Source organism: Pseudoalteromonas sp. Angola-30 (assembly GCF_028599215.1).
Classification (GTDB): Bacteria; Pseudomonadota; Gammaproteobacteria; order Enterobacterales; family Alteromonadaceae; genus Pseudoalteromonas; species Pseudoalteromonas atlantica.
In genome coordinates this window covers 230,687-288,357 of sequence record NZ_JAQREI010000002.1, presented here as the reverse complement: position 1 = coordinate 288,357, position 57,671 = coordinate 230,687, and the positions used below count along the sequence as shown (strand labels likewise).

General features: G+C 41.8%; 52 protein-coding genes and 3 tRNA genes (2 of these 55 running past the window's edge). 22 read left to right on the top strand and 33 right to left on the bottom strand.

Annotated elements, in window-relative coordinates:
* Positions 1-1,752, top strand: partial view of a bifunctional acetate--CoA ligase family protein/GNAT family N-acetyltransferase gene (locus PSH54_RS04195; protein ID WP_273605569.1) — the 3' portion only. Its footprint begins 921 nt before the window's first position; 1,752 of the gene's 2,673 nt are visible here — the last part of the coding sequence; the start codon falls outside the window, past its left edge; it ends in the stop codon at positions 1,750-1,752.
* Positions 1,749-2,696, top strand: a complete 948-nt coding sequence (locus PSH54_RS04190) for an ion transporter (RefSeq protein ID WP_004586829.1) — start codon at positions 1,749-1,751, stop codon at positions 2,694-2,696. The genes PSH54_RS04195 and PSH54_RS04190 overlap by 4 nt, the downstream gene beginning before the upstream one ends.
* A gap of 8 nt (positions 2,697-2,704) precedes the next feature.
* Here PSH54_RS04190 and PSH54_RS04185 read toward each other — a convergent pair whose 3' ends face one another.
* The 3 genes from PSH54_RS04185 to PSH54_RS04175 are packed head-to-tail and all read right to left on the bottom strand — an operon-like array spanning position 2,705 to position 7,839.
* On the bottom strand, positions 2,705-7,210 hold the full coding sequence (locus tag PSH54_RS04185) for an EAL domain-containing protein (RefSeq protein WP_273605568.1): 4,506 nt from the start codon (positions 7,208-7,210) through the stop codon (positions 2,705-2,707).
* A 20-nt stretch (positions 7,211-7,230) separates the two neighbouring features.
* Positions 7,231-7,632 carry a GNAT family N-acetyltransferase gene (locus tag PSH54_RS04180; RefSeq protein WP_004586827.1) on the bottom strand — a complete coding sequence of 134 codons (402 nt, stop codon included), beginning with the start codon at positions 7,630-7,632 and terminating at the stop codon, positions 7,231-7,233.
* A gap of 3 nt (positions 7,633-7,635) precedes the next feature.
* Positions 7,636-7,839, bottom strand: coding sequence for a DUF3283 family protein (locus tag PSH54_RS04175; RefSeq protein ID WP_004586826.1), 204 nt, complete (start codon positions 7,837-7,839; stop codon positions 7,636-7,638).
* Between the two features lie 156 nt (positions 7,840-7,995).
* Here PSH54_RS04175 and PSH54_RS04170 point away from each other — a divergent pair, with 156 nt between their 5' ends.
* Complete coding sequence (locus tag PSH54_RS04170) at positions 7,996-8,694, top strand: substrate-binding periplasmic protein (protein ID WP_024031530.1); 699 nt, start codon at positions 7,996-7,998, stop codon at positions 8,692-8,694.
* Positions 8,695-8,709: 15 nt separating this feature from the next.
* Here the strand turns inward: PSH54_RS04170 and PSH54_RS04165 are convergent, their stop codons facing one another.
* Positions 8,710-8,955, bottom strand: coding sequence for a DUF1289 domain-containing protein (locus PSH54_RS04165; RefSeq protein WP_004586824.1), 246 nt, complete (start codon positions 8,953-8,955; stop codon positions 8,710-8,712).
* A gap of 108 nt (positions 8,956-9,063) precedes the next feature.
* Positions 9,064-10,203, bottom strand: coding sequence for a 1-acyl-sn-glycerol-3-phosphate acyltransferase (locus PSH54_RS04160; protein ID WP_029774392.1), 1,140 nt, complete (start codon positions 10,201-10,203; stop codon positions 9,064-9,066).
* A 430-nt stretch (positions 10,204-10,633) separates the two neighbouring features.
* Between PSH54_RS04160 and PSH54_RS04155 the strand changes: the two genes are divergently transcribed.
* Positions 10,634-11,578 (top strand): D-2-hydroxyacid dehydrogenase, encoded by a 945-nt coding sequence (locus PSH54_RS04155; RefSeq protein ID WP_024031528.1) that lies wholly within the window; start codon positions 10,634-10,636, stop codon positions 11,576-11,578.
* A gap of 295 nt (positions 11,579-11,873) precedes the next feature.
* Entirely contained in the window at positions 11,874-12,254 is a 381-nt protein-coding gene (locus PSH54_RS04150; protein WP_004585870.1) for a DUF3192 domain-containing protein, read from the top strand.
* Positions 12,255-12,346: 92 nt separating this feature from the next.
* Here PSH54_RS04150 and PSH54_RS04145 read toward each other — a convergent pair whose 3' ends face one another.
* From PSH54_RS04145 to PSH54_RS04135, 3 genes are all read right to left on the bottom strand, one after another.
* Positions 12,347-13,252 (bottom strand): diguanylate cyclase, encoded by a 906-nt coding sequence (locus tag PSH54_RS04145; protein ID WP_273605567.1) that lies wholly within the window; start codon positions 13,250-13,252, stop codon positions 12,347-12,349.
* Entirely contained in the window at positions 13,236-17,027 is a 3,792-nt protein-coding gene (locus PSH54_RS04140; RefSeq protein ID WP_273605566.1) for a PAS domain-containing hybrid sensor histidine kinase/response regulator, read from the bottom strand. The genes PSH54_RS04145 and PSH54_RS04140 overlap by 17 nt, the downstream gene beginning before the upstream one ends.
* A gap of 66 nt (positions 17,028-17,093) precedes the next feature.
* On the bottom strand, positions 17,094-18,491 hold the full coding sequence (locus tag PSH54_RS04135; protein ID WP_273605565.1) for a PhoH family protein: 1,398 nt from the start codon (positions 18,489-18,491) through the stop codon (positions 17,094-17,096).
* Positions 18,492-18,797: 306 nt separating this feature from the next.
* Here PSH54_RS04135 and rapA point away from each other — a divergent pair, with 306 nt between their 5' ends.
* On the top strand, positions 18,798-21,692 hold the full coding sequence (rapA, locus tag PSH54_RS04130; RefSeq protein ID WP_273605564.1) for an RNA polymerase-associated protein RapA: 2,895 nt from the start codon (positions 18,798-18,800) through the stop codon (positions 21,690-21,692).
* 114 nt (positions 21,693-21,806) lie between these two features.
* On the opposite strand, the gene PSH54_RS04125 is transcribed toward rapA, so the two are convergent.
* Positions 21,807-22,088, bottom strand: a complete 282-nt coding sequence (locus PSH54_RS04125) for a type II toxin-antitoxin system RelE/ParE family toxin (protein WP_273605563.1) — start codon at positions 22,086-22,088, stop codon at positions 21,807-21,809.
* Positions 22,088-22,219: a hypothetical protein gene (locus PSH54_RS04120; RefSeq protein ID WP_269083496.1), complete on the bottom strand. Its 132-nt coding sequence runs from the start codon at positions 22,217-22,219 to the stop codon at positions 22,088-22,090. Before PSH54_RS04120 ends, PSH54_RS04125 begins: the two co-directional genes overlap by 1 nt.
* Positions 22,220-22,451: 232 nt before the next feature.
* Here PSH54_RS04120 and rluA point away from each other — a divergent pair, with 232 nt between their 5' ends.
* Complete coding sequence (gene rluA / locus PSH54_RS04115) at positions 22,452-23,105, top strand: bifunctional tRNA pseudouridine(32) synthase/23S rRNA pseudouridine(746) synthase RluA (RefSeq protein ID WP_273605562.1); 654 nt, start codon at positions 22,452-22,454, stop codon at positions 23,103-23,105.
* A gap of 81 nt (positions 23,106-23,186) precedes the next feature.
* On the top strand, positions 23,187-24,149 hold the full coding sequence (locus tag PSH54_RS04110) for a DUF3530 family protein (RefSeq protein WP_273605561.1): 963 nt from the start codon (positions 23,187-23,189) through the stop codon (positions 24,147-24,149).
* Here the strand turns inward: PSH54_RS04110 and djlA are convergent.
* From djlA to PSH54_RS04095, 3 genes are read right to left on the bottom strand one after another with little or no spacing between them, the layout of a single operon-like run.
* Entirely contained in the window at positions 24,132-24,992 is an 861-nt protein-coding gene (gene djlA, locus PSH54_RS04105; protein WP_029773301.1) for a co-chaperone DjlA, read from the bottom strand. The genes PSH54_RS04110 and djlA overlap by 18 nt on opposite strands.
* Positions 24,993-25,009: 17 nt before the next feature.
* Positions 25,010-25,672 (bottom strand): N-acetylmuramate alpha-1-phosphate uridylyltransferase MurU, encoded by a 663-nt coding sequence (murU, locus tag PSH54_RS04100; RefSeq protein ID WP_064385729.1) that lies wholly within the window; start codon positions 25,670-25,672, stop codon positions 25,010-25,012.
* A complete protein-coding gene (locus PSH54_RS04095; RefSeq protein ID WP_273605560.1) occupies positions 25,669-26,670 on the bottom strand; it encodes an aminoglycoside phosphotransferase family protein in 1,002 nt (333 codons plus the stop codon). Before PSH54_RS04095 ends, murU begins: the two co-directional genes overlap by 4 nt.
* A gap of 101 nt (positions 26,671-26,771) precedes the next feature.
* On the opposite strand from PSH54_RS04095, the gene lptD reads away from it, so the two are divergent.
* The 7 genes from lptD to PSH54_RS04060 all read left to right on the top strand — a co-directional run bounded on the left by lptD (position 26,772) and on the right by PSH54_RS04060 (position 35,541).
* Positions 26,772-29,024: an LPS assembly protein LptD gene (lptD, locus tag PSH54_RS04090; protein ID WP_273605559.1), complete on the top strand. Its 2,253-nt coding sequence runs from the start codon at positions 26,772-26,774 to the stop codon at positions 29,022-29,024.
* Between the two features lie 92 nt (positions 29,025-29,116).
* Entirely contained in the window at positions 29,117-30,412 is a 1,296-nt protein-coding gene (gene surA, locus PSH54_RS04085; RefSeq protein ID WP_064385734.1) for a peptidylprolyl isomerase SurA, read from the top strand.
* A gap of 2 nt (positions 30,413-30,414) precedes the next feature.
* The gene (gene pdxA / locus PSH54_RS04080; RefSeq protein WP_024031517.1) at positions 30,415-31,407 is read left to right on the top strand and encodes a 4-hydroxythreonine-4-phosphate dehydrogenase PdxA; all 993 of its coding nucleotides are present in this window, start codon (positions 30,415-30,417) and stop codon (positions 31,405-31,407) included.
* The gene (gene rsmA / locus PSH54_RS04075) at positions 31,404-32,210 is read left to right on the top strand and encodes a 16S rRNA (adenine(1518)-N(6)/adenine(1519)-N(6))-dimethyltransferase RsmA (RefSeq protein ID WP_004585856.1); all 807 of its coding nucleotides are present in this window, start codon (positions 31,404-31,406) and stop codon (positions 32,208-32,210) included. Before pdxA ends, rsmA begins: the two co-directional genes overlap by 4 nt.
* A complete protein-coding gene (apaG, locus tag PSH54_RS04070) occupies positions 32,194-32,583 on the top strand; it encodes a Co2+/Mg2+ efflux protein ApaG (RefSeq protein WP_004585855.1) in 390 nt (129 codons plus the stop codon). Before rsmA ends, apaG begins: the two co-directional genes overlap by 17 nt.
* A gap of 11 nt (positions 32,584-32,594) precedes the next feature.
* A complete protein-coding gene (locus tag PSH54_RS04065) occupies positions 32,595-33,413 on the top strand; it encodes a symmetrical bis(5'-nucleosyl)-tetraphosphatase (RefSeq protein WP_273605558.1) in 819 nt (272 codons plus the stop codon).
* 112 nt (positions 33,414-33,525) lie between these two features.
* Complete coding sequence (locus tag PSH54_RS04060) at positions 33,526-35,541, top strand: methyl-accepting chemotaxis protein (RefSeq protein WP_004585853.1); 2,016 nt, start codon at positions 33,526-33,528, stop codon at positions 35,539-35,541.
* A gap of 86 nt (positions 35,542-35,627) precedes the next feature.
* Here the strand turns inward: PSH54_RS04060 and PSH54_RS04055 are convergent, their stop codons facing one another.
* Positions 35,628-37,808: a YgiQ family radical SAM protein gene (locus tag PSH54_RS04055; RefSeq protein ID WP_273605557.1), complete on the bottom strand. Its 2,181-nt coding sequence runs from the start codon at positions 37,806-37,808 to the stop codon at positions 35,628-35,630.
* A 105-nt stretch (positions 37,809-37,913) separates the two neighbouring features.
* Positions 37,914-40,115: a bifunctional diguanylate cyclase/phosphodiesterase gene (locus PSH54_RS04050; RefSeq protein ID WP_154945326.1), complete on the bottom strand. Its 2,202-nt coding sequence runs from the start codon at positions 40,113-40,115 to the stop codon at positions 37,914-37,916.
* A gap of 141 nt (positions 40,116-40,256) precedes the next feature.
* On the opposite strand from PSH54_RS04050, the gene PSH54_RS04045 reads away from it, so the two are divergent.
* Together PSH54_RS04045 and PSH54_RS04040 are read left to right on the top strand one after the other, a co-directional pair.
* Entirely contained in the window at positions 40,257-40,838 is a 582-nt protein-coding gene (locus PSH54_RS04045) for an SRPBCC family protein (protein ID WP_273605556.1), read from the top strand.
* Entirely contained in the window at positions 40,807-41,694 is an 888-nt protein-coding gene (locus tag PSH54_RS04040) for a TIGR03899 family protein (RefSeq protein ID WP_273605555.1), read from the top strand. The genes PSH54_RS04045 and PSH54_RS04040 overlap by 32 nt, the downstream gene beginning before the upstream one ends.
* 24 nt (positions 41,695-41,718) lie before the next feature.
* On the opposite strand, the gene PSH54_RS04035 is transcribed toward PSH54_RS04040, so the two are convergent.
* From PSH54_RS04035 to PSH54_RS04000, 8 genes are all read right to left on the bottom strand, one after another.
* Positions 41,719-42,489 (bottom strand): TIGR04219 family outer membrane beta-barrel protein, encoded by a 771-nt coding sequence (locus PSH54_RS04035; protein WP_004585848.1) that lies wholly within the window; start codon positions 42,487-42,489, stop codon positions 41,719-41,721.
* Positions 42,490-42,492: 3 nt separating this feature from the next.
* A complete protein-coding gene (locus PSH54_RS04030) occupies positions 42,493-43,479 on the bottom strand; it encodes a DUF2333 family protein (RefSeq protein ID WP_004585847.1) in 987 nt (328 codons plus the stop codon).
* Between the two features lie 8 nt (positions 43,480-43,487).
* Positions 43,488-44,000: a copper chaperone PCu(A)C gene (locus PSH54_RS04025; protein ID WP_029773289.1), complete on the bottom strand. Its 513-nt coding sequence runs from the start codon at positions 43,998-44,000 to the stop codon at positions 43,488-43,490.
* Between the two features lie 79 nt (positions 44,001-44,079).
* The gene (locus PSH54_RS04020; RefSeq protein ID WP_024031509.1) at positions 44,080-44,406 is read right to left on the bottom strand and encodes a hypothetical protein; all 327 of its coding nucleotides are present in this window, start codon (positions 44,404-44,406) and stop codon (positions 44,080-44,082) included.
* A 9-nt stretch (positions 44,407-44,415) separates the two neighbouring features.
* On the bottom strand, positions 44,416-44,622 hold the full coding sequence (locus PSH54_RS04015; protein ID WP_054983547.1) for a PspC domain-containing protein: 207 nt from the start codon (positions 44,620-44,622) through the stop codon (positions 44,416-44,418).
* Between the two features lie 10 nt (positions 44,623-44,632).
* On the bottom strand, positions 44,633-45,325 hold the full coding sequence (locus PSH54_RS04010) for a PspA/IM30 family protein (RefSeq protein ID WP_138577954.1): 693 nt from the start codon (positions 45,323-45,325) through the stop codon (positions 44,633-44,635).
* Between the two features lie 244 nt (positions 45,326-45,569).
* Complete coding sequence (gene dusA, locus PSH54_RS04005) at positions 45,570-46,559, bottom strand: tRNA dihydrouridine(20/20a) synthase DusA (RefSeq protein ID WP_095206773.1); 990 nt, start codon at positions 46,557-46,559, stop codon at positions 45,570-45,572.
* Between the two features lie 81 nt (positions 46,560-46,640).
* Positions 46,641-47,261: a MarC family protein gene (locus PSH54_RS04000; RefSeq protein WP_004589061.1), complete on the bottom strand. Its 621-nt coding sequence runs from the start codon at positions 47,259-47,261 to the stop codon at positions 46,641-46,643.
* A 94-nt stretch (positions 47,262-47,355) separates the two neighbouring features.
* Between PSH54_RS04000 and PSH54_RS03995 the strand changes: the two genes are divergently transcribed.
* From PSH54_RS03995 to PSH54_RS03985, 3 genes are all read left to right on the top strand, one after another.
* Complete coding sequence (locus PSH54_RS03995) at positions 47,356-47,790, top strand: transcriptional repressor (protein WP_273605646.1); 435 nt, start codon at positions 47,356-47,358, stop codon at positions 47,788-47,790.
* Positions 47,791-47,862: 72 nt separating this feature from the next.
* Positions 47,863-48,330, top strand: a complete 468-nt coding sequence (locus tag PSH54_RS03990) for a chemotaxis protein CheX (protein WP_029773279.1) — start codon at positions 47,863-47,865, stop codon at positions 48,328-48,330.
* The gene (locus PSH54_RS03985) at positions 48,327-48,755 is read left to right on the top strand and encodes a secondary thiamine-phosphate synthase enzyme YjbQ (RefSeq protein ID WP_248463121.1); all 429 of its coding nucleotides are present in this window, start codon (positions 48,327-48,329) and stop codon (positions 48,753-48,755) included. The genes PSH54_RS03990 and PSH54_RS03985 overlap by 4 nt, the downstream gene beginning before the upstream one ends.
* 185 nt (positions 48,756-48,940) lie before the next feature.
* Here the strand turns inward: PSH54_RS03985 and PSH54_RS03980 are convergent.
* From PSH54_RS03980 to orn, 4 genes are all read right to left on the bottom strand, one after another.
* Positions 48,941-49,016: transfer RNA gene (locus PSH54_RS03980), tRNA-Gly, on the bottom strand.
* A gap of 42 nt (positions 49,017-49,058) precedes the next feature.
* A tRNA-Gly gene (locus tag PSH54_RS03975) sits at positions 49,059-49,134 on the bottom strand.
* A 349-nt stretch (positions 49,135-49,483) separates the two neighbouring features.
* A tRNA-Gly gene (locus tag PSH54_RS03970) sits at positions 49,484-49,559 on the bottom strand.
* A 259-nt stretch (positions 49,560-49,818) separates the two neighbouring features.
* Positions 49,819-50,364: an oligoribonuclease gene (gene orn, locus PSH54_RS03965; RefSeq protein ID WP_004589057.1), complete on the bottom strand. Its 546-nt coding sequence runs from the start codon at positions 50,362-50,364 to the stop codon at positions 49,819-49,821.
* A 125-nt stretch (positions 50,365-50,489) separates the two neighbouring features.
* Here orn and rsgA point away from each other — a divergent pair, with 125 nt between their 5' ends.
* Positions 50,490-51,548, top strand: a complete 1,059-nt coding sequence (gene rsgA / locus PSH54_RS03960) for a small ribosomal subunit biogenesis GTPase RsgA (protein ID WP_004589056.1) — start codon at positions 50,490-50,492, stop codon at positions 51,546-51,548.
* Positions 51,549-51,563: 15 nt separating this feature from the next.
* Positions 51,564-52,442, top strand: a complete 879-nt coding sequence (gene asd / locus PSH54_RS03955; RefSeq protein WP_273605554.1) for an archaetidylserine decarboxylase — start codon at positions 51,564-51,566, stop codon at positions 52,440-52,442.
* 277 nt (positions 52,443-52,719) lie between these two features.
* Here the strand turns inward: asd and PSH54_RS03950 are convergent, their stop codons facing one another.
* The 6 genes in view from PSH54_RS03950 to thiC are tightly spaced (at most 55 nt apart) and all read right to left on the bottom strand, a layout consistent with a single transcriptional unit that may run on beyond the window.
* Positions 52,720-53,469 (bottom strand): HesA/MoeB/ThiF family protein, encoded by a 750-nt coding sequence (locus tag PSH54_RS03950; RefSeq protein WP_273605553.1) that lies wholly within the window; start codon positions 53,467-53,469, stop codon positions 52,720-52,722.
* The gene (thiE, locus tag PSH54_RS03945) at positions 53,462-54,988 is read right to left on the bottom strand and encodes a thiamine phosphate synthase (protein ID WP_273588885.1); all 1,527 of its coding nucleotides are present in this window, start codon (positions 54,986-54,988) and stop codon (positions 53,462-53,464) included. Before thiE ends, PSH54_RS03950 begins: the two co-directional genes overlap by 8 nt.
* 13 nt (positions 54,989-55,001) lie before the next feature.
* Positions 55,002-55,793 (bottom strand): thiazole synthase, encoded by a 792-nt coding sequence (locus PSH54_RS03940; RefSeq protein WP_273605552.1) that lies wholly within the window; start codon positions 55,791-55,793, stop codon positions 55,002-55,004.
* 4 nt (positions 55,794-55,797) lie between these two features.
* Positions 55,798-55,992 carry a sulfur carrier protein ThiS gene (gene thiS, locus PSH54_RS03935; protein WP_096739084.1) on the bottom strand — a complete coding sequence of 65 codons (195 nt, stop codon included), beginning with the start codon at positions 55,990-55,992 and terminating at the stop codon, positions 55,798-55,800.
* Between the two features lie 7 nt (positions 55,993-55,999).
* Entirely contained in the window at positions 56,000-57,001 is a 1,002-nt protein-coding gene (locus PSH54_RS03930; protein ID WP_273605551.1) for an FAD-dependent oxidoreductase, read from the bottom strand.
* A 55-nt stretch (positions 57,002-57,056) separates the two neighbouring features.
* Positions 57,057-57,671 carry the 3' end of a phosphomethylpyrimidine synthase ThiC gene (thiC, locus tag PSH54_RS03925; protein ID WP_054982298.1) on the bottom strand. Its footprint extends 1,338 nt past the window's final position, so the window shows 615 of its 1,953 coding nt (coding positions 1,339-1,953); its start codon lies beyond the right edge, outside the window — the gene reads right to left on this strand; the stop codon is at positions 57,057-57,059.

Sequence of the window (57,671 nt, the reverse complement as noted above, 5' to 3'; positions counted from 1 at the left end):
GGGGTTATGGCGGTCGATGAGCTTATTTTAAATTCGGGCAAACTTACCCAGCTTAGTGAGCAAACACGATCCGCACTCAATAAAGTTATTCCGCAGTCGGATACTACATCTAACCCTGTCGATATTTTTGGCGACTCTGCTCCGGCGCGTTACAAGCAAGCATTAGAAATTTTACTTCGCGCCGAAGAAGTTAAAAACTTACTTATTATTCATACCCCTTCGGCACTTGCACCAAGTGAAGACTACGCCGATATGATAGTGCAAACCTTACAAAAAATACCAAAGATGGCGCGCCCTTATGTAATGACCAACTTTATGGGTGAAGATGCGGCTTATGCCGCGAGGCGTGTTTGCTCTAACCACACTATTCCAACCTATCGTACGCCTGAGGGTGCGGTTGGCGCATTTATGCATTTAGTTAGCTATCGTCGTAACCAAAAACATTTAACGCAAACACCCGAATCAAATACCGATGATGCAAAAATAAATAAATCAGCGGCCACTACGCTCATTAACGAATTTTTAGAAGAAGAGCAAAGCTACTTACCCACTCATCAAGCAAGCCAAATTCTTAGTCATTATGGTGTTGAGTGTATTCAAACAGAAGTAGCCTACACGCCCACAGAGGCGCGTGAGCAAGCAATTGAACTAGGTTTTCCGGTAGCGTTAAAGCTGATTAGCCCAAGTATTGCCTCAAAATCAGAAGTAGGGGGTGTGGTTCTTAACTTAAACGATGCAAACGAGGTTGAGCAAACCGCCTTTGCCATGCTGATACGAATTAAAAACACCTACCCAGATGCTGTTATTGAAGGGTTTTCATTGCAAAAAATGGCGCCGCGCGCCGGCGCTAATGAGCTGCGAATCGCCATTAAAACTGAGCCTAATTTTGGCCCTGTTATATTACTTGGTGAAGCGGGTAATGGGTTAGAGTATGCCCAAGCAGCCGTTGCTTTGCCGCCGCTTAATATGAACTTAGCTAAATACCTCATTGCAGCAGCAAACGATAAAGGCGTATTAAAAGATCGCATTTTGCCAGAAAAAGTTGATAAATATCGGTTGTGCGCCCTGCTCACACGTATATCTCAACTTGTTGTCGATCAGCCCGATATAAGTGCCATGGAACTTAATCCTATTTTAGCCAGCAATGGGCAATTTTTAGTGCTTGATGCCACTATTAGTGTTAATCGCTATCAGGCACGCAGCGATCGTAAACGTTTATGTATTCGCCCTTACCCTATTGATCTTGTAGAAGAAGTAACCCTTAAAAATAATACACGAGCTACATTAAGGCCTATTCGTCCAGAGGATGAAAAAGCCCACCAAGAGTTTGATCAATCACTCAATAAAGAAGATCGTTACAAACGCTTTTTTGGTGAGCTGCCCCAGTTTAACCACGATCAGCTCGCAAAAATGACGCAAATAGATTACGACCGAGAAATGGCCTTTATTGTATGCCAGCGCTTTGAAGGTAAAAGCCGCACCCTAGGTGTAGCACGCGTTATTATGGACCCTGATAATTTACATGCTGAGTTTGCAACCGTGGTTCGCTCTGACTACCAAGGCTTAGGTCTTGGCAGGCTGCTTATGAGCGCTGCAATAAATCATTGTAAGCGCCAAGGCGTAGAAGTAATTGAAGGCATAACACTGCCTGAGAACACCGGCATGATTGAGCTTGCCCGTAAGTTAGGTTTTACAATTAGCCGTGATTTTGAAGAAGGCAGTATTAATATGCTGTTAAAGCTAAACACATGAGCAGCACAGCAAGACAAACGTTAGCACAGGTATTTGAAGGGACTGGCGATTACCGCAAAGCGGGGCATATACTCGACACCGCGCTGATTGCTTTAATTATGCTTAACGTTATTGCCATTGTGTTGGAATCAGTACCGAGTATAAACAAAGTATATTACCCGCAGTTTTTACTATTAGAGGTTATTTCGGTGGCTATTTTTAGCCTTGAATACCTTGCAAGGCTTTGGGCCTGTGTCGATAAAAGCAAATACGCAGCTATAAAAGGTTCAAACGCAAAACGCCGGCTGCATTATTTTTTATCACCTTTGGCTCTTATCGATTTAATAGCCATTTTACCCAGCTTGTTAATGTTTGTGTTTCCTCTGGATTTGCGTTTTTTACGTGTATTAAGGCTGTTAAGAGTATTTAAACTTACTCGTTATTCACGTGCAATGCAGTTGTTATTACAAGCATTTAAAGACGAAGCGAGCTCGTTACTGGCCGCGTTTTTTATTATGTCGGTACTGCTAATACTTGCCTCCTGCGGTATTTATTTATTGGAACACGATATTCAGCCAGATAAATTTGGCTCTATTCCTGCGGCTATGTGGTGGGCTATGGCGACCCTCACTACGGTTGGGTATGGTGATGTTGTACCGCTAACGCCACTTGGTAAACTATTTGGTGGCGTAGTCACTTTGGTGAGCATGGGAATGGTGGCAATTCCTACAGGCTTGCTTGCCTCAAGTTTTTCGGAGCAAATACGTAAACGCCGGCAATTTTTTGAAGATGCCGTACATGAGCAAATTCACCAAGGCAGTTTAGATGACTCACAGCGTTTGCACTTAGAGGAGCTGCGCTACAAACTAGGTTTAAGTAAGCTTGAGGCCAATAAAGCAATTAAAACGCAGCTTAATCAACGCAACAGCCATTTATTTTGCCGCCACTGTGGTAAACGCCAATAAGCTTATTTTTACTGGTTAAATATGTTGCCCCAATCTTGTTTTATCAGTGCGGGAACAGCTTCTTTAGGTACTGGCTTACTAAATAAATAGCCCTGAAAATGCTTACACCCTAACTGCTTTAAAAACTGCAGCTGTTGTTTGTTTTCAATGCCCTCAGCCACACACTCTTTACCTAAGCTATGAGCTAAGGTCAGCGTTGATTGAATAATGGCTTCATCATCCGAGTCCACGCCAATATCTTGCACAAAACTTCTATCTATTTTTAGTACATCGATAGGAAAACGCTTTAAATACGTTAATGAGGCATAGCCTGTTCCAAAGTCATCCATGTAGAGCTTACAGCCAAGCTTTTTCAGCATTTCCATACTGTGCAGCGCATGTTTAGAGTCGCGCATTAAAATAGACTCGGTAATTTCAAACACTATGGCTTCTGAGGGCACATTAGCGTGGCTCAGCGCTTTATGAATGTCGGTTACAAGCTCTTCGTATTCAAAATCAAGTGCTGAGAGGTTTATCGACAAGTACAGCTGAGGTGAAATCTCACGCCATTGTTTGAGGGCTTGCAACGCACGGGCAAAGGTTTGCAGCATAATTTTTGTTATTAACCCTATGCTCTCAGCCGCTAAAGAAAACTCTTGCGTGGGCACTAAAGTGTTTTCTGGCCAGCGTAACAACACTTCAAAACCTTCGGTTTTTTGAGTGTGCGCATTCACTATAGGCTGGTAGTAATTGCAAAACTCTTGCTCTTGATACGCTTTAGTTAGCAAAGACTCTAAATGCAGGGCTTTTTGTACATGCTGATTCATCTCCTGCTTGTAAAACTTATAACTGCTTTCGAGCGACTCTTTTGCATGGTACAAAGCTATACTGGCAGCTTTTAACAGCGCAGCATGATCTGCGGCGTCATCAGGCGCTATTGCTACACCAATACTTAAATTAACGTTTACCACCTGGCCATTAAATTCCATATTTTGGCTTACAGAATCTATTAATTTAGAGCAAATAAGCAATACTTCTTCAATTTGCTGCACATCTTCCACCAGCACCACAAATTCATCGCCACCAAAGCGCGCAACACTTGCAGAAGGACGCAAGGAGCGCTTAATACGCTTAGCCACTTGCTTTATTAGCTCATCAGCCGCTTCACGTCCAAATGAGTCGTTAAAGTATTTAAACCGCTTAATGTTTATGTGCAGCATAGCTACTTTACATTGATGATTTTGCGCTTGCTCAATCGCATGCTCAACCCTGTCGTTAAACAGCATACGGTTAGGCAAACCGGTTAATGAGTCATAGTTGGCTAAAATATGAAGCTCATTTTCAGCCAATTTTTGCGCATGAATGTCGGTTAAAATAATAACGTAGCTGCTTAAACGGTGTTCAGTGTCGGCCACTGCACTTATTTTTACTAACACATGGCGCTGCTCACCACTGGCTAGGGTGACTAAGTCTTCACAGGAAAAATGCTCACCCACATTCAGCTTTTGCATTATCCGTAAGTAGTCAAAACGATTACTTCGCGATATGCCTAAATTAAGGGCACGGCTAGAGCGTGGCTCACTAGGAAAGTTAAAGGCCGTTTGCAACGACTTGTTAGAGGCGCGAACCGTAAAGTTTTTATCAAGAATAAATACCCAATCGCGGGTTTGCTCAAACGCAGCGGTAAATAAACGGGCATGCTCTTCAAACACCATTTCGCGGGTCATATTGGTGTAAGTACCCGCTACTTTTTTAGGAAGTTGCCCGCTCCATTCCACCACTTTGCCAAAGTCTTTATACCAACGCCAATAGCCTTTAGCGTGGCGTAACCGATAAGTGCAATTAAAGTAGCCTTTATCGGTTGATAAAAATTCTAACCATTCTAATCTGAAAAGCGCTTTATCTTGCGGGTGAATTTTAGCTAGGTAGTCATCTAGGCTCACGCTTTCTTGACCATACCCAAGTTCATTACATAAGCGCGGCTGGTAAATACTACTCGATGTAGACTGCCAATCCCACATGCCCGACTCGCTGCCCTCTAAGGCTAGTTTTAATCGCGCTTCACTTTCTTTACTTTCCTTATTAGCGGCCAGTAATATGCGCTGAATTTTGTTGCGGCGCATTACCCAAAAAGCAATAAATGCGATAAACAAAACGCCATAAAGCACCATAAAATATGGCGCTCGCCACAGGGGATACTTAACACGAATTTTTAGCACTGCAGGCGGCGTGTACTCGCCGGTTAATGGATCTTTAGCCCATACTTTGAGCTGGTAATTACCTGGATTTAATTTAGGAAATAACACCCGATTATTATTACGGGTGTAGGTTTTTTGGCCGTTATCGAGCTGGTACTCATAAATTATGCGCTCTTGATAGCTAAACGCCATCGCCGAAAACGCCACCTCTAAACCGATATCATCATGGTTGAGGACTATTTCATTTAATGGCTGTTTTAAATCGATAGATAAGTCGCGCGACATTAAATCAACTCGCGTTATATTTACATGATCAATTAAAGAGTGGTAATTTTGATTTTCCATCGGATGAAAATATGTAATGCCCTTTAAGCTGCCATAGGCAATGCGCCCATCGCTTAAATGCGCCATGGCACTGCTGTTAAATTCAGCAGAAAGCAGCCCCTCAGATGTAGTAAACTGCTGAAAATGAAGTGTTTCTGGGTTTAGTCGCCATATGCCTTTATGGCTACTCATCCAAATCATGCCATTATCATCAAGCACCATGTCATAAAGTAAGGTACCTAACTTATTTTTTTCTAAGTCAATCGTGTGTACCAATTTGTAACTGGCTGCATCAAGCCCAATCAGGCCAAAATTAGATAGCGAAATCCATAAAATATTGTTGTTATCGACCACGTAAGAAAGCACATTAATAGCCACGTTATCGTGCTGTTTTGGAACTTTATAAATGGTGTTTAATGCTAATGTGGTTGGGTTTACCTGATATAAAATACCCGCATTAAAAAACAGGGGCATATCAGGCTTGGTTGCCAGCGCTGGCGAAAAACCATGCGCCAAAAACGGCTCTATTTTGCTAAAAGCCCCTTCTAACCGGGTGATCTGCTGAGTATCAATATTATATACAAACATACCGTGATCTGAGTGCACATAGTACAAATCACCGTTAGGCATTAAGGTTACGCCGTGTACCCAGCCTTCTATGTAGGCTCTATTGTTGGGGTTTGTTATTGCTGGCTCGTTAATTTGATGCGTTATGGGGTCAAACTCAAACAGCCCACGGTTTGTATGTAGCCAAAGCTTTTGTTTATAAGGAATAATTTCATACACGCTAAATTCAGTAGTCAGTAAGTCTACTTTGTGGTTTTTTAAGTAAACTTGGCTGGTGTCAGTGGCTAAATCAATTTCGGTTAAGCCATTATGCGTTGCCAGCCATAGGCTATTGCCATACTCCGTAATGCCCCAAACCGAAGGATGAGAAAGGCCATCGCCACCCAGTTTACTACCATCTATATTGCTAAAGTGATAGGTATTATTAGACAGATAAAATGCACCATCGGTTTTAGTAGCGAGCCAATATCCCCCCGATTTATCTTTTACCATGTCTATCATACTGGTATCAGATAGGCTGTATTTACTTTGTGTAATACGTGTGTTTTTTACCAACTCTTTGCTATTTAAATCAAATTTAAAGAGCCCTTTATTAGTCGCCAGATCTAGCTTTTCGCCTTCGTTGATGATGCGCCATACATTTAAATCGGCAATAACGGCTTGGTTTTTAAATGCTATGTCGGGGCGTTCAAACATGCCTGGCAAGTCGCTAATATCAACTTGATACAAGCCTTTAACGGTGCCTACTAACAACTGATTATTTTCAATAACCGAAAACGATTTAACGTTGTTTTGATAAATATGCTCAGCTTTGCTTTTTAAATGCTGCAGCGGCCTAATTTGCTCAGAGGCGATATCAAATACAAACGCCCCATGGCTTGTGCCTATAAAAATATACCCATTGTAATGAAAAAGCTCTCTGACTAAGGTGTTTTCGTATTCTTTAGGCAGCTCAAATAAGCTGGTTATTTTACCTGTTTCAATATCTAATTTAGCAAAGTCGCGACCACGCCCAATCCATAAGGTTTTGTCATCAACCGCAGCCATACTAAATACCGACTGGCTTAAAATTTGTTTTTCGCTGGTAGGTTGAGAAATAAATTGCTGGTAGGTGTCGGTACTTGGGTCGTATTTAAATAAGCCGGCAAGTAACGAGGCTATCCAAATATTGCCTGCGGGGTCTTGGTAAATACAATCAATTATGGCTTCTTCAAGCTCGCCATTAGGGCCATTAATTGAAACAACTTGGTAACCATCATAACGGTTTAACCCCCCTTCGGTAGAGAGCCATAGGTAACCGTTATCATCAAGCAGCATAGTGTTCACATAGCTTTGCGACAGGCCTTCACTGGGGGATAAACGTTTAACCTGTGCGCCAACATGGCAACTAAATATAGCGATTAAAGCTATACAGCAACTAATGATCCAATGAACGCCTTTACTCATGGCTTGATCCGTTGTTTTTGTTATAGGTATTCGAGTGCGACTATATTTCGATGCGTATAAATATCAAAAAGTGCTTTTAAACCAGGAGTATATGTTAATACTTGGTTAAAACCAAGACTCGTATATAAAGCTGTAATATTTTTATAAGCAAAGGTGTAAAGCGGCATGCTTTGCTGTTTTATAGCGGCGCATACAAGTTGCTTTGCCAGCCCTTTTGCACGGTGCTGCGGGGCAACAAATACGGTCGATAAAAATAAAAAATCGTGTTTATTTTGTATTCGACACGCCGCAACTATCTGCATTTCACTGTAAACAACCCAAACCTGATCTTGCTTATTAGCACGTCCTCTTACGCTATACAGTGCATAAAACTTATTAACTAATGGAATCTTAAGTGTGTCTAACTTTTGTACTGTGTACATATATTAGCTTAGCATTAACGCCAAATACTGCTCAAACTGTTGCTTTAAAAACGTTTGCTCTGCCACTGGGCGGCTATGAATCGTGTTATAAACTTGCTCACGTGTTTTTTTATTACGTTTAATTTGATAAGCCCAAAATGAGGCTTCGTAATCTAATTGAATCTGGTATTTTTGCTCTCGGGGTAAAGCACATAAATTAAAACTCACAACCACTCCTAAGTACGGTTAGTTATCCGCATTTATTATACGTATATTTGAACCCATTTACTGTTTAAAAAGCAACAAACATGGGCAAAAACCAAACTATTTTGGTATTATTCGCTGCGATCATTTGCCCTGTCCTCATTTTAAACGGAAGTAACCTTGCAGATACAGCTCAATGCTTTGTTTTTATTAGTCGTTTTATTTTTTAGTAAAATTACACTCGCCAATCACAATAGCGTTATATTTAACCGCCCGGCCGACTCAGCTCAAGCAAGCTATGCGCTCGCTTTACTCACATTAGCCTATAAAGAACTTAATTATGAAGTACACATAATTGATTTTAATCGCCAAAATGCCTTATTAGCAGCCAATAATGGGGTGTTAGATGGCCAACTTGGCCGCGATATAAGTATAGAGGCGGACAATAAAAACCTGATCAGAATTAACTACCCACTGTTTGACTATAAGCTTTTACTGTTTAAAAACTGCCAACCCAATACACTCGATAAGCTCGATAGTATTGCGGTTTTGTCAGGCTATCCAGTTCAGCACCATTACTTAAATGAGCATAAGTTTAACGGCAATATTATTGAAGTAAAAAATATTACGACCCAACTTAACCTACTAGCCCAGCATAAAGTTGATGGGGCAATTATGCTCGACTTTGTGCTTAAAGCCGATAACTTTTCCCTACCAGAGACCTGTATGCAAACCCAGCTGCTAAGTACATTTTCGCTCTATCACTATGTACATAAAAAGCACGCGGCTTTGGTAAGTAAATTATTGAATGCTTTAAATAAACTACACGATAACGGCACTAGTCGCGCATTGCGCGCAAAATACAATTTAAAACTCTAGCATGTACAGCAAGGTTTAAAATTCAAAGCCTTGTTGTTTATCTAAAGTGGCTTGTGATTGCGCAGCTTGGCGTTTTTGTAAATACCGTTTGTAACGTTGTTGGCACAAGCTAAGTACTTTCTTTTTTTGCGCATTGCTTAACGCGTTCCAATTAAAGCGCTCATCCCGGCTTCGGTAGCAGCCTTTGCAATAACCTCGGTTGTTTACTTGGCAAATACTTTTACAGGGGCTTGGAATATCAAATATTTCAATTTGTTGCATTGCGCCCCCTAAGTAGATTAATTGCTTTGTATGAGTATAGCGTTATTTATGCACAAAAAAAAAGCAGCGTTTACGCTGCTTTATTACGCTATTTGCCAACGCAGATGCCTAATGGCTTTGCTCACATACTTTGTTTGTGATTTCAGTTTTGCGTTGAAATGGCTTTGCATACATAGCTAAAACAAGTGGCTTTAGCTCTTCTGGCACTAAGGCTAAACGCTGCTCAAAAGTGGCGGTATCGGGCTCATCAATAACTGCTTGCTTGCACCCACCGGCAATGTAATTTCCTGGGTGTAAGTAAAAAGACTCAACAATGTGCTTATCAATTGTTTGCGCCAGCTCATCAGCATCATCGCAACCGCTTTCAACCGGTTGTCCAAATGCTAAATGCACATGCCCTTTAGCAGAGCTAAATCCTTCAACAATACTTGCTATGTCTTCGCCTGCTGATTTTACGTATTCACCGTGCTGCTGTTTATGATAAAGCTCTTTTGCTTTAGAAATTGCACAAGGCTCATACTGATAAGAAATAGACACCGGAACAATTTTTAACTCTTTAATGTACTCGCCAAATTCTTTCTTTTGTTTACGACCATTAAGTTGCAGCATTTTTAAAAGCGCCGGATCTGTTTGATCAAAGCCGTCTTTTGCACGCCCTTCTTTTTGCGCAATCCAAATAGAATTTCCTGCTGTTAACGAGTCATAAATATACGATGACAACTGCGTAAGCGCCTTAAGCATCTCTTTAGGTGCTTTGGCTGAGCGCTTAACGATAAAGCTTTTATTTAAACGCATCAGCTCGGTTATATACGGTATTTGCAATAAGTTATCACCAATTGCTATACGCACCGTCTTCATTTTATGTTGATACAAACCCCAATTAACAAGTGCTGGGTCCAGCACTATGTCGCGGTGGTTTGATATAAATAAATACGCCTGCTGCGGGTCTAGTTTATCTAAACCCGAAAAGGTAACTTTTGAGGTAGTGCGTTTTATAAGTTTATCTAAATACTTTGCAACTTCGTTTTGCACATCTTCAACGCTCGTAAATTTGCCCCATTTTTTTCGTAACTGGCTTCTCACCAGTGTGCGAGCAATAAAAGGCATAGCGGATATAAAGCGCGGTAAGTTGTACTTTGCTATTACATCTATAAACGCATTATCGTTAATTAAACGCGCTAGCGAGGCCGCAACTTCATCATCGTTGTAAGGTCTTATGTCTGCGTACTTATCTTCTAATTCACTCATTACTGCATCTACAATGTTAAAAAAACGGCACGCAAAACGTACCGTTTATATATAATTTTGATTATAACTCAGCCACTCTTAAATAAGAAATAGCCATTTGGTTATGCTTATTTGCGAGCCATTTCAGTCTATGACCACACAAAAAGGGGTTGGTGCATTGTTTTTTAGTTTTATCAACGTTAATAAGGCTTGTTGACCTTTCAAAGGAAAGTGAGTTCAACCTCAAAAAATAAACAGGCCCCAGCGATATAGCCCGCTAAAATATCATGTTATTTATATTTGAGTGGGCAGACCAGCCAATTTAAACTTTTATAAGCAACCTGACTTTTTGTACTAAGCATTTGGTAGTAATAGCATTAACAAAGGTGTGTATTCGTAGTACCTTAAACGCTCTTGCCATTTTACGGTACGCATTTAGATAGGACACACAATGAAAATCACCATTCTCGATAACGCTACTTTAGCTAAAACCTCGTTAACTTGCATTGAAGAACTAGGTGAGCTAACTACTTACGAACTTACGTCACCTGAGCAAGTTGTTGCTCACAGCCAAGGCGCGGACGTCCTTATTACCAACAAGGTTGTGCTAAATCGCGATACGATAAGCCAACTTAAAACGCTTAAGCTTATTTGCGTAAGTGCAACAGGCACTAATAATGTTGATTTAAACGCCGCTGAAGAATTTGGTATTGCCGTTACCAACGTAGCAGGCTACTCAACCCCTTCGGTTGTACAGCACACGTTTTCGTTAGTGACTAATTTATTAGGTAATACACACCGCTACCAGCGCGACTGCCAGCAAGGCGCTTGGCAAAAAAGCGAGATGTTTTGCAGATTAGATTACAGCTTTAATGATTTACAAGGTAAAACATTTGCCATTATAGGCGGCGGAACGCTAGGTAAAGGTGTGGCGACAGTAGCGCAAGCTTTTGGAGCCAATGTAGTGGTTGCAGAGCGTAAAGGCGCCTCTTGTAGAGAAGGCCGTACACCTTTTGAAGAAGTATTAGAAACCGCTGATATAATTAGCGTGCACTGCCCGCTTACTGATGAAACACGCGATTTAATTTCGTTAGATGAGCTAAAAATGATGAAACCCAGCAGTATTATTATCAATACCGCCCGTGGTGGCATTATAAATGAAGCCGACTTAGCCACAGCCCTAGAGCAAAATTTAATTGCCGGTGCGGGTGTTGATGTACTTACTAAAGAGCCGGCAGAGCCTTCTAACCCGCTGGCTAATTACACAGGCGAAAACTTGCTTCTTACACCTCACATTGCATGGGCCAGCACAGAGTCAATCGTACGCTTAATTAATGAGGTAAGCCTAAATATTGCAGCCTTTACTAACGGCGAGTCTCGTAACCGCTTGGTATAATAACAATTTGCAATAATAATGAGCCGCATTGAGGCTAGGTTTTACCTGCCTCAAAGTCCCTCATTCTATTTAGTAAATAGCTGTAACGTGTTTTCGCTATGCTAAATAAACGCAGGCTAACTTAATCGTTAAAAAACCTAAAAAGTGGCTGTTTTTGCTAATGATTTTTATAATTAATCACTTAAAAACAGCCATCACAATCTAACCCTATGAATTTTATAACTTTGTTATATTGGCCTATTACTTGCTCCTGATAAGTAAATAATTAAATTAAAACTCATCAAGGACTATAACAATGAAAAAATCACTTTTAGCTGCTGCACTTATTGCTCCGTTTTTAACAGGCTGTGTTATTGCCGTATCAGATGGCGAAGCAGAAACGCACTGGGCAGGTAACGACTCATCAAGCTGGCAACATCAGCATAAAAAAAACCGCGAAGCGATTGCAGATTTAACAATGGATAGCAGCTACCAATCTGTTTTAGCGCAATTAAAAACGCCAAACTTTACCGAGCTATTGAAAAAAGACGATGATGTGTATCAGGTACTGTTTTACGTGACTAACAGCATTCACTCTGATGGCAAAACAACAAAAGATGAATGCACGCCATTGGTATTTAAAAATGATAAATTGGTAGGTATTGGTGAAAGCGCGCTGGGCATGATCACAAAATAACAACGCGTTAGTAGCGTAAAGTCGCCCCGCTAGGTAATAACATTAACGTGTGGGGCCGATTTAAATAACGCTTTAATATAAACACAGCCACATTATAAGTTAAGCGCAACCACCTGATCGCGCCCTGCATCTTTTGCGGCATATAGCCCTAGGTCTGCTTGTTCGAGTAAGGCTTGTTCGGCACTTGCATTGCCGTTTTCCATACTGGCAATGCCAATACTGATTGTTATGTGATCTGCATTTAATGAAGCTTTGTGCTCTATATTGAGGCTGTTTACTGCTTTTCTTAACTTTTGGGCAAATGCTAATGCCTGTTGTTTATTAACTTCGGGTAATACCGCTGCAAATTCTTCCCCCCCGTAGCGGGCAATAAAGTCAGTACTACGCTCACATTGCGCTGCTAACGCCTGGGCAACCTGCTTTAAACACTCATCCCCCGCTCGGTGGCCATAGCAATCGTTGTAACGCTTAAAGTGATCTATATCCATTAATAAAACAGACAAACACGAGCCATTACGTTTACTTCTGCGCCATTCACGAGAGAGGTTTTCATCTAAATAACGCCTGTTGGGTATTTCCGTTAAACCATCAATTGAGGCAAGCATTTCTAACAAATCATTTTTTTGCTTGATCAGTAATTGGTTGCGTACCCGCACTTTGACTATAGACGCATTAAAGGGTTTAGTGATGTAATCCATTGCACCTAATTCAAGTCCTTTTGCTTCATCGGTGTGGCTATTATTAGCCGATATAAACACAATAGGAATAGACTGAGTAATAGGGTTTTCTTTAAGCTGTACAAGCACTTCATAACCATCAATGCCTGGCATCACCACATCTAAAATAATTAAATCGACCTGATTAGATTTAATAAAGGTGAGCGCTTTTTCGCCGCTTTCGACTAAAAATACGTCATGCTCCGTGCCCAGTGTTTTTTCAAGCACCAGCCGGTTAAGGGGATCATCATCCACAATCAGTATTTTAGCTTTTTTCGACATCCCGTCCCCCTAAGGTTTCAATAAATATAATCACTTGCTTTAGCTGAATGATTAGCTCTTTTAAAGTGTGCTGAAGCGGCTCGTTAGTTGTTTTAAGGTGCGTTTCACATTGTTTTGCACACAATGAAAGCCTAATAAAACCTAAGTTACCTGCCACGCCTTTAATGCTATGCACTAAGCGTACCACTTCATCTCGCTGGGTGTTTTCTTCAATTTGTTCTAACTGCGTTTCACACAACTTCGCAAATTTTCCGACCATGGTTGCCAGTAAATTTTCATCAAAATTAAACTGGGTGAGCGCAAAGCTTTGGTCATAAAACTTAGGTTTTATAAAGTCTACGTCTCTAATTGCATCTAACAGCACAGCTGCAACCACAGGTTTAGTCAAATGCTTATTCATGCCGCTACTAAGTGAGCGCTCAACATCTGCAGGTTCACAATGTGCTGTTAAAGCAAAAATAGGCAGCTGGCGCGCGTCAAACTGTTGGCGAATCAATTGCGTTGCTTGGCAACCATCAATATGCGGCATTTGCACGTCCATCAAAATTAAATCTGGTTTTAATATTTGTAGCAGCTCTATTGCATCTGGCGCATTGGTAACCGTTATTACATTTATATGGGCCTGTTTTAGCACACTGCTAATAATGTCTAAATTAAGCGGGTTATCATCAACCGCCATAATAAGTAGACCCGATATATCTTTTTTTACTTCTTCATTATTTTCAGCGGCTTTAGGTGGCTCCGCCCCCGCATTAGCATTTAAGCTAATCAAGCGCTGAGCTAACGCCGTAGCTTTAACATGTTGTGCGTTAATTTGCGTAGTACAAGGCAATGCTAAAGTGTGTTCGTGATTCACCACAACCACAGGGTATGAGTTGCCACTGAGCGTTTCGTGTATAGATTCAACCTTTAATAAATCGTTCAATGTGGTTTCATCAATAATCAGTTGCTGTGCATCAGCAAGCTTTATTGGGTAGCGAAGCGCCTCTTCTAAATCAATAGCTACCACTTGTGAGTAGGCATTAACCACTTCGTTTAGCTGTACAGTGTCATCGCTCACAATGGCTAATGTATTAGGTATAAATACACTATTTTTAGCCGTATCTACCGCAAGCGCTAGAGTAAAGAAAAACTCACATCCACGGCCCTTGTCACTATTAATTGCAATTTCGCCGCCCATTAAGGCTACACCATGTTTAACTATAGCAAGTCCAAGCCCGACCCCTTGGTGAATACGCGTAGAAGATTCATCGCCTTGAGTAAAAGCATCAAACAGTCGTCGTTGGTCAGCTTTAGCAATACCTACACCACTGTCTATTACGTGAAAACAAATACGTTGCTGATCTAAAACGTCATTTTCTTCAAGCACCATTTTTAAAGTAATACTGCCTTTATTAGTAAACTTAACGGCATTGGTAAGTAAGTTACCTAATATTTGTTGCAAACGTATTGAATCCCCCACCAGCGCGGGGTTAATGAGTGGATCTATTTCAATATTAAAGCTTAACCCTTTGTTTTGGCACAATGGCGCTGTTAAGCTCTCGCAAATATCAATCAGTTCAACTAAGCAAAAAGGCACCGGTTTAATTTGCGCTTGCGAACTTTCTACTCGGGCAAAATCGAGCATTCTGTTTAGCATTAGCAATAAGCTTTGAGCTGCGTTTTTAGCCTGCTTAGTTTGTTGCAGCTGCTTATTTTTTAAGCCTTGCTCTACTATCATATCTAACAGCCCTAACACAGCGTTAAGAGGGGTGCGGATCTCATGGCTTAGATTAGCAATAAAGCGGCTTTTAGCTATTGTTGCGCGTTCTGCGTCATGCTTAGCTTTAGTCAGCGCACTTACATCTTGAATATGAATAACATAATAAGAGGGATCACGGTTTTCATCCCACACCAGCGACACACTCAGCTGCAGCCAACTTGTTAGTTTTCCTTGTGAGAGCGTTAAATGATAAACCCGTTTTTTATCATCTAATAAGTGACAAAGCGCATTTTTTATTTCTTGCCACTGCGCCTCATCAAACAGCATTTTTAGTGGCTCACCAGTTAAAATATCTTGCTGTGAAAATAACTTACGAGCCGCTTTGTTAACTTGCAATATGGTGTGCTCAAGCGAAAGTAACACCACACTGTTTGCTGCAAACTCTATTGCACTTCTAAATTTAGATTCTGACGCTTTTAACGCCGATAGAGTTTGCTGCTGCTCAGTAATGTCTCGCCCAATTCCCATAGTGCCTAATAAGTGCTGGTGCTCGTTATAAAATGGAGCAATCGTTAATTGATACGATTTGTCGGTGCTATCTATGCGTTGTTCAATGCTACTTTTGGTTTGTAAAACTTGCTTTTCTAGTAGGCTTAACTGTAAATCGTCGCTGTCTAAATCTTCAATACGCTTACCGACTAGGATGGCTTGCTCTTTGCCTACATAGGCTTCAAATGCTTTATTACAACCTAAAAATGAGCCATCAATATTTTTAAAGTAAATAAGATCAGGCACACTATTTAGCATTGTATTTAATAGCGCTAGGTGTCGCTCTTTTGCTTCGTAGCTGCGTTTTAGCTTTTGAGATTGCAGCTGTAACTGATCATCGAGTTCTTTATTAGCTTCTTGGAGCGACTCAACTAACTGTGCATTTTTATCAAACACATATTTAACGCGAGAAAACCAAGGCTGCCAATTTAAAGGGATGGGGTAATTAGAAAGCGCGGCTTTAGGGGCCTCATTTTGTTCAAAATATTGCATTAAATGAGTCATTGGCCTAACAAAAATACGTTGGCTTAACCAAAAAAATACCGCAAACATTAAGCTTAAAAATAACGTTAAAAACGCAAACTCTAAAAGAACTTCATACCTAATTGGCGTGATCACTTTTATTTGCGGCTCATAAAAGGCGGCATGAATGGGCAGGTTCCCCATTGCTTGCATAAAAAACTGCGCATTTTTGTTATTAACTAAGTTTATTTTTTCATTGTTATGGGCTAATTCAGGCCAATAATCTTTTAAGGCTGTTGCTTCATTTAACTGCTTAACAGAGCTGGCTATCACTTGATGCGACTGGTTCATAAACACATATTCGCCTTCGCTTGGTGCCACCTTTTTAAGCCAGCTAGACATGGCCTCTAAATCGTATATTAAAATGATGTAGTCTGACGAATTTGGTTGTTTTTTACGGCCAATAGCAAAATAAGCGCTATCGCGTATTTTAACAATGGCGCTTGAGGTAAGCTGGCCAGGTATAAATGTGGGCTTAAAATTACCATTTAAAATTTTATTAAGCATAGTGCTTTGGCTTTTATTACGCCTTACCGCATAGGCAAACCCCGAATCATCAACATAGGCAACGGCCGACAACGATTGCATAAGCGATAACGCGGTATTAAACGTTGGGCTTAGGGTCGTAGCTTGCTGCCATTGGATCAACGCCCGGTTAGAAAAAGCAAACTGCCCTTTACCGACTATTTCGCCTTGGCGCTCGCTAAAGTGGCGGTAGTAGTAATTGTCGTATTGATTAATACCTTCTAGTAAGTTGCGATTGAACTGCTCAACACTAGGCTGCTGATACGATATAAAGGCATTGTCAAAAAAGTCATTTACCGAGCTCATTATATGGCTAACTTGAGCCGACACTTGCTCAAAATCGGCTTGACGTTTTTCTATGGCGCGCTCAACTTTTATATTATACAAGTGCAAACACAGTAAAAATGCCACAAATAAGGGAACAAATAATGCTACAAATAAAGAGCGGTAATAGTCTTTTAGAGGTAAAAATTTCAACGTTTTGCCTAAGTTTTGGCCCGATAGTCAGCCACTAGACTATCGAGCCAAATTGTTCTGCGCAAGTTATAAATTTTCTTCTGCAAAGGAGGCTAAACGGCTGCGCACTACCCCGTTTAAATTAACTGTTGCACTGCCTTCAAAGTCTTTAAAACGCTCAACAATATAAGTAAGGCCGGAGGTAACGGGGGTTAAGTAATTGCTGTCTATTTGCGCTAAATTACCGCTACAAATTAGTTTTGTTCCCTCGCCACAACGGGTAATAATAGTTTTAAGCTGAGATGCCGTTAAGTTTTGGCTCTCATCTAAAATTACCACTGCATTTTGAATACTACGCCCACGCATAAAGTTCACCGACTTAAACTGTACATTGGCTTTTTCCATTATGTAATTGCGACTCGAAATTGGGTTCTCGTCTCCTTTGTGTAGTACCTCTAAGGTGTCGGTAATTGCAGCTAACCACGGCGCCATTTTTTCTTCTTCGGTACCGGGTAAAAAACCGATAGACTCAGCTATTTCGGGGGTATTACGCGTTACAATGACCTTGTCGTAAATGCCGCGCTCAACCACCATTTCAAGCGCACTGGCCAGTGCCAGTAATGTTTTACCGCACCCAGCTGGACCGGTTAAAATAACCAGCTCAATACTAGGGTCAAGCAAAGCGTCGAGAGCCATACCTTGGTAAATATTTTTAGGTTTTACGCCCCACGCTTGCTGGTGCATTAAACGCTCAACACTAATATCTTTTAATTTAATACGCTCGTTATCGTAAGATTTGACCCGCGCAGCAAAGTGCTCGCTGCCATCAAGTATGTACTCATTGCAAAACACATCTGGAATTAAGTTTTTAGCCACATAATGAAACGTATCACGGCCGTGCTGCTGTGTTTCGCATTGCCCTACGTGCTGCCAAAAATCGCCCTCTATTTTTTTATAGCCGCTAGTTAATAAAGCAATATCATCGATTAATTGGTCGGTACGGTAATCTTCAACATATTTAAGGCCTGCACCTTTTGCTTTAAGGCGCATGTTTATATCTTTTGTCACTAATACAATTTTTGAATCGCTGTGCTGTTTTTGTAAATACACGGCGCAGTTAATAATGCGGTGGTCGTTTTCATCCCCCGGTAAACCAGAAATAGAATCTGCAAAAAGATGGTCATTAACAATAATGAGCGTACCGGTTGAATTGGCATTTGCCTTTTTATTGCTAGGCAGTGCAACACCCTGCAACATTTGCTCTGGAGTTGCATCTTTTAGTACCTCATCTAAGCCGCGAATAGCCACTCGTGCATCACGGCTTACGTCGTGTTTTCTATCTTTAATGTGGTCAAGCTCTTCTAAAACAGTCATGGGAATGACAACGTTATGTTCTTGGAAAGACAAATAAGCGAGGGGTTCGTGGAGTAATACATTGGTGTCTAGCACATACATTTTACTTTCAAGGTTCGAAGCTTTTTCCATAGCACTTTCCTTACGTTTTATGATTTTTATGCTATACCAAAATAACTAAGTAAAACGGGCCTAAATTCAAACCTGCAATACTTAATTGCTAAGGCATAATCTAAGTTTAGTCTATTTGTCATAAAAGTCCGTTTTATTACAAACACGATATAGTTTTTATTTACCTAAAAAAGAGCTATTTGTTAGCACTGTTAATGGGATTAATTCGCACTTATAAAATTAATTAAAAGTGAGTCAAATAGCGCCTTGCAGTGGTGTTATGTAACAGGTAACATAGCCGCCTTTTTCTTCATAGACGAGACATACATGAATTTTTCCTTAGGTCAGCGTTGGATCAGTGATACAGAGTCAGATTTAGGATTAGGCACCGTAGTTGCCATTGAAGGCCGCCAGGTCAGCATTTTATTTCCTGCCAGTGGTGAAAACCGTGTTTATTCTAGTGCAGAAGCACCGGTTACCCGTGTGGCATTTAATCCAGGTGATGTGATCAAAAGCGTTGAAGAATGGGAATTAGAAGTAGAGTCTATTGAAGTGCAAGGTGAACTACTTTGCTACGTAGGTACTCGCGTTGATACCGGCGAAGAAGCAAAGCTAAAAGAAACCTTTTTAGATCATTTTATTAAGTTTAATAAACCGCAAGATCGTTTATTTGCAGGCCAAGTAGATCGCTTTGATCGCTACACCTTACGTTACCAAACATGGCAACACCAATTTGAGCGCCAGCAATCGCCTATTAAAGGCTTAATTGGCCAGCGCGCTAACCTTATTCCGCATCAGCTTTATATTGCACAAGAAGTAGGTAAACGTTTTGCCCCACGTGTACTGCTCTCAGATGAAGTAGGCCTTGGTAAAACCATCGAAGCCGGCATGATTTTACACCAACAAATCATTAGTGGCCGTGCTAGCCGTGTACTCATTGTGGTGCCAGAAAACCTGCAACACCAATGGTTAGTAGAAATGCTACGCCGCTTTAATTTACGTTTTTCTATTTTTGATGAAGAGCGCTGCGACGAAGCCTTTGCAGACTCGCCAAACGTATTTGATACCGAGCAGCTAGTGCTTACCAGCCTTGAGTTTTTAACCAAGAAAAAACGCTGGTTTGAACAAGCAACACTTGCTGATTGGGATTTATTAGTTGTTGATGAAGCGCACCACCTGAGTATTAACAATGGTAAGCCGAGCACCGAATATCAGCGCATGGCTGAGCTTAGCCAAGATATTCCGGGTCTTATTCTATTAACAGCAACGCCTGATCAACTTGGTCACCGTAGCCACTTTGCCCGCTTGCAATTGCTCGACCCAGATAGATTTTACGACTACGACGTATTCAAAGAAGAAGAAGCTAATTACAAAGACGTTGCCGAAGCGGCAAATCAGCTACTGCAAGCACAAGCCCTTGATGATACAGCCAAAGCCACACTTATTGAGCTATTAAAAGAAACCGATATTACTGATGTGCTTGAAAAAGCTCAGCAAGGTGATTTACCGGCGCGTAAAGAAATACTTAACATGCTGCTTGATCGCCACGGCACAGGTCGTATTTTGTTTAGAAACAGCCGCAGCGGAATTGATGGCTACCCTAGCCGTAAATTACATGCTTACCCAATGGCACTGCCAAAGCAATATAAAACAGCAATGTCAGTACTTGGCAGCATGAGCGGTATACAAAGTGCAGAGCTAAGCGCACAACGCGCGCTGTTTCCAGAGAAAATCTTTCAAGAGTTTGAAGGTGAAAGTGCAAGCTGGGGCGCATTTGATCCGCGTGTAGATTGGTTAATCGAAACACTTAAAACCCTAAAGCACGAAAAAGTACTGCTTATTTGTGCCAAAGCCGAAACCGCTATTAGCCTTGAGCAAATTTTGCGTGAGCGTGAAGCAATAAAAGCATCTGTGTTCCACGAGGGCATGTCGATTATAGAGCGCGACCGCGCAGCCGCCTTTTTTGCCGATGAATACGACAATGCACAAATACTGCTGTGTTCAGAGATTGGCTCAGAAGGACGTAACTTCCAGTTTTCGCATCACTTAGTGTTATTTGATTTACCACTAAACCCTGACTTACTTGAACAACGTATCGGCCGATTAGACCGTATTGGGCAAACAAAGGATGTTAATATTCATGTGCCGTATTTTGAAAATACAGCGCAAGAAGTATTACTGCGTTGGTACAACGAAGGCCTTGATGCATTTGAAAGCACATCTACCACTGGCCAGCTATTGTATAAAGAATTTAGTGAAGACCTACTTGATTACATTGCTGCCCATAATTGTGATGAAGAAGAGCTCGACCCTCTACTTGAGCAAGTAGCCAAGCAAAATGCCGTGCTACGCAAACAAATGGAAAGTGGCCGTGACCGTTTATTAGAGCTGCATTCATCTGGCCAAGGCGCTGCCGATTCATTGGTTGAACAAATTGAAGCACTTGATAACCAATTTGAGTTACCAAGTTACATGATCAACGTATTCGACACGTTTGGAGTAAGCCAAGAAGACAAAGGCGAAAACACCATTATTTTAAAGCCAACAGAGCATATGCTAAGTGCATCGTTCCCTAGCTTAAAAGAAGATGGCATGACGGTTACCTTTGACCGCGATACCGCCCTTTCTCAAGAAGACGTACATTTTATTAGCTGGGATCATCCTATGGTGCAAGGCACAATGGACATGATTTGTGATGATGACTTTGGTAGTGCCTCTGTTGCTTTACTTAAAAACAAAAAATTACCACCAGGTACCTTTTTTGTTGAGCTAATATTTGTAGCCGAAGCTATGGCACCAAAAGCCCTGCAAGTAGGTCGCTTTTTACCGCCAACGCCTATTCGCATATTACTTGATAAAGCCAGTAATAACCTCGGCGAAAACGTGGCATTTGATAGCTTTAACCAACAGCTTTCAGCCGTTGGGCGTCAAACTGCAAGTAAATTAGCAGGCGCTTTACAAGGTGCGGTTCATCCAATGATCAATACCGCAAAAGAGATGGCTCAGCAACAGCTTGAGGTTATACGCAGTGCGTCACTTGAAAAAATGCAAAGCACCTTAGGTGAAGAACAAGCTCGCCTTGAAGCGCTTAAGCAAATTAACCCTAATATTCGCCAAGAAGAAATTACCTTCTTCGATAAGCAGCGCAGCGAGCTGACAACGCATATCGAAAAAGCCCAGTTAAAACTTGATGCGATACGCTTAATCGTAGTTTCACACTAAAGGTTTTGAGCGTTTAGTTTATAGCTATCAGCCGTTAGTTAGATCAAGATATAACTAAACTACACTTCAAAAAGCACGGTTTACAGGCCGTGCTTTTTACATTCACCTCTACAATTACTCATCAGTATCTTGGCCACCTAATGTAGCCATTATTTCAATACCTATTTCTGTAACTCTGTAATAAATGCTGTCTGAGCAACAAACGTCAGGTCGACAGCCTATACGTATATGGTCAACTGATTGGTAGGAATAGGGGTTTGCTGGTAGTTTTTCAAACATAGAGAAGAAACTATAAAAGTAGTTGTCCGCTTGCTGTTGTGAAAATGCTTGGCAGTCATATTGATAAATGCGGCGCAAATCCTCTTTGCCATCGTTTGAAAGTTTAAATGTGAGCACTACTTAATGCTTGATTTGAATTCTGCTAACATTTGATCGGCCGATTGATCACTAAAACCGCTTTTTTCTGAGTTAGCAAGCTTACCATTTATTGCTTCTGCTCTTCTTGCACGGCGAATTAAATCATTCACCAATTCACTTTTATTTGTGTAATCCCCCCACGTTTCCAACGTAATTACGAAGCCATAAATCATTCTGTTCAGTAAGTGAAATACTTTGCCTTGCCATAATGTGTTCCTATAACTTTAAGCTGGTGCAGTTTTACTCCAGCATGAAAAATACGCAATTAAACTTTTATCTTTTCCTTGAGCCTTTGCTCTCGCTCCCCTAAAATAGCGCCCTGCAAAATTACTGAGGTCGGCCGTGTTAGTTAATTACAATCCCCCAATGAGTCCGTATTTAACAATACTGCACCAAGATGACGACTTGCTCATCGTTAATAAACCCAGCGAACTTTTAACCGTCCCGGGTAAAGATCCAAAACATGCCGATAGCTTAATTAATCGCGTTAACCGTGTTTTTCCTACAGCTAAAATAGTGCACCGCCTAGATATGGCAACGTCAGGCATACTTTGCCTTGCTATGAATAAGGCAGCTCATAGGCATTTAAGTATGCAGTTTCAAGAACGTGAAACTTCAAAACGCTATATTGCACGTGTTTACGGCCAACTTGAGCAAGATACCGGTTCGGTTGATTTGCCACTTATCTGTGATTGGCCTAATCGTCCTAAGCAAATGGTTGATTATGAAAACGGTAAGCCCTCGCTAACCCACTTTAAAATACTTGCACGAGAAGCGGGCGCAACACGTGTAGAGCTCACGCCAATTACGGGGCGCTCGCACCAATTACGCGTGCACATGCTAAGCCTTGGCCACCCAATATTGGGCGATAGACTTTATGCCCATAAAGAGGCCCTAGCCGCGGCGCCACGTTTACAACTACATGCGCAAATGTTGCAACTAAAACACCCCGTGACTGAGCAAGTACTGACCTTTGAGGTAGAGCCCGACTTTTAATAGGTAAAGCCCACAAAGTTAGTACTAAACTTTTACCTTATCGCGCCGATACTTAGTTATTACTCATGTTTTGGGCTTACTATGATATTTGCGCAGCTAATCAAAAAAACGCTACAAAGTGTATGTTGTTGCTCTGCGTTATGCTTAAGCGCACATGCCAGTGCTGCAGAGCATATAGCCCCACCTTCTTTATCAAGTATCGAAAATAGCGATATAAAACGTCTACTACCCAATGATGAAGTTAAACCCATACTTGCTGGTGATACAGAGTTTTTAAGTTTGTATAGCGAATACATGAGCCGAGATTTTAGAGGTATTGTATTACTCATTCCTGATTGGAATTCTACCCCCACCAGCAATGCAGGCATGAGTTACCTGCGAAAAGAGCTTACTAATTTAGGTTACACAACCTACGCCATGACAGTACCCGATATAGATTGGCAAGCAAGTGACATGGCTGCACCGGCACAAGCAGCTACCCAATCAAGCACGCAATCAAGTACGCAAGCGCAAAATGAAGAGCCAACAAAAACGGCGCAAAGTAACAGCGACGGTGCTGTTACAACGGCTCAAGAGCCACACTTTGTTAATGCCATTGATTTGGTGAGTAATGAGGTACTAAGTAATTATAAAACTAATTTAATAATGCGTTATGAGGCGCTCTATCAAAACGCGATGAGCGAGCCAAATAATATTGTCGTCATAGCACAAGGTACCAGTGCGGGAGTATTGCTAGAATACTATGCCGATTTTCCTGACTCGCGAATAGATGCGTTTATAAGCTTAAGTAGTTATTTACCTAATACACAGCGCAATAAAGGTTTAGCGCAAACCACATCGCTGGTGACCCCCGCCTTGCTTGATATTTACTATGCAAATGACAATACCGATATACTTATGAGCCTTAAAAACCGTCAGCGCTGGGTAAATCGAAATGCTAAATTTGATTACCGCCAGCGCCAACTCTTTGGCCTGCGCAATGCGCCAGAGCAGCATGCACGGTTAACTAAAATGATAGACGGTTTTTTACGCCGCCTTTTTTAAATACTCGTAAGCCGCTTGAATATCTTGGCTTTTTTTAACTGCTACTTCCATCATGTGTTTAGGCAGCCCTTGAGATACTAATTTATCAGGGTGATGCTGCGCCATTAATTTACGATACGCTACTTTAATATCTCGTTGCGTCGCGTCACTACTTAACCCTAATAAAGCCAAGGCCTGTGAGCGGTTCATGCTGTTATTAGGGGGCACATGATGACCAGAGCCTTCACGGTAACTGCTACTTTGACCTTGCTGCTGTTGTCTATACTGTTGTTGCTGCTGTCTAAAACTAAATTCAGCTTGGTAACGCTTAAGAATAAAAGCAAAATGAGTTTTAGAAATACCTAATTGCTTACTTACCTCTTGTAACAGCTGTTTTTCTTGCTCTGCGAGCACGCCATCAGAAAACGCCATTTGAATTTGAATTTCTAAAAACAGTTGCAGTAAGTCGTAACGTTTTGCAAAGCGTTCTTTAAAGTCGTGTACTGTTTCTTTAATCGAAAAGTCGCTGTCTTTACCTGATTGAAATGCATGCTGAGCTTCGCGGCGCTCATCGCCCTTTAGCCCCATTTCATCCATAAACATACTTGCCGCTTTTATATGCACCTCGCTTACGCGACCGTTCGACTTTGCAATATGTCCCATAACCGCAAAGCAACTCGAAAAAAACAACGCTTGGCGCTCGTTTACATCATCACCTTTAAACAAACCTGAAAAGCCTCCGGCTTTATCAAAATCGTTTTTTAAGCTTTTATCAAATAAATGGCCGAGGTATAAACCTAAAATGGCGCCAAAAATTTTGCCAAACATAAAGCCAAAACAAAAACCGAGTATTTTTCCCCACATCTAATTAACTGCCTCTATTAAAGTGTGTTTTGTATGCGCTCGTTGAGCTGCGCGAGTCGCTGTGGTGTGCCTATATCGTCCCACTGACCGATATAAAGCTCAGTTGAGATAACCTGTTGGGCGAGTTTTTCTCGCAGTATTGGCCCAAGCGGGCGTATGCCAGGCTCTAAACTTTTAAAAAAATTAGCGTGGTAACGGCTAATTCCCGAAAATGTATACTTTTGACTCTCAGCCGATAAGTGACTTAACGCAAAATCCCCTTTTTCGTTATGAGGTGGGTTTTCTACTAACACTATGTGGGCCTCGCCGTCTTGCAGGTGCAATTGTGTAAGCGCACTCACATCGTAATCTGTGTATACATCGCCATTAATTACAATAAATTGCTCACCTAGTAATGGCAGCGCCTGAATAATTCCGCCTGCGGTTTCAAGGCCGCCCTCAGCCTCTTGGCTATATTCAATGCGCACACCAAACTCAGCACCATTTTTAAAATAGCTTTTTATTTTATCCCCTTGCCAAGCTAGGTTTATAACAATGTTAGTAATGCCAGCGGCTTTAAGGTTATTAATATGGTGCTCAATCAGCGGTTTACCCGCCACTTTTAGCATAGGTTTAGGCATAGCTTGTGTAAGCGGCATCATTCGCTGGCCGCGCCCGGCTGCTAAAATCATGGCTTTCATGTGCGCTCCTTAGCTAATTTTAGTGTTACCTGCGGTATTACAGCGCTACTTACCCACTCACTTAAGGCTGCAAGCTCTGGATAGGTTTCAGCAACATCAACAATGTAATCCAACGTCGGTAAAATATTATCAAGGTAGCCGGTTTTACCATCGCGTAAATAGAGCCGGCAGAATATTCCCGCTGCCTTTAAATGGCGCTGAATACCCGTTAAATCAAACCACTGTTTAAACTGCTCAAAAGAAGTATCTGTTATTAATTTTTGCGCTGTAAATTCTTCATAGCCGTACTCAAGCAGCTGATTAAGCTGTGCTTGTGGCAACTTAAAGTAGCAATCACGTAGTAGCGACACTAAGTCATAGCACAGCGGCCCGCGCACGGCATCTTGGTAATCTATAATTGCCCACTGCTCATTGCTATACATAATATTACGGCTGTGATAATCACGATGAACCGTGACCGTAGGCTGCGCTAGCATAGCGTTCATTAATAGCTCACAGCTTTGCTGCCAAAGCGTTTGTTGCTCAGTACTCAATGTTAAGCCAATAAAATCAGTAACCAGCCATTGGCTAAAAATATTCAGCTCAAGGTGAATAAATTCTTTATTATAATTTTGCATAGCTGCTGATTCAGGTGTTTTGGCCCAGCTTGCCGCTAAACGGATTAATTGCTTGTAATATTCATCTCTATTTGGTTCATCGAGCTTATCGGCTAAGTGTGTATTTCCTAAGTCACTTAACACAAAAAAGCCCTGTTCTTCATCGCTTGCAATTATTTCAGGCAATAAAAAGCCGTTGTCGGTGAAAACTTTATTAAGAGAGATATACGGAGCGTTATTTACTTTTTGTGGGTCGGAGTCCATCACAATAAACGCTTTTCCGGCACAGCTTAAACGGTAATAACGGCGAAAGCTGGCATCCCCAGTAATGGCTACTAAGGAGTGTGGTTTAGCATCAAAGTGCGTATTTATAAATAGTTGTAAATTATCAAAGCGTGTCATTATATAAGATGTCTATTTTTATAGGTCAATTACTGTATTTGCCATTGTTTTCCTTTATTATGTCTAGCTTATAATAAACCAAAGAGCATTAAGGTCGATAAATGAGCAAAACCTGGGGCATATTGATGCTAGGCGTAATTAGCGCACCATCGCTTGCCGAAACTGAACTGGCACACAATTTATGTGGCATTTCAATGCAAACCAGAGCTTGGCAACCTCTACCAAACTTAGCGGTAGGATCGGTTGATATACAAGCTGACGATGTAGAGCTCCTAGGCACACAAAGCGCTGAATTTACCGGCAATGTTGATATTAACACCCTTGATATGAGTTTGTCCGCACAAACTGCGCTTATAGATAAACAGCGCGGTTTACTTAATGCAACAGGCCCTATTACTTATCAAGACCGTGTAAGCCAAGTAAACAGCTCAGGTTTAAATGCCGATTTAAATAATTCAGAAATAAGCCTACTAGGTGCCGATTACAGCTTAACAGCGCAACAAGGTAAAGGTGGCGCCGAAAAACTCACTGTCAACGAGTCTGGCTTATTGTTAATGAATGCAAGCTTTACTACTTGCCCAAGCGATACACCCGTGTGGGAAATAGAAGCCGACGAAATTAACCTCTCTCGTGAAGAAGGCTGGGGCGAAACCTATAATGCCGTTTTACGTATTCTTGATACCCCCGTTTTATATTTACCTTATTTCACGTTTCCATTGGATGAGCGACGCAAGTCGGGCTTATTAACACCTAGCATTTCGAGCTCCGACCGTTACGGCCTTGAAACTGTTACGCCTTATTATTGGAATATTGCGCCTAATTTTGACGCCACTATTACACCACGTTATATGTCGCGCAAAGGCTTACAATTGCAAACTGAGTTTAGATACCTCACGGAGCAACATGAAGGCTTAGTCGGTATTGAGTATTTAGATAGCGATGATTCGGAGCCAAGCCTTGATGAGCGCTATATGTTTCATTGGCAGCAACAAAGCTATTTAAGTGAAGACTGGCGCGCCAATATTGATGTAACTAACGTCAGTGATGACAACTACATCACCGATTTAAGCTCTAATTACGCAAATAAAACCGATACCCAACTTTATCGTACCGGCTCTGTGACTCACCTTGGTGACACATGGCGTACCGATATTAAATTTCAAAACTTTGAAGTACTGGGCGATCACTTAGAGTCGTATGCCGCGGTTCCACAAATTAGCTTTACACAAACCGCCCCATGGCGTTTTGATAACTTTGACTTTAGTTTGTCGGGTGAAGTAAGCCACTTTACCAACGACTCTTCAGAAATTGCCATAGACAGTGCTACCCGTGTACACGTAGAGCCAAAAGCGCGCTTTAACTACGCAACACATGCGTGGTCGTTTCTCTCAGAAGTGAGCTTATTGCAAACTAACTACAAGCAAAGTGGTAATTTAACGGGCACTCAATATAGCGATAGCGTTTCGCGTACCTTGCCAAAAGTACGTTTGTACTCGCAGCTTAACTTTGAACGTGACACCTCGACTTTTTTTGAGGATGGCATTCAAACTCTTGAGCCACAAATACAGTATTTATATACCCCTAATAAGGATCAATCTGAGATAGGTCTATTTGACACCACTCGCCTACAGGATGACTTTTTTGGCCTATTTAGAGATACGCGCTTTTCGGGTGTAGACCGTATAGCCGCAGCTAACCAATTTACGTTAGGTGCAACAACACGCTTATTTGATAATAAACACGAAGAAGTGTTTAACTTTAGCGCGGGTCAAATTTTTTACCTAAACGACTCGGCTAAACCTACCGAGCAAGATTTAGACTCAGAGACAAACTACAACGCCCTTTTTGCAGCGCAAACAATGCTACATTGGCACCGCCGTTGGTACCTCTCAGCGGGTATGCAATACGACACGTATGGTAAGCAAATGATCCAGTCAAATGTCACCCTCGATTACAAAGGTGACAATAATGAGCTAGTTCAATTGAACCATCGCTATGCAAATGATGTCTCAGGAAATACAATCGAGCAAACGGGTGTATTTACAAGTATCCCAATTAGTGATCAGTGGCAATTTATTGCAAGCTACCACCGGGACCTTGAAAATAATCGAAGCATCGAATTTTTAAGCGGATTACAGTATGAATCATGCTGTTGGGCAATCCAAATTACTGGTCACCGTCAGATTGAAACCGATTTAAATCAGTCTATCGGGCAGCAACAAGCCACTTTTGATTCAGGTATTAGTTTAAACTTTGTATTAAAAGGACTTGGCAGTAAGAGCCGTTACGATGCACAAAAATTATTACAACAAGGTATTTTTGGCTACCGTAGACCGTATTTTCTTAATAATTAAGGCAAACGAGCAATTAAGGTGATACTTTAAAGCCCTAAAATGCAGTACGCCCTGTTTTAAAGCAGTACTATTAGAAGAGTAGTAAAAAGAATATGAATTTAAAAAAACTATTATCAACAGCTATTTTAAGCTTAAGCTTATGCCATGGCGCATTTGCCGCCCCACAGGAAATCGACAAAGTAATTGGTGTTGTAAACCAAGGCGTAATTTTAAAAAGTGAAGTAGACACCATAATTAATCGTGTTAAAAAGCAAGCCGCAGAGCAAGGCCAACAACTTCCTAAAGACGAAACGCTTCGCGTACAAGCCGTTGAGCGTTTAGTTAACCAAACGCTTATGATGCAAATGGCTGAACGTATGGGCCTTGAAATTTCAGACAGTCAGTTAGACCAAACACTCGCGAATATGGCAAAAGATCAAGGCGGCAGCATTGCCGATCTTCGTCGTACCATTGAAGCCGCTGGCGAGAGCTTTCAAGCCTACCGCGAAGAAATTCGTAAAGAGATCACCACCCAACAGGTTACCCGTGCCAATGTAGATCGTCGAATCTATATTAGCCAACAAGAAGTAGATAACCTGTTAAAAATAATGGAAAGCCAAGGTCAAAACTCTGAAGAGTATGATATTGGCCACATCCTTATTGATATTCCTAACGATGCAACAGCAGATGAAATCACCAGTGCTAAAACCCGTGCTGACAAAGTTATTGAGCTATTAAACGATGGCCAAGAGTTTAAACGCATCGCTATTTCATCATCAGGTGGCTCAAAAGCGCTTGAAGGCGGACAACTCGGTTATATGGGTATCAACGAAATGCCTTCGTTATTTGCCGAAGCTGTAAAAGGTCAAAAGAAAGGCGCTATTGTTGGCCCGCTTCGCTCGGGTGCTGGCTTTCATATAATTAAGGTGCAAGATGTACGTGGTCGCCAATTAGTAGAAACTACAGAAGTACGCTCACGCCATATTCTTATTAAGCCTTCAATTATTTTAAGTGAAGAAAAAGCACGTAGCATGCTAGCAGGATTTGCCAAAGATTTACGCGCAGGAAACGCTGACTTTGCTGAGCTTGCTAAAGAATACTCAGAAGATCCAGGCTCAGCCCTTAAAGGCGGTGAGTATGATTGGACTGACCCTACAACGTATGTACCGGCGTTTAAAGATACTTTGTTATCACTTGATAAAAATCAAATTAGTGAACCATTTAGAACACAATTTGGTTGGCACATAGTACAACTTTTAGATAAACGTGTAGCAGATAAAACCGAGCTAGCTAAACGTAACCGTGCGCACGGCATGTTGTTTAATCGTAAATTTAAAGAAGAAAGTTTTAACTGGCAGCAAGAAATGCGCGAACAAGCCCATGTTGAAATTTTCCCTATAGACGAGTAATTATGACATTACGAATTGCAATTACCCCGGGTGAACCCGCGGGGATTGGCCCTGACTTGCTGCTGCAATTAGCGCAGCAACCATGGCAAGCTCAACTGGTCGCTATCGCCGACAAACAGTTATTAAAAGAACGCGCTCAACACTTGGGCCTTAATATTGAGCTAATTGATTTTGATGAAAATGCCCCTGCAGCTATAGCGCCTGCAGGTAGCATTTATATTCACCAAGTAGATTTAGGCACTGACGTTAAGCTAGGTGAACTAGACGACTTAAACGGCCAATACGTGCTTGATACCTTACGTATTGCCAGCGAAAAAAATATGGACGGTACCTTTGATGCCGTTGTCACGGGCCCTGTTCATAAAGGGATTATTAATAAAGCCGGTATTTCCTTTAGTGGCCACACTGAGTACTTTGCTCAGCAGTCGGGCACCTCTGATGTAGTAATGATGCTAGCAACTGAAGGCTTGCGTGTTGCCCTAGTAACAACGCATATACCGCTGGCTTATGTATCGCGTGCAATTACACAAGAGCGCTTAACTAAAGTTATTAGTATTTTAAACCACGACTTACAAACTAAGTTTGGTATTGAGCAACCGAAAATTTTAGTGTGTGGATTAAACCCCCATGCCGGCGAAGACGGTCATTTAGGCACTGAAGAAATAGAAACAATTTCACCTACGCTTGAGCTCTTAAACAGCCAAGGCATGAATTTAATTGGTCCGCTTCCTGCCGATACCCTATTTCAGGATAAATACCTCTCTCAAGCCGATGCCGTGCTTGCTATGTATCACGATCAGGGTTTACCTGTGCTAAAATACAAGGGATTTGGTAACTCGGTAAATATAACCTTAGGTTTACCATTTATCCGCACTTCGGTTGATCACGGTACTGCGCTTGATTTAGCAGGCACCGGTGACGCTGAAGTTGGCAGTTTTGAATTAGCGATCCGCGAAGCAATTAAGCTCGCCCATGAAAAAGCACAGAATCAATGACCGATAAAGTACATTTAGGACACCGCGCCCGTAAACGTTTTGGGCAAAACTTTTTATTTGATGAATCTATCATTGATAAAATAGTGACTGCAATCGATCCTAAACCACAAGACAACCTAGTAGAGATTGGCCCAGGTTTAGGCGCAATTACCGAACCTGTTGCCGATTTAAGCGGCCAACTTACTGTTGTTGAGCTAGATAAAGACTTAGCTCAGCGTTTAATTGAGCACCCTTTTTTAGGTCCTAAATTAAACGTAAACCAAGGCGATGCAATGAAGTTTGACTTTGCAAGCCTTGTACGCGATGACAAAAAATTAAAAGTGTTTGGTAACCTGCCTTACAATATTTCTACGCCATTACTGTTTCATCTTTTTGAGTTTGCTGATCATATTGAGCACATGCACTTTATGCTGCAAAAAGAAGTAGTAAAACGTATGGTTGCAGGCCCAGGCAGCAAAACCTTTGGCCGCTTAAGTGTAATGACACAGTACTACTGCCACGCAATGCCCGTGGTTGAAGTACCGCCAGAGTGTTTTAAACCAGCACCTAAAGTAGACTCTGCGGTTATTCGTCTGATCCCTAAAAAAGCCGAGCAACGTACCGCTAAAAGCGTGAAAATTTTAAACACCGTGTGTTTAGAAGCCTTTAATCAACGCCGTAAAACATTGCGTAACAGCTTAGGCAACTTACTCACCGCAGATGAGCTTACCAGCATTGGTATTGATATTACTTTGCGTGCTGAAAGCCTAACGTTACAACAATTTATTGATATAGCTAATTGGATTTATGACAACAAGCAGTAATATTGGCTCTCCTGTAAAAGTCTCTGTAGAGACTTTTTATGTTGAAGGGCAATCTCAGCCTGAGCTAGAAAAGTACGTTTTTGCCTACTCAGTGACAATTAAAAACCACAGTCTTTGCAGCGCTACACTTTTGAGCCGTTATTGGTTGATCACCGATGCCAATGGTAAAGAAGTTGAAGTAGAGGGCGAAGGCGTTGTGGGCGAAACCCCCGTTATAGGCCCAGGCGAAACTTATAAATACACCAGTGGCGCAATATTAGATACCCCTGTTGGCACCATGCAGGGACACTACACACTGCGCAATGAGTTTGGCTCTGAGTTTGAAGCACCTATAAGCGTATTTCGTTTAGCGTGCCCTAACATTTTACATTAGTAAAAAGCGCCATGGCTGATTACGCAATTGGTGATTTACAAGGCTGCTTTAAAGAGTTTAGCCGCTTGCTCAAACGGGTTGACTTTAACCCAAGCAAAGATCACCTTTATTTAGTGGGCGATATCGTCGCACGTGGGCCGGACTCCCTAGCCTGCCTAGATTATATTTATCGCCATCAAGACAGCATGACTGTTACTTTAGGCAATCATGATTTACACATGGTTGCCTGTCACTATCTTAATAAGCCAATCAACCCCAAAGATAAACTCGGTGCTATTTTTGATAGTAAAAAGCTTCCTCACTATATCGCCTATTTGCAAACTCAGCCGCTTGCTATTTATTTAGCACAGCACCGCAGCTTTATATCGCATGCAGGGCTTAACCCTAATTGGTCTATAGAAAGCGCACTTAAACACGCACAGTTTGCTCAGCGTTGTTATCAATCGGCTAATGCTAAGCACTTTTTTGAAAAAATGTATCAGCCTCATCCCGCTATATGGCATGACGATTTAAACGAATTTGATAAGTTTAGGTACATTGTTAACTACTTTACCCGCATGCGCTTTTTAACCAGCAACAACACGTTAGAGCTTAGTGCGAAAGGCGCAATTAGCGATAATAAAACGTTAACAGCCTGGTTCACTCACCCTAATGTAAAAGCATTAGAAAACAACCTTATATTTGGCCATTGGGCCGCTCTTGAAGGGGTTACTCAGCTCAATCACATACATGCGCTCGATACCGGATGCGTATGGGGCGGTGCTTTAACGATGATGAACTTGCAAACTAAGCAAAAAATAGTAGAAAAGCCGACGCTTTTATCTAAATAAACTGTAAAACCCCAGCACATATGTTAAATTTAAATTAATAGATATTAATTGCTTAACTTATTGGTTAAAAAGCCGATAAGATGTGATTGAAGTACTTTAATTGGAAATCCATATGAATCTGACAGTAAGCCAACGAATTTGGTGTGGTTTTATATTTATCACCTTATTACTCATAATCATTGGTGGTAACTCTTTAATAAAAATTGCGAGCATTGACCGCTCTACCCAGCAGGTAAACCAGTTATCACTGCCCGCGCTTAATAAAAGCTCAGAACTACAAGCTGAATTTATTTTAATGAGTAAAGCAGCCCAAGCTAGTTTTTATACCACCTCAAGCGCACAGCTCACCCCTATAAAACAAAAAGTACTTGAGCAAAAAGACAAATTCAACTCGCTGCACGCCGACCTTCAACGTGTTGTAAAAAACGATGCATCACTGAGTCAAAAAAGCCAAGCTGTAGAAAAAACCTACTTAAGCTTTTTAGGTACGGTCGAAAACCTATTAGCTGATAAAGATAAACAACTAGCACTTAATAAAACCCTCACAGCACAGCTTGAAACAATTGAGATTGCAGCTGAAGATGCCAATTCAGTCGTGCTTGATATCACAGATATTACTAACTTTGAGCAAAATCACCCACGCGCTTACCAAGCCGCCAATAACTTAGAAAACAACTTTATGTCTGTGGTGAGTAACAGTACCGATATGCTCACGGTTAAGACGACAAACACCTTAGATATTGTAAAAAATGAGCAAGCTTATTACCTTGACGAAGTAATTCGTACTTTAACGTTAATAAAGCCAGCTATAGAGCAAGATAACAACGACCTATACAGTGATTTACAAGCATACGTTGATACGCTGATAGAAAATATCAGCGGTAATAATAGCCTAGCGGCCAATAAGCAGCGCCTTATTGACGCTATCGCACTTACCGAAAAAGAACTTGCCCAATCAGAGCAAGCGACCACTATGGCACTGTCGCAAATTGATGATTTAGTAACACAAGCAAGTACTGTAGCTTACAAATTACAAGAAGGTGTTCGCGAGGATGTAGACTCAGCGACGCTCTGGACATGGGCAGGTATGATCATCGCAACGTTAATTGCAATTGCAATTGCGATTCTTACCGTTAATAGAATCACTAAGCCACTGGCTGAGGTTAATCGGATTTTAGATATTGTTGCCAGCGGTGATATGACCCAACGCTTAGATGACTCTGCAAAAGATGAATTTGGCGAGCTATCAAAAAGCTGTAACACCCTTATAGATAGCTTACGTAGCTTAATTAAGGGCATTATTTCACGCTCAACTCAATTAGCAGCGGCGTCTGAGCAAACATCGGCCATTACCGGTGAGTCAAGCCAAGCTATCCGTAACCAACAAGCACAAGTAGAGCAAGCGGCAACCGCCACAACCGAAATGAGCAGCACGTCGCAAACAGTAAGTAACAGCGCACAGCAGGCACTTAACGAAATTAAAAATGCCGATAAAGAAGCTGAACGTGTAAAAGGTATATCTCATCAAAACAAAGCCACTATTGAGCAACTTGCTCGCGAGGTGGACGATGCATCAGGTGTTATTAATAAGCTTCATCAAGACAGCGCATCTATAGGCAGTATTTTAGATGTAATACGCGGCATTGCAGAGCAAACCAACCTATTAGCACTTAACGCTGCAATTGAAGCAGCACGTGCCGGTGAATATGGCCGAGGTTTTGCGGTAGTAGCGGATGAAGTACGCTCATTGGCAAGCAAAACGCAAGAGTCGACCCAAGAGATACAATCTATGATTGAATCGCTTCAAAGTGGCGCAGAAGCGGCTGTAACAGCAATGGATAAAGGTAAACAGCAAGCAGAATCATGTGTTGAACAAAGCGACTTAGCAAGCAGCGCATTAGACTCAATTACACTTGCCGTATCGCAAGCACACGATGTAAGTGAAGAAATCTCTACCGCAGCTCAAGAGCAACAACAAGTATCACAAGAAATTAGTGAACGTTTAGAATCTATTGTAGCCATAGCCGAGCAAACAGCTGAGGGGGCAAATCAAACAAACATTTCAAGCTCAGAAGTAGCCAAACTTGCTGAAGAGCTAAGAATATCGGTAGAAAACTTTAAGGTGTAATGCACACCTAACAGCAGTAAATTAACGCAATAAAAAACCCGATACTGTTACTCAGTATCGGGTTTTTTGTTTACTTGTTTTAACGCTTAGCGAGAAGCACGCTGGCGATTGCCGCCCACTTTAGGCTTAGTGTTAGCCTTTTTAAATTGGCTAAACCCAGTATGGCGCGTTAAGGCTGGGCGCCCTCCTTTACCAGCGCCTTTATGTGCTTTTTCATCGCGGCCTTCTTCTGGCACTAAGCAATTTGGGCCTTTACCAATTAAATTGGCTTTCCCCATACTACGCAGTGCATCGCGGATCATTGGCCAACCCGATGGATCGTGATAACGCAATATGGCTTTGTGTAAGCGACGTTGGCGCGCTCCTTTTGGCACGGGTACTTGCTCTTTATTGTTTTTAATATTACGCAACGAGTTCATTTCAGTATGGTAAATGGTGGTTGCATTGGCCATAGGCGACGGGTAAAAGTTTTGTACTTGGTCTAACTTAAAGTCGTTAGATTTAAGCCACAATGCCATGTTAACCATGTCTTCGTCTTTGGTACCTGGGTGCGCTGAAATAAAGTACGGTATTAAGTACTGCTTTTTACCTGCTTCTTTTGAGTACTTATCAAATAGTTCTTTAAATTGATCGTAAGCACCCATGCCCGGCTTCATCATTTTAGACAAAGGGCCATCTTCTGTGTGCTCAGGGGCAATTTTTAAATAGCCACCCACATGATGCGTCACCAACTCTTTTACATAGCGAGGGTCTTGTACGGCTAGATCGTAACGAACGCCTGAGGCGATCAAAATCTTTTTAATGCCTTTCACTTCACGGGCTTTTTTGTATAAATCGATAGTAGGTGTATGATCTGTATCCATGTGCTTACATATATCAGGGTAAACACATGAAAGTCGTCTACAGGTACTTTCTGCTTTTTTGCTCGTACAGCGTAATTTATACATGTTGGCCGTTGGGCCACCTAAATCAGAAATAACACCGGTAAAACCAGGTACTTTATCTCTAATTTGTTCTATTTCATCAATAATCGACTCTTGCGAGCGACTTTGAATAATACGTCCTTCATGCTCGGTAATAGAGCAGAACGAACAGCCACCAAAACAGCCACGCATAATATTAACCGACGTTTTAATCATATCGTAGGCTGGTATTTTTGCATCACCATAACTTGGGTGCGGTATACGCTGATAAGGCAAACCAAATACATCATCCATCTCATGGGTTTCGAGCGGAAATGCCGGCGGGTTAACCCAAATAGAGCGATCGCCATGGCGCTGAAATAACGCACGAGCACAACCTGGATTGGTCTCTTGGTGCAAAATGCGCGAGGCATGAGCATAAAGCGGTTTATTAACGCTTACTTGCTCAAATGCAGGCAGTTTAACGTATGTTTTTTCCCACGGTTTAGGGCGCGCAGGCTGAATGGTAATGGGTTTAGCGGCCTCGGCTTTTAAATCAATACCGGCTTGCTTAAACTCTGATTTACTACACCCAACATCATCAGCCCCATAGGGGTTTGGGATAGGATCAATTTTGCCTATTTTATCAATCGCTGTTGAATCACTTCCGCGCCAGCCCGGTATTGGCTCTTTACGAATAACCGCTGTACCACGAATATCCTGAATTGTATCCATAGTTTCGCCAGCGGCTATACGGTGGGCTACTTCCACCAGCGGGCGCTCTGCATTACCATAAATAAGGATGTCGGCTTTGGCATCAAATAAAATACTACGGCGTACTTTTTCTTGCCAGTAGTCGTAATGAGCAATACGGCGCAAGCTTGCTTCAATACCACCAATAACAATAGGCACACCTTTGTAGGCTTCGCGTAAGCGCTGAGAGTAAATCATCACCGCACGGTCAGGGCGCTTGCCGCCCACATTACCTGGTGTATAGGCATCGTCATGGCGCATTCGTTTTTCAGCCGTGTAGCGGTTGATCATCGAATCCATGTTGCCGGCTGTTACACCAAAAAATAAGTTTGGTTTACCAAGCACCATAAAGGCATCTTTTGATTGCCAATCTGGCTGAGCAATTATACCCACTCTAAAGCCTTGCGCTTCAAGTACACGGCCAATTACCGCCATACCAAAACTAGGGTGATCAACATAGGCATCGCCGCTAATAATTATAATGTCGCAGCTATCCCAGCCAAGAGCGTCCATTTCTTCGCGAGTGGTAGGTAAAAATGGGGCGGTGCCATAACATTCAGCCCAATATTTGGGGTATGAAAATAGCGCGCGTTCAGCTTTAAGGGAGCTCATAGTTTTGGCCGTAGAATAACAAAAGGCGCGAATTATATCCTAATACATTGCTTATTTATACAACATTGCCTAGAGATATCGCGCCTACTGTAAAGTCTGTTGATATTAAGTTTTTTTATTTCGCTCTTTAATAAACTCTAAAAGTTCGTGCTCAGGCATTGGCTTAGCGTACATAAAACCTTGTACTTCATCACACCCTAAGTTTTTCAAAAACTCTGCCTGCTGCTGTGTTTCTACACCTTCAGCAATTGTTTTTAGTCCTAGTTTAGCACCAAGCGACACCACTAAAGCAGCAATAGCACCGGTATCGTTATCAGGTAAATCTTTTACAAATGCGCGGTCTATTTTAAGCCTATCAAGCGGTAAACTTTGTAAGTAACTTAATGAAGAAAAGCCCGTTCCAAAATCATCAATCGCCACTTCTACGCCTAATTCTTTTAACTCTTTTAGGGTATTGATCACGGTTTCTAATTCATCCATTACCACGCTTTCAGTCACTTCTAACTCTATATTGCAGGGTTTAACGTCGTACTTTTGTAAGGTGTTTTTTACTGTTTTAGCGTAGCCTTTAACCTTAAATTGCGGCACAGATACATTTACAGCAATGCAAATTTCTTCACCGAGTGCCTCTAAGCGTTTTTGCTGTTGGCAAGCTTGTTCTAAAACCCATTGGCCAATATCAACAATTAAACCGGCATCCTCTGCTAAAGGCACAAACACCGCAGGAGATATAAACGAGCCATCTTCTGATGGCCAGCGCAGCAATGCTTCACAGCCAATTAAAGATAAATTATCAAGTGAAAGCTGAGGCTGATACCACACTTGGAGTTTTTGCCGAGCAAAGTCATGACGTAACTGCCTAATAATACCTAAGCGCCAAGCCATTTTGTCTTGCATATCAATATCGTAGTAAATACCCTCTTTGCATTTAAGCTTTTTAGCTTGGTTTAATGCAATATAGGCAACTTTGAGTGTATCTAACCCAGTACTTTGAAAGTCTTGCTGCTGACATAAACCAATTCTAAAATCGACAGGCAAAATATGCTCGCCAGCACTAAAAGGCACACTTAGCACGTCGTTAAATTGTTCAAGGTCAAACTCCGTTTGGCGAATAATAAAGCCAAATACATCTGCACCAATACGCGACAATAACTTTGCGTCTGGGTAAGCATCTTTAAGCCGCTTTACAATCTCGATTAACAAATGATTGCCAATTTCTTGTCCTAAGCCATTGTTAATATCAGCAAAACCAATCACATCAATTAATACAAAAACGTAGTCATTAACATGTGGTTTTTGATAACGCACCACCCGCTCAATAAAATTAGTACGATTAGAAATACCGGTTAGTACATCTTTGTAGGCCGCATCTCTTAGTTTTACAAACAGCCTTACGTTATCAAGGGCTACACTCACATTAGTAAGAAAAATCTCTGCAAATTGCAGCTGCGCATCACTCGGTTTATGCTCGCACTCTAAATAAATAGCAGCCTGGCGGTGCTTACTTTTAACAATAAAAGTTACGCTCGAATCGGTTTGGCAATGCTGAGCCGACTCAAAACACTGCTCTACTTGTTCAAGCGCAACGCTATCAACATTAGCAAGCTTTTCACCAAAGTAGCTCTCATAATGGCCACTGCCACCCAATACTTGAATAAAGTTATCGCCATCTAGCTTACTGCATACCAAGCCAACTTGTTGACACTCTAAAATAATGCCCAAGTGTTTAATAATCTCTTTGCACAACACTTTAATATCGGTAAGCCCTAAAATAGACTTTGAAGCCGAAACAATGGTGTTCATCGCATCACTTTGATACTCAAGTTGGCATACTTGCTCGTACGAGCGAATAGCGGTAATTAAAGAAGTTACTAATTTAGAACGAGTTAACTCTGTTTTTGTTTTATAATCGTTAATGTCATATTCGCGAATTACTTTTTCTTCTGGGGTGTTGCCCGCTTGGCCGGTACGTAAAATAATTCGCACATGCTGGTTGTTAAGCTCTTCGCGTACGCGTTTTACAACTTGCAAACCCGCATCATCAGATTCCATCACTACATCTAAAAAAATAACGGATATTGTATTATTGTTTTTGAGTATTTCGATGGCTTCGCTGCCAGAGTACGCATCGTGAAAACGCAGCCCTGCCCCCCAAAACTCTACGCCCGATAACGCAAGCTTAGTCACTGAATGTATTTCAGGATCGTCATCAACGATCAAAACATCCCAAAAATCAGATAATTCTTGGGTTATTTCTTCTTCGCTGTCTGGCGCTAAAAATAAAAAATCGCTTTGCTCTGACGACATTATCTACCCTTTATCAGTTTTAATACTTATATAAGCTCATACCTATGTGCTAAAAATATATTTTTGGTTTATAGGCTAATTCATACTATAGTCGATTAATAAAAAGTTGTTATATTTCAAACTAAAAAACTCGTAAAAGGTGTGCCTATTAAATTTTTTAAAATCCTTATAAAAACGCTCTTATTGTTAGTTTTAGTGGCTATTTTGATTGGTTTAACCCTGCCGCAAAATTACAGCGTAAATAAAAACATACAAATAAATGCCAATGTAGCGACCGTTAAATCGCTGGTGTCTGACTTTAGCCTTTGGCATACATGGTCACCTTGGGGCAAAGTAGATCCTTCTATCACTTTTACTTTAGGCGAACCTAGTCGCGGTATAGGCGCGCATCAATCGTGGCAAAGTGACTGGGGGTATGGAGAAATGACCATTACTTCGCTTTCGCAAAATAAAATGACCTTTAATGCACTTTTAAAAAATGAGCATATTATTGAAGGTGAAATTACATTTACCGAAGTAGAAGGTGTGGTAAATGTAACGTGTAATATTAATGGCCAAACCAATACCCCGCTAATTTCGGGTTATCTATCAATTTTTAGCGAGTATGTATTAAGCAATACAGTGTCACTTGGCTTAAATAACTTACTAACAGTGGCGCAATTACGCGACCAAAAAACACAGCTGGATAACGATGACAGTAAAATCAGCCCAAGCGAGAATTAACCTCGCCAATATCATTGAGTCTTTACTTGGCTACCCCGTAAAAAAAATAACCACAAATACTGGGCAACCAAGTACAGATCAAAGTTACGGCTCTAAAGGCGATCTAAACCCGCTTTATCACATAAATAGCGATAACCCTATTTTAGCGCGCGCCCAAAAGCACCAAGATTTACTGCTTATAAAACAGCAGCAAAATATAGAAACCATTTTAGCTAAAGCAATGGAATTTTGCCCCGATGTGGCAAGTAATAAGCAACCAGATGCCGACTGGATAGAACGCTTTATTGCCCTATGTGAAGACACCTCAAATGAATCGATGCAAACACTGTGGGCTAAAATTTTAACTGGCGAGACCCTCAACCCCGGTACATTTTCTATAAAAAGCTTACAAACACTCAAGCATATGACCCAACGCGAAGCAGATGCATTACAAAAGTGTGTATCGCTGAGCAGCTACAACGCAAAAGACGACAGTCACTTTATCTTATTAGGGTTTTATAAAAAGCCTTCGCTTTTCGACTTACTACGAAAAGGCAATAAGGTATCGCTAAATTTAGGAAAAACGGGGATCAGCTTTCCTGACATTTTAACGCTCATGGATCTTAATTTACTCTACAGAAAAGAAATAGAATCGGCGGTATTAAAAGCAGGTCAAGAACTCACCCTGTCGTTTTTATCGCAAAAAGTGACGTTAAAAGCTAAAAGCAGTGACTTAGTATTAAGCTATTACAAGTTTACCCAAACAGGCGATGAGCTTTCTAAGCTTATTAATTACCCTGTAAATAAGGTGTATAAGCAATTAATTAATAATGCATTGGAGGGAGAATTTGATTTAACGTGGCATGTTAATAAATAACACACCACGCTGTAAGCTCACTAATTAAAAGTGAACTTGAATACCCGCAAATGGGCCTGATGCGTCAATATCGGTATTAATATCATCAACATCATCTAGCTCTAACGTCATTGAGCGGTAACCCGCTTTAATAGCTACATCTACCGCTAGGTTATCAATAAGCTCATACGCTACGCCTACTTGGTAGTCTTGTACTTTACTATCGTCGATAGCTAAAAAGCTGCCTTCAAAAAACACGCTTAAACCCGTAAATGGTAAGCCTGCTTCAGCACGGCCATACGCAAGTGGAACAAAGCCCGAAAAATCTTTAGTCTCAGAGAAGTTAGTGCCACCTTGTTGAGTGGTACCAGTTACAACAATGTCACCGTCAAACTGCTTTGCGTTTAAACCTAAATCAATTGAAATTAAATCGTTATCAAAAATTTCGTAATAAAGAATGTAATCAATGTGAGTTAAATCACTTAATGTATTTGCAGTTGTACCAACTACGTAATCTGAGCCATTAAAGCTAAACGTATCAGTAAGGGTTGCTGAGCCATTAAGTTCAAGCTCAGTGTATTTAAGCTTTAGGTTAGGAACTAATGGCACTGGGTGCTCTAGTGCCGCGTAGTAGCTAATAAAGGTTTCGTCTTCAAAATTAAAATCTTGTGGTGCGTTATCTTTGTAAGAAAACTGACCGTCGTTATCTGACTGCCAGCCATCAACACCTACATATAAACCTAATAGAGTGTCTGCCTGTGCTGCAGGGGCTAAACATGCCATTGAAAGGGCAGCTGCTAAACAATACTTTTTCATTTTTTATCCTTGAGCTAGTAGTTCGCTAAGTTCGATTAAAGCCGCATTGGCTCTTGAAATATAATTTGCCATAACTAAAGAATGATTTGCCACAAAGCCAAAACCATTCCCGTTTAATATAATTGGGCTCCACACGGTTTCTTGTGTTGCCTCAAGCTCACGTATAATTTGCTGTAAGCTTACACGTGCATTTTTCTTTTCTAATACATCAGCAAAGTCATACTCAACTGCTTGTAAAAAGTGTAATAACGCCCACGTTGCACCGCGCGACTCGTAAAACACGTCGTCTATTTCCCACCACGACGTTCTTACTTGTTGCTGAAGTGGTGTATAGGTCGCTTGCGTGTTTGAAGAATTACCAGCTAAATCGGTATTTACTTTGTCTTGGCCAACACTTGCACTTAAACGCTGACTTAAACTGCCTAAACGCTTTTCGGCTTCTTTTAACCAGCTACGTAGATTATCTGCACGTGAATAAAATTGGCTATCGCGCTCATGCTCGTTAGCAATTTGTGAGCGGTATACAAGAAGGTAGTCTATTCCCTTTTGGTACTCTCCCTCGGCACTTGGCCATGCCCATGCTTCAGAGCTAATATTAAATTGCGGCTGCGCTTTTTTAAGGGCTTCATGTTCGGTAGATTGCGACTGTGAACGGCTAAAGTCTTTACGCATTGATAGCGCTAAATCACGCACCATTTCAAGCGCGCCATATTCCCACGCAGGCATGTCATCCATTATCACACTTGGCGGCATCACATCGTTTGATAAATATCCACCTTGCTTATCAAGTAATGTGCTAGCAACGGTAATAAGCGTTGAGGTGGTTGTATAGCCTGTTACCATTTTTTCGTTGCGTGCTTGCGCGGTTTCTTTTGCATTAGTTACTACGTTAAAACGTGCCGGCTCAATGCTCCAATAAACTGCAATAGCGTAAAAAATAATAAGTAGTACCACCAAGGCACCAGCTATTTTTCCTTTATGTTGCGACATTTATCCTCCTAGTGATGAGCGTGTTGTTTTTTAGATGGCTTTGAATGCGCAGCTTGCGCTTCAAGCGAAACCACTTGAGCATTAGTAAACAAGCGGTTACCGTCACTAAAATATAGCGTGAGTTTACGTTCTTGCCCTACTTTTAGTGGCTCTTGTGGATCAAATACCATTAAATGGTAACCACCAGGCTCAAAGCTTAGGCTTTCATGGCCCTTAATAGTAACGGCTTTAACCTGTTGCATTTTCATCATGCCATTGACATGTTTGTGCTCATGTATTTCTACACGCCCTAAACCTTCGATGGTTGCTTTAGTTAATTTAGCAACACCACCACCGTGGTTAGAAATTGTTAAATAGCCAACACTCGACTTACTACCAGGCAAAAACGCCCTTACTTGTGCATGGCTTACTTCAAGCTTAGCTTCGTCTGTATCGTGGCTGTGCCCAGCATGTGCAGCAACCGATGACGAAAACACATTAATCATTAACGCCGAGGCCATAAAAAAGCACTGCTTCATCATCGCTTTATTCCTTGTGAAAGCATAAAATTTCACTTTAAATTTAACATAGTTAACTAATAATAGTCAGTTAAATTAAGGCTTAAGAGGTTACTTTTTTGTTATCGAGCACCAACCAGCACAGTACAGCTACAAATAATAATGGCCAGGCTATCATCACTGAACCAAATAACAGTGCCAAAATGGTGCCAACCAGCGCGACAATCCCTGCGCCTATTAACCCCATGGTCACTAAAGCCATTACGGCTACCACTGCAATAATAGCGACTAATACGCCAGCCAGCTCAAGCCCCACCCAGCTCATATCTGCAATCCAAAGTGGAAACTGCCATGAATCAAAATGTATTAGCGACACAGTATCAGTAAAAAGTAACACATATACGACAACACATATTGCTAAGGTTTTCATACCCCTCTCCTAATACGCACGCTCTTCAAGGCAGCAGTGAGCAATCAAATAACCAAGCGCCACCGCAAACGGAAAACTTATAAATAATAAAATTGTTACTAAGCGTGTTGACCACACTGGAAAATCAAGGCGACGCGCTAACCCACTGCATACGCCCGATATTTTTTTATTCAGTGAATCTTTGTACCAACTACGCTGTGTTTTAAAGTTATTCATACTCTACTCCTTAAGCGCTTGGCGCAGTTGTATTGGTATTACTTTGCTTAACACTGGCTTTTAAACGAGCCAGCTCTGCATCTATTTTTTCATTTTTTACTAAAGACTCAATTTGCTCAGCGGTTGATTGCGCTGTATTTGTAAGTTCATAAGCATCAACCTGTGCTTCTATGCCTTCCACTTTTTGCTCTATCATTTCAAAGCGAGACAAAGCATTTGCGACGTTGTCGCTGTGTAATTGCATATTCACTTTTTCACGTGCAGCAACAATATCGTGGCGTTTTATTAATTGAGCTTGTTTGCTTTTAGCTTGCGCCATTTTTTGCTGTAAACGCTCACAATCTGCCGTAATTTTCTCTATCGACTCTTTTAGAGTATTTAGCTGAGTGTTTTTTGCTGCAATTTGCTCATCTACTCGCTGTTTTTCTACTAACGCAGACTTGGCTAAATCGTCACGGTTTTTAGCAACTGCCAGCTCAGCTTTTGTTTGCCACAAAGTTAAGTCTTTTTGTTTTTGTGCAATTTGGCGTTTAAGCGTTTTTTCTTCGCACAGCAAGGCTGCGGCCGTGCTTCTACATTCGTTAAGCGCTTCTTGCATTTCACTTAGCATAAGGTTGAGGAGTTTTTCTGGGTCTTCTGCTTTATCCAGCATGGCAGCAATATTGGATTGGATAACATCATTTACGCGATTAAATATACTCATTGTTTTGTCCTGTTGTTTTTAATTGATAACAACAACAGGATTCCAAGAGTTATGCCAAGTACAAAAAGTTATTTATAAGCATTTAAATTCAATTAGTTAGACAGCTAATAAGTTATTTTAAACTGACTAAAAACTGAATGTTAATAAGCGAAAATCACTAATTTATTTATCTTTTGACTAAATTTTAGTTATAAAAAAACCACTTTAAAAAGTGGTTTTTTTATAACTGCTCAGCGCTTTAGTATTACTCAGGCACAAAACTTAATGCTTTATCCATTACCGACAAATCAGCCTGTTTACCGTGACCATTTTCTGAAAGGTGACGTCTAAATCCGCGCGCCCCTGGCTGCCCCTGAAAAATCCCCAGCATATGGCGTGCTATATGCCAAAAGTTAGCACCTAAACGCATTTCCTCTTCTATGTAATCATACATAGCGCGCACCACATCGTGACGAGTCTGAGTATTAGCCACCTCACCGTAAATCTTTTCATCCACCTCATTAAGTATAAATGGATTACTATATGCTTCGCGACCAATCATAACGCCGTCTATATGCGCTAAATGCGCTAGGCTTTCTTCAATTGTTTTAACGCCGCCATTAATGCTTAAATCGAGCTGTGGGTAGTCTTTTTTTAGTTGGTAAACGCGTGGGTAATCAAGAGGCGGTACTTCACGATTTTCTTTAGGGCTTAAACCATTTAACCACGCTTTACGGGCATGAATAATAAAGTCATCACAGCCAACTTTATGGCTGGCTTCAATTAATGCGCATAAAAATTCATACGAGTCTTGCTCATCAATACCGATACGTGTTTTTACCGTAACAGGAATACTAACTTCGCTTTTCATTGCCGCAACACACTGGGCAACCAGCTCAGGCTCGGCCATTAGGCATGCACCAAAGCGCCCGTTCTGTACTCTATCTGAAGGGCAGCCTACATTTAAGTTAATCTCATCGTAACCGCGCTCACCAGCAAGCTTTGCACACTTTGCTAGCGCCTCGGGATCAGAACCCCCCAGCTGCAAAGCAACCGGCCCCTCGTGCTGATTAAAGTGTAGGTAATCGCCGCGACCAAATAAAATCGCCCCCGTGGTGATCATCTCAGTGTATAAAACAGCGTGCTTAGTCATCTTACGATGAAAAGTGCGACAATGACGATCAGTCCAATCAAGCATGGGTGCAACAGAAAAACGTCTGTTTAACGTTGGATTATCTAATGTGCGTTTTTGCAATGTAAAAGCCTCGGGGATTATAAGTAAATGCGCCCATAAAAAGGCGCTGTATTTTACACAAAAGCCTAATTAGCATCAATGTTAGCTGTATATTTGTAAACCAAAATAATGCGCGATACCGTTGAGTATATTTGTAACTGCCACAGAGCTTAAAATTAACCCCATGATTCTACTTATAATACTTGCGCCACTGTCGCCTATTAATTTATGCACATGATTTGCGAGTAACAACAGCACAAGCACAACAACTAATACAACCAACATCATCGACGATGTAGTAACTTGCTCAACCCACGTGTATTCTTCGTTGCGGGTCATCAGTACTGCGCCAAGCATGGCGCCTGGGCTTGCTATAGAGGGAATGGCTAGCGGAAAAATAGCGGTTTCTGTGCTGTCGCGCACACTTTTAATCTCAGACTCGGGCTTACTTTCACCAAAAATCATTGAAAGCGCAAAAATAAGCAGGACTATGCCCCCCGCTATTTGAAACGCCGACAGCGGTATTTCAATTGCATTTAATAGCTGCTCACCGGCAATAACAAAAAAGAGTAAAACCACAGCGGATACACCCACGGCTTTAAAAACAACTTTTCGTTTAAACTTTTCATCTTCCCCACGTGTCACAGCAATAAATACAGGCACTGTACCTATAGGGTCTATCACCGCAAAAAAGAAAATAAATATAGCTACCAGTTCATGCATTAATGGGGTTCCTAGATAAAAAGTGTTTAATAAAAACGCTGCAAGTACAACACAGTATGTTAGTATATCACGGTAGCGTAAGGATAAGAGAATGATGAATATAGAATCACTCGTAAGTAAAGCAAAACAAGTTTGTGACAACCGTGGTGCGCGTTTTACGCCTATCCGCGAAAAAGTATTTCGCCTATTAGCTAGCGCCCAAGGCGGCGTTGGGGCGTACGATTTACTTGAGCAATTAAAAGTAACAGAAACAGGCGCAAAACCTGCAACAATTTACCGTGCGCTAGACTTTTTATCAGAGCTGGGCTTTATTCACAAAATAGAAAGCACCAATGCATTTATGCTTTGCCATCACTTTGATCATATTCATCCTGTGCAGCTATTGATTTGTGACAGTTGTGGCTTTGTAAAAGAGCTGCACTCTACGGTTATTTCTCACGAGCTAAACAGCTTAGCAGCAGAAAGCGGCTTTGTTGTATCAGGGCAAACTATTGAAGCACACGGTAAGTGTGAGTCTTGTAGAAGCTAAACCCAAAGTTTGTTTTAAAGCTATACTCATATTTAGATAGCCACTTTAGCACCAATTTTAAGAGTACCTAACATGAATGTTGAGTTCATTAACCCATTTTTATCTTCTTTGATCAATGTGTTATCTACAATGGCACAAACCGAGTTAAAACCAGGTAAGCCGCGTATTAAAACAGACGAAGTCGCCTGTGGCGATGTATCTGGTTTAATTGGCATGGTGGGCGCGCAAACTCGTGGCTCATTTTCAATTACCTTTGATGAAAACTTAGCTCTGACTATCATGGAACGCATGCTTGGTGAGCGCCCTGACAACATAGACGATGAAGTAACTGATATGGTTGGGGAAATTACTAATATGGTTACCGGTGGAGCTAAAAACTTACTCGGCGAAAAAGGCTATGACTTTGATATGGCTACGCCAATTGTAGTTGCAGGTAAAGGCCACACCATCACACATAAAAGTAAGGGCAAAAAAATAATTATGCCATTTAGCTGTGATGCAGGCGATGCAAATATAGAAGTTAGCTTTGATAAGTTATGAGCTGGCAACAAACTCAAATAACTTTAAAACCGCGCGCTCGAGGATTTCATTTAATTGATGATGAAATACTCGCGCAGCTGAGCGAGCTGGCTAATTATAAAGTTGGCCTATTACATTTGTTTATTCAGCACACATCGGCAAGTTTAACCATAAACGAAAACGCCGATCCTACAGTGCGCATGGATATGGAAAGCCACTTTAACCATTTTGTTCCCGAGCGCCAGCCTTACTATCGTCACGATTACGAAGGTGATGATGATATGCCAGCCCATATAAAAACCAGTACGTTAGGGTGTGAATTAAGTATTCCTATAAGCAATGGGCGCTTAGCGCTAGGTACATGGCAAGGTATTTACTTAGGCGAGCATCGCGACGCTGGCGGTGCAAGATGTATTATAGCGACCTTGCAAGGCGAAACCTTTTAACCTTGTATTAACCTCCCCTCCCTAGCTTTTACCACGTCACTTCGCATTATTTAAAACCCTTTATATCGCGCGGCGGCATGCGGCCACTCGTGCGTATAATATTTATAAATAATTTTCGTAGGTATAAATCAGATCAAAATATTGTTTTAAAGAAGTGTTTATTTTAGTGGGATATTTAGAGAGATTGGAGCGGCACACGAGGCTCGAACTCGTGACCTCGACCTTGGCAAGGTCGCGCTCTACCAACTGAGCTAGTGCCGCTTTACTTCGTTTACTATCACTACAATTTCTTTGGTGAGAAATTGGAGCGGCACACGAGGCTCGAACTCGTGACCTCGACCTTGGCAAGGTCGCGCTCTACCAACTGAGCTAGTGCCGCTTTATAGATTGTCAGTAATTTGCCCGTTGGTGCGCGACGGGTCGCGTCCTACGTTCTGGCAACTGAGCTAGTGCCGCTTTATAAATTGTCAGTAATTTGTCCGTTGGTGCGCGACGGGTCGCGTCCTACGTTCTGGCAACTGAGCTAGTGCCGCTTTATAAATTGTCAGTAATTTGTCCGTTGGTGCGCGACGGGTCGCGTCCTACGTTCTGGCAACTGAGCTAGTGCCGCTTTATAGATTGTCAGTAATTTGTCCGTTGGTTCGCGACGGGTCGCGTCCTACGTTCTGGCAACTGAGCTAGTGCCGCATTACATTTTATTCAATACTCCAATTTCTTTGGTGAGAAATTGGAGCGGCACACGAGGCTCGAACTCGTGACCTCGACCTTGGCAAGGTCGCGCTCTACCAACTGAGCTAGTGCCGCTTTATAGATTGTCAGTAATTTGTCCGTTGGTGCGCGACATGTCGCGTCCTACGTTCTGGCAACTGAGCTAGTGCCGCTTCATATTTAGTCAGTAATTTGTCCGTTGGTGCGCGACAGGTCGCGTTAAACGTTCTGGCAACCAAGCTAGTGCCGCAATTACTGATGGTATTTAAACCACTCAAACACACCAACCCCGCGAGGGTTATCGTCTTGAGCGGGGCAGGATTCTACAATAATCTAATGTGTTTGCAAGTGTTTTTTACAAATTAAAGAATTTTTCTCTATACACCTTTAATTCCATAATAGAATCTTTAATGTCATCGAGAGCTAAATGAGAGCCTTTTTTATTTACCTGTTCTAGTACCTCAGGCTTCCAACGTCGGGCAAGCTCTTTAATTGTGCTTACATCTAAATTTCGATAATGAAAAAAGTCTTCAAGCTCGCGCATATACTTATTCATAAAGCGTCTGTCTTGACCTATTGAGTTACCACACATAGGTGATTTACCAGCAGGAACCCACTGCTTTAAAAAATTAAGCGTTTGTTCAACCGCATAAGCTTCATCATATGTACTGGCTTTACAACGGGCCGTCAGACCTGATTTACCATGCTGTGTAGTACACCATTCGTCCATGCCATCTAACAACTCATCACTTTGGTGAATAGCTATAGTAGGCCCTTCCGCGAGTATATTTAAATCGGCATCAGTTACTACTGTTGCAATTTCGAGTATTTTATCTGTGGCCGGCTCAAGTCCAGTCATTTCCAGATCAAGCCAAATTAAATTAGATTCATTAATAGTCATAGTAACCTTAAACAGTGCTTTTCTTTAGATCCAACGCATTTCGATATATCATATTAGCATCAACCGTCGAGCTAAAGCTTTTTTATACGCAAAGCCGACATTTAAACCAAGGTTATAGGCCAAAAGTGGCAAAACAGAAAAAATTAAGTAAAGGCCAATCTCGCAGGATCAAGGCTAATCATCAAAAGCGCTTAAATAATGCCGATACAAAATTGGCAAAAGGTGGCGCACAAGAGTGGCAAACAGATAATCTGGGCGCAACCGAAAACGCTGTCGTGATCAGCCGTTTTGGCCAACACGCCGATGTAGAAACACAAGAAGGTGACGTATTACGCTGTAATATTCGCCGTACCGTTACTAACTTAGTGTGTGGTGATGAAGTACTATTTCGCCGCGCAAAAGTAAGTGAAGGCGACTTAGCAGGCGTTATTGAAGCAACACAAGAGCGCCGCTCACAGCTTACGCGTCCCGACTTTTACGATGGCGTAAAAGTAATCGCTGCAAATATTGACCAAATTTTAATGGTCTCAGCGGTACTGCCAGAGTTTACGCCCAGTATTATCGACCGTTACTTAATTGCCTGTGAAGACATGGGTATAGAACCTATTTTAGTACTTAATAAAATCGATTTAATCGACGACGAAGGCCTAAATGAAATTCAAAAAGTACTCGATATTTATCGAGGCCTTGGTTATCAGGTACTGCTTGTAAGTAGTGTAACCGGCGAAGGCATAGATGATTTAAAAAACGTACTGGTTGATAAAAATAATATTTTTGTTGGTCAAAGTGGCGTAGGTAAATCAACCTTAGTTAACACTGTGCTTCCTGATGCCGAAATATTAACTAAAGAAGTATCAGAAAACAGTGGCTTAGGGCAACATACCACCACTGTATCGCGCTTACATCACCTACCAAGTGGTGGTAACCTAATTGACTCACCGGGAATACGTGAGTTTGGTTTATGGCACTTAGATGTTGAACGGGTAACCTGGTGCTTTAAAGAGTTTAGAGAGTTTATAGGTGGATGTCGTTTTAGAGACTGTAAGCATTTAAACGACCCTGGCTGTATAATTCAACAAGCGGTAGCCGATGGCGATATTTCGCAATTGCGATTCGACAGCTACCACCGTATTTTAGAAACAATGGCCGATGGCCGTGCTGGTGCACGCGCACCTCGCGTTTAATTTAGGAAACAATCTGTGAGTTTAGACAAATTTAAAATTGCAATGCAGTATGCAATGCCAAAGCACTTTATTTCACGCGTAGTAGGTAAATTAGCAGCAGCAAAAGCCGGTGCTTTAACTACAACGCTTATTAAACTATTTATTAAACAATATAAAGTAGACATGAACGAGGCTTTATATGAAGACCCAGCGCAGTACAAAACATTTAATGAGTTTTTTACTCGCCCATTAAAAGATGGTGTGCGTCCAATGGCGCAAGGCGAGAACGTAATTACTCACCCTGTTGATGGTGCTATTAGCCAACTGGGCGACATTGTTGATGGGCAGCTGATACAAGCAAAAGGTCATGACTACAGTCTACAAGTACTATTAGGTGGCTCTGAAGATGATACAACACCATTTTTAGGCGGAAAATTTGCTACCATTTATTTAGCGCCAAAAGACTACCACCGTATTCATATGCCTATAGACGGCACACTAAGTAAAATGATTTACGTACCGGGCGACTTATTTTCGGTAAACCCGCTTACAGCGCGAAATGTCCCTAATTTATTTGCTCGTAACGAACGTGTAGTGGCTATTTTTGAAACCGAAATTGGCCCACTTGCTATGGTACTAGTAGGCGCAACCATTGTAGCTAGCATAGAAACTGTTTGGGCAGGCACAGTAACACCACCCGCCGGTAGCGATGTGTTTAGCTGGAACTACCCAACTAAAGGCGAAAACGCCATTACCCTTAAAAAAGGTGAAGAAATGGGCCGCTTTAAACTAGGCTCAACAGTGGTATTAGCATGGGGTGCAGATAAAGCAGACATTTTAGACGACCAACTGCCAGAAACAGTAACGCGTTTAAACACCGCATTTGCAACAATTAAAGAAAGTGAACAGCTTTAAGCTGTAAGCTGTAAGCTGTAAGCTGTAAGTAAAAATAAATATTAAGCACCGCGTTTACCATAAACGCGGTGCTTTTTTATTGGTAGGCGTGAAGCTTGCTCACGCAAAAAAGAAAAAGCGTAAATAGATTTTATATCAACGCGCCAGCAAGCAAGGCGCCTATAGATTAATTAAACTACGATGCTAATTTTAGCTGTAGACGAAGAGCTTGCTTACGTTAGAAGCGCAGCTTCTCATGGCTTAACCCCGAGTTTAGCCCCGCGAATTACCTCATACTTTATTCACCGCACTCTTTGCAGTTTATATCTTTAATCATTTTAAATTGCTGTTGCTTTAAGCTCAGCGCATCAAAGCTGATAAACACACTACCTTCAACATGCCCTAACAGCATATTAAGCGTAAGCTGTGCCTGCATAGAGCCTATAATTCCTAACAGTGGGCTTATTACACCTGCATTACTACAATTTACAGCGGGTGCGGCGTCACTTTTTGCAAAAACACAGCCATAACACGGGCTATTATTTTGCCTAAAATCAAACCCCATTAACTGCCCTTTCGTTGCCAGTGCTGCACCTGCAATTAAAGGCAACTTATGAGTAAAGCAATAACGGTTAACACTGTAACGTGCGGCAAAATTATCAGAGCAATCAAGTACTATGTCGGCATTTTTTAAAAGCTCCCCTGCGTTGTTATCATCAAGTTTTTTACAATGCGTCACTATTTCTATTTGATTATTAAGGCTTGTTAATACTTTGCCAGCAGCGGTGACCTTGTTTTGCCCTAAGTGATTAACTTTAAAAAGCACTTGGCGCTGCAAGTTAGAAAGCTCAACCGCATCATCATCTATTAAAATAAGTTTACCAATACCTGCCGCAGCTAAATACAAAAGTGCAGGGCTACCTAGCCCGCCAACTCCCACTACTGCAACGGTGGCTGCTTTAAGTGCTAACTGACCTTCTAGGCCCACTTCTTTTAATAATAAGTGGCGACTATAACGCAGGGTTTCTTTATCGCTAAGCTTATTCATTAGGCTGGTTTATAGCACTTTGTAGCGCACTAATTGCAGCAATATAATCATCCGCTTCACTAATCGCGCGTACAACCGCAACACTGCCTACTCCAGTACTTGCAACCTCGCTTGCGCGGGTTAAATCTATGCCGCCAATGGCAACAGTTGGGTAGCTTTGCATTAATGGCACACACTTTTTAAGTTTATCGAGACCTTGTATTTGGCCACTCATATCTTTGGTCGTGGTTGGGTAAATAGCACCAAATGCCATATAACTTGGTCGATAGTTGTGCGCACGTAACATTTCGTAAAAACCGTGGGTAGAAAGCCCAAGCCTTAGCCCCGCAGCTTTAATCGCTGCTAAATTAGCGGTTTCTAAATCTTCTTGGCCTAAGTGTACGCCGTAGGCACCGTGCTTTATTGCCAACTGCCAGTAGTCGTTTATAAATACGTGAGCGTGGTACTTTTTACCCAGCTCTACGGCCTGCTTAATTAACTCATCAAGCTCAAGGTCGGTTTTATTTTTAACGCGAAGCTGCGCCGTAGTAATACCTTGCTGCAAACATTTATCTAGCCAATCTAGGCTATCGACCACAGCATATAGGCCCAACTTTTTGCTCTCACAAGGTGCAAAATCAGCCGCCATATTAAATTCCAGCGGCACATCAAAATCAAGCTCATCACCAAGCCAGCTGCCAGGCTCAATTACTTGCGGGTAGTCATCTAACTGTGTAGGAAAAGCAGTATGTGCAACAGGGCCTATTCCTTCGCCGTATCTAACCGACTGCTTTAAGCCCTGATTTATATAAGCTTTAGCTAAAATAAAAGCATCTTTTAGGGGGTAGCCTTTTGCTAAACACGCGGCAATAACCGAGGCCATACTGCAACCTGTGCCATGGCTATGAGGGCTTTGAATTTTTTTATTCCCAAGCCAATACTCTTCGCCGTTTTGTGTGCAGTAATCAATACAATAACCAGTTGGGTAATCCCAGTGCCCGCCTTTAATTACAACCGCTTTTGCGCCCCAACTTAATAGCTTTTTAGCTGCGTCTTTCACGGCGCTTGGGCCAATTAAATACACCCCTGTTAGCAATTGCGTTTCGTGCGTGTTAGGCGTTATTACATCCACCAGCGGCATTAAGCATTCTTTAATGGCACTTACGGTATCTTCCTCTGTTAATACATCACCACTTGAAGCAATTGCAACGGGGTCGTAAACAATCACAGGCGGTACAGGCCATTTAGCTTTGTAATGTGCTATATGCTCGCTTATTAATTGAATTTGCTGCACATTAGCCAGCATGCCAATTTTAATTACTTTGGCTTTCATATCGCTTTCGAGTGCGAGTAATTGCGATTCAATAATATCGGTAGATACCGCGTTAATGGCCTCTACACCTAAGCTATTTTGCGCCGTAAGCGCGGTAATTGCAGTACAGCCATGCACGCCAAAACTTTGCATTGCTTTTATATCGGCTTGAATGCCTGCGCCACCACCTGAGTCTGAGCCTGCAATTGTCCACACTAAATTATTCATACTCTTTATTTCCTTACTGCTGATGCCAAAACGGCATACCCATTGTAGGGGTTGAGGGGGCTGCTAAGTCTTTTTCAGGCATTGCTTTGGCATTATACGCAAAGCGCCCTGCCTCTACCGCGGCTTTAAATGCACGGCTCATCGTAATTGGGCAGCCAGCCCCTGCTATCGCTGAATTTAATAATACCGCATCATACCCTAATTCAAGCGCTTGGCAGGCATGCGAAGGCAAACCAAGCCCTGCATCTACAATTAATGTTGTGTTTGGTAAGCGCTCACGAATTGTTTTTAAATTATATCTATTTAAAAGCCCCTTGCCGGTGCCAATAGGCGCGCCCCAAGGCATAAGCACCTCACACCCTAGCTCGTTTAAACGCTGGCAAAGAACTAAATCATCGGTGCAGTAGGGTAATACTTTAAAGCCATCATCAATTAATATTTTTGTGGCTTCTAACAATGCGAATGGGTCGGGTTGTAAGTTGTAGTCATCACCTATTAGTTCAAGTTTAATCCAATCGGTTGCAAATACTTCACGGCACATTTTAGCAAGTGTTACGGCTTCTTTTACACTGTGGCACCCTGCGGTATTAGGCAGTATTTTAAGGCCGGTTTTTTTTATAAGCTGCCAAAAGTCATCCCCTGCGGCAGCGCTTTGCTGGCGCCTTAATGACACCGTTACTATTTGCGCACCAGAGGCTTTTATAGACTCTTCCATCACCGCTGGAGAGGGGTAAAGCGCCGAGCCTATTAATAAACGGCTATTTAGTTGCTCGCCATAAATAGTTAAGCAATCGTTACCTTGCATAATGCTACCCACCTTGAATAGGCGATAACAATTCAATGCTATCCCCTTCGTTAATTGTGGTGCTGGCGTGCAGACTTTGTGGAATAAATTCGCCATTTAGTGCCACCGCGAATGGAGGCTTTGCACCAAAATTTTGTAATACATCAACAAGCATTGCGCTTTTAATAGTTAGCAGCTCACCATTAATTGTTATAGTCATTTATTACTCACCCTATTTGAGATAACGCATTAGCCACTAAGGCAGGCCCTAACATGTAGCCATGACGATACAAGCCATTAATGCTAATTACGTTACCTGTTTTTAAAACCGCAGGGCGGTTATCGCTAAATGCGGGGCGTAACCCGCTTTGAATATTTAACAGCCGTGCTTCGGCAAACCCGCTGTGCACAGTGTAAGCCGCCGAAAGTAGTTCAAGCGTGGAGCGTACTGTTGCAGGGCCGCTATCATCAGACTCTATTTCAGTTGCACCAATTACATACTCATTATTAGGTTTTGGCGCTATATAAATTGGGTAGCGCGGGTGCATTAAACGCACCGGCCGCGTTAAATTAACCTCAGGTGCATGTAATCTAGCCACCTCACCGCGTACCCCTCTAAGGGGTTTATCGCCTTTAGCACCTAAGCCACGACAGTCAATAATGTAATCAAACGCGCGGTTATTCACTTCGCCGTTTTGAATGCTAACGCGTTGGTTAAAAACAAACTTAACCTTACGTTTATTAAGCATGGTAAAGCTTGCTCTATAAAAGGCCTGGTTATCTATTTGCCCTTCGCAGGGTAAAAACACACCTTGGTTAAAACGATTAGCTAATTCGGGTTCTAACTGTGTTATTTGCTGAGCATTTAACGCCTGCGCGCTGTGCCCTGCTATAGGCTTAATACGCTGGCTAAAGCTTTGTAAGTCACCTTTATCTTGCTGGTGTGCCACGACCAGCGTGCCTTTTTGCTGATAAAAAACCTCGCCTTCAAGCTCGCTCATTATCTCTGGCCAGCGCTTGAGTGAATTTAGCCCCATGATGGCTAAATCCGTTTCACACAATACCGACTCAGCAAGCGGAGCAAGCATTGCCGCAGCCACTTTACCGGCACTATTTTGTGTGTGTTCGTCACTGGCTTCAAACACGGTTACATGATGCGACTTACTAAGCTCAAGGGCAGCTAAGCGCCCTGCTAAACCAAACCCCACAACAGCAATGTTGTAAAACATAAAACCTCCTTTTAATAACAGGCTAGCAGCCATAAGCCGCTAACCTGTTATTGGCTTATATTGCTTTGTGGTAAATTTCTGAGCCCGTTTGTTTAAACTCTTCCGATTTCGCTTTCATTTGCGCTTCTACATCAACCATTTTGATCTCAATTGCATCACCAACATTGTTAGGATCGATTCCGCGTGATTCGAGATCTTTGGCGTAATCGCGTACTTCTTGGGTAATTTTCATTGAGCAAAATTTCGGGCCACACATAGAGCAAAAGTGCGCTACTTTGCCAGACTCTTGCGGTAGGGTTTCGTCGTGATATTCACGGGCACGTTCTGGGTCTAAACCAATGTTAAATTGGTCGTGCCATCTAAATTCAAAGCGCGCTTTTGATAATGCATTATCGCGCTCTTGCGCGCCGGGGTGGCCTTTGGCCAAGTCGGCCGCATGCGCTGCAATTTTGTAGGTAATTAAGCCCTCTTTTACATCTTCTTTATTGGGCAAACCTAAATGCTCTTTTGGTGTTACATAACACAGCATGGCACAGCCGTACCACGCTATTTGTGCAGCGCCTATACCCGATGTTATATGGTCGTACCCTGGTGCTATATCGGTCGTTAATGGGCCTAATGTGTAAAAAGGCGCTTCGCCACAATGCTCTAATTGCTCATCCATATTGGC

What these genes read in the sequence shown, in the direction of transcription:
- djlA (WP_029773301.1), bottom strand. Translation starts at nt 24,992, where the DNA reads ATGTGGGGAAAAATACTCGGTTTTTGTTTTGGCTTTATGTTTGGCAAA.
- PSH54_RS04150 (WP_004585870.1), top strand. Translation starts at nt 11,874, where the DNA reads ATGAAAAAATCACTTTTAGCTGCTGCACTTATTGCTCCGTTTTTAACA.
- pdxA (WP_024031517.1), top strand. Translation starts at nt 30,415, where the DNA reads ATGACATTACGAATTGCAATTACCCCGGGTGAACCCGCGGGGATTGGC.
- PSH54_RS04030 (WP_004585847.1), bottom strand. Translation starts at nt 43,479, where the DNA reads ATGTCGCAACATAAAGGAAAAATAGCTGGTGCCTTGGTGGTACTACTT.
- PSH54_RS04065 (WP_273605558.1), top strand. Translation starts at nt 32,595, where the DNA reads ATGGCTGATTACGCAATTGGTGATTTACAAGGCTGCTTTAAAGAGTTT.
- PSH54_RS03940 (WP_273605552.1), bottom strand. Translation starts at nt 55,793, where the DNA reads ATGCAAGGTAACGATTGCTTAACTATTTATGGCGAGCAACTAAATAGC.
- PSH54_RS04110 (WP_273605561.1), top strand. Translation starts at nt 23,187, where the DNA reads ATGATATTTGCGCAGCTAATCAAAAAAACGCTACAAAGTGTATGTTGT.
- PSH54_RS03930 (WP_273605551.1), bottom strand. Translation starts at nt 57,001, where the DNA reads ATGTTTTACAACATTGCTGTTGTGGGGTTTGGTTTAGCAGGGCGCTTA.
- murU (WP_064385729.1), bottom strand. Translation starts at nt 25,672, where the DNA reads ATGAAAGCCATGATTTTAGCAGCCGGGCGCGGCCAGCGAATGATGCCG.
- PSH54_RS03995 (WP_273605646.1), top strand. Translation starts at nt 47,356, where the DNA reads ATGAATATAGAATCACTCGTAAGTAAAGCAAAACAAGTTTGTGACAAC.
- PSH54_RS04185 (WP_273605568.1), bottom strand. Translation starts at nt 7,210, where the DNA reads ATGAGTAAAGGCGTTCATTGGATCATTAGTTGCTGTATAGCTTTAATC.
- PSH54_RS04040 (WP_273605555.1), top strand. Translation starts at nt 40,807, where the DNA reads ATGACAGTAAAATCAGCCCAAGCGAGAATTAACCTCGCCAATATCATT.
- PSH54_RS03990 (WP_029773279.1), top strand. Translation starts at nt 47,863, where the DNA reads ATGAATGTTGAGTTCATTAACCCATTTTTATCTTCTTTGATCAATGTG.
- PSH54_RS03985 (WP_248463121.1), top strand. Translation starts at nt 48,327, where the DNA reads ATGAGCTGGCAACAAACTCAAATAACTTTAAAACCGCGCGCTCGAGGA.
- PSH54_RS04060 (WP_004585853.1), top strand. Translation starts at nt 33,526, where the DNA reads ATGAATCTGACAGTAAGCCAACGAATTTGGTGTGGTTTTATATTTATC.
- PSH54_RS04050 (WP_154945326.1), bottom strand. Translation starts at nt 40,115, where the DNA reads ATGTCGTCAGAGCAAAGCGATTTTTTATTTTTAGCGCCAGACAGCGAA.
- PSH54_RS04180 (WP_004586827.1), bottom strand. Translation starts at nt 7,632, where the DNA reads ATGTACACAGTACAAAAGTTAGACACACTTAAGATTCCATTAGTTAAT.
- PSH54_RS04165 (WP_004586824.1), bottom strand. Translation starts at nt 8,955, where the DNA reads ATGCAACAAATTGAAATATTTGATATTCCAAGCCCCTGTAAAAGTATT.
- surA (WP_064385734.1), top strand. Translation starts at nt 29,117, where the DNA reads ATGAATTTAAAAAAACTATTATCAACAGCTATTTTAAGCTTAAGCTTA.
- PSH54_RS04020 (WP_024031509.1), bottom strand. Translation starts at nt 44,406, where the DNA reads ATGAAAACCTTAGCAATATGTGTTGTCGTATATGTGTTACTTTTTACT.
- rsmA (WP_004585856.1), top strand. Translation starts at nt 31,404, where the DNA reads ATGACCGATAAAGTACATTTAGGACACCGCGCCCGTAAACGTTTTGGG.
- PSH54_RS04155 (WP_024031528.1), top strand. Translation starts at nt 10,634, where the DNA reads ATGAAAATCACCATTCTCGATAACGCTACTTTAGCTAAAACCTCGTTA.
- orn (WP_004589057.1), bottom strand. Translation starts at nt 50,364, where the DNA reads ATGACTATTAATGAATCTAATTTAATTTGGCTTGATCTGGAAATGACT.
- PSH54_RS04025 (WP_029773289.1), bottom strand. Translation starts at nt 44,000, where the DNA reads ATGATGAAGCAGTGCTTTTTTATGGCCTCGGCGTTAATGATTAATGTG.
- apaG (WP_004585855.1), top strand. Translation starts at nt 32,194, where the DNA reads ATGACAACAAGCAGTAATATTGGCTCTCCTGTAAAAGTCTCTGTAGAG.
- PSH54_RS04160 (WP_029774392.1), bottom strand. Translation starts at nt 10,203, where the DNA reads ATGAGTGAATTAGAAGATAAGTACGCAGACATAAGACCTTACAACGAT.
- PSH54_RS03950 (WP_273605553.1), bottom strand. Translation starts at nt 53,469, where the DNA reads ATGAATAAGCTTAGCGATAAAGAAACCCTGCGTTATAGTCGCCACTTA.
- PSH54_RS04190 (WP_004586829.1), top strand. Translation starts at nt 1,749, where the DNA reads ATGAGCAGCACAGCAAGACAAACGTTAGCACAGGTATTTGAAGGGACT.
- PSH54_RS04135 (WP_273605565.1), bottom strand. Translation starts at nt 18,491, where the DNA reads ATGGAAAAAGCTTCGAACCTTGAAAGTAAAATGTATGTGCTAGACACC.
- PSH54_RS04035 (WP_004585848.1), bottom strand. Translation starts at nt 42,489, where the DNA reads ATGAAAAAGTATTGTTTAGCAGCTGCCCTTTCAATGGCATGTTTAGCC.
- thiE (WP_273588885.1), bottom strand. Translation starts at nt 54,988, where the DNA reads ATGAATAATTTAGTGTGGACAATTGCAGGCTCAGACTCAGGTGGTGGC.
- PSH54_RS04000 (WP_004589061.1), bottom strand. Translation starts at nt 47,261, where the DNA reads ATGCATGAACTGGTAGCTATATTTATTTTCTTTTTTGCGGTGATAGAC.
- PSH54_RS04055 (WP_273605557.1), bottom strand. Translation starts at nt 37,808, where the DNA reads ATGAGCTCCCTTAAAGCTGAACGCGCGCTATTTTCATACCCCAAATAT.
- rapA (WP_273605564.1), top strand. Translation starts at nt 18,798, where the DNA reads ATGAATTTTTCCTTAGGTCAGCGTTGGATCAGTGATACAGAGTCAGAT.
- PSH54_RS04095 (WP_273605560.1), bottom strand. Translation starts at nt 26,670, where the DNA reads ATGACACGCTTTGATAATTTACAACTATTTATAAATACGCACTTTGAT.
- thiS (WP_096739084.1), bottom strand. Translation starts at nt 55,992, where the DNA reads ATGACTATAACAATTAATGGTGAGCTGCTAACTATTAAAAGCGCAATG.
- PSH54_RS04010 (WP_138577954.1), bottom strand. Translation starts at nt 45,325, where the DNA reads ATGAGTATATTTAATCGCGTAAATGATGTTATCCAATCCAATATTGCT.
- PSH54_RS04015 (WP_054983547.1), bottom strand. Translation starts at nt 44,622, where the DNA reads ATGAATAACTTTAAAACACAGCGTAGTTGGTACAAAGATTCACTGAAT.
- PSH54_RS04145 (WP_273605567.1), bottom strand. Translation starts at nt 13,252, where the DNA reads ATGTCGAAAAAAGCTAAAATACTGATTGTGGATGATGATCCCCTTAAC.
- lptD (WP_273605559.1), top strand. Translation starts at nt 26,772, where the DNA reads ATGAGCAAAACCTGGGGCATATTGATGCTAGGCGTAATTAGCGCACCA.